50 protein-coding genes and 1 pseudogene (1 of these 51 running past the window's edge) are annotated in these 57,671 nt (G+C 41.7%); 28 read left to right on the top strand and 23 right to left on the bottom strand.

Annotated features, from left to right (window positions below):
* From I3249_RS09125 to cysE, 3 genes are all read left to right on the top strand, one after another.
* Positions 1-62, top strand: partial view of an Hpt domain-containing protein gene (locus I3249_RS09125; protein WP_057759831.1) — the 3' end only. The gene continues 319 nt to the left of window position 1, outside the view; the window shows 62 of its 381 coding nt (coding positions 320-381); its start codon lies off the left edge, out of view; it ends in the stop codon at positions 60-62.
* On the top strand, positions 62-943 hold the full coding sequence (locus I3249_RS09120) for a TrmH family RNA methyltransferase (RefSeq protein ID WP_238069660.1): 882 nt from the start codon (positions 62-64) through the stop codon (positions 941-943). Before I3249_RS09125 ends, I3249_RS09120 begins: the two co-directional genes overlap by 1 nt.
* A gap of 189 nt (positions 944-1,132) precedes the next feature.
* Entirely contained in the window at positions 1,133-2,044 is a 912-nt protein-coding gene (gene cysE, locus I3249_RS09115) for a serine O-acetyltransferase (RefSeq protein WP_238069658.1), read from the top strand.
* A 506-nt stretch (positions 2,045-2,550) separates the two neighbouring features.
* On the opposite strand, the gene I3249_RS09110 is transcribed toward cysE, so the two are convergent.
* The 7 genes from I3249_RS09110 to pheA all read right to left on the bottom strand — a co-directional run bounded on the left by I3249_RS09110 (position 2,551) and on the right by pheA (position 10,430).
* Positions 2,551-2,994, bottom strand: coding sequence for a hypothetical protein (locus I3249_RS09110; protein WP_238069656.1), 444 nt, complete (start codon positions 2,992-2,994; stop codon positions 2,551-2,553).
* A 397-nt stretch (positions 2,995-3,391) separates the two neighbouring features.
* On the bottom strand, positions 3,392-3,994 hold the full coding sequence (locus I3249_RS09105) for a 2-amino-4-hydroxy-6-hydroxymethyldihydropteridine diphosphokinase (protein WP_238069654.1): 603 nt from the start codon (positions 3,992-3,994) through the stop codon (positions 3,392-3,394).
* Entirely contained in the window at positions 3,915-4,352 is a 438-nt protein-coding gene (gene folB / locus I3249_RS09100) for a dihydroneopterin aldolase (protein WP_238069652.1), read from the bottom strand. The genes I3249_RS09105 and folB overlap by 80 nt, the downstream gene beginning before the upstream one ends.
* Before the next feature lie 42 nt (positions 4,353-4,394).
* Positions 4,395-5,357, bottom strand: coding sequence for an EamA family transporter RarD (rarD, locus tag I3249_RS09095; protein WP_238069650.1), 963 nt, complete (start codon positions 5,355-5,357; stop codon positions 4,395-4,397).
* Positions 5,358-5,552: 195 nt separating this feature from the next.
* A complete protein-coding gene (locus I3249_RS09090) occupies positions 5,553-7,886 on the bottom strand; it encodes a bifunctional prephenate dehydrogenase/3-phosphoshikimate 1-carboxyvinyltransferase (RefSeq protein WP_238069648.1) in 2,334 nt (777 codons plus the stop codon).
* A 110-nt stretch (positions 7,887-7,996) separates the two neighbouring features.
* Positions 7,997-9,139, bottom strand: coding sequence for a histidinol-phosphate transaminase (gene hisC / locus I3249_RS09085; RefSeq protein ID WP_238069646.1), 1,143 nt, complete (start codon positions 9,137-9,139; stop codon positions 7,997-7,999).
* A gap of 118 nt (positions 9,140-9,257) precedes the next feature.
* Positions 9,258-10,430, bottom strand: a complete 1,173-nt coding sequence (gene pheA / locus I3249_RS09080) for a prephenate dehydratase (RefSeq protein ID WP_238069644.1) — start codon at positions 10,428-10,430, stop codon at positions 9,258-9,260.
* Positions 10,431-11,173: 743 nt separating this feature from the next.
* On the opposite strand from pheA, the gene I3249_RS09075 reads away from it, so the two are divergent.
* The gene (locus tag I3249_RS09075; protein WP_238069642.1) at positions 11,174-12,118 is read left to right on the top strand and encodes a transaldolase; all 945 of its coding nucleotides are present in this window, start codon (positions 11,174-11,176) and stop codon (positions 12,116-12,118) included.
* 110 nt (positions 12,119-12,228) lie between these two features.
* Positions 12,229-12,696, top strand: a complete 468-nt coding sequence (locus tag I3249_RS09070) for a hypothetical protein (protein WP_238069640.1) — start codon at positions 12,229-12,231, stop codon at positions 12,694-12,696.
* A 149-nt stretch (positions 12,697-12,845) separates the two neighbouring features.
* Here the strand turns inward: I3249_RS09070 and I3249_RS09065 are convergent, their stop codons facing one another.
* On the bottom strand, positions 12,846-13,412 hold the full coding sequence (locus tag I3249_RS09065) for an adenine phosphoribosyltransferase (protein WP_057759806.1): 567 nt from the start codon (positions 13,410-13,412) through the stop codon (positions 12,846-12,848).
* A gap of 365 nt (positions 13,413-13,777) precedes the next feature.
* Between I3249_RS09065 and I3249_RS09060 the strand changes: the two genes are divergently transcribed.
* Together I3249_RS09060 and I3249_RS09055 are read left to right on the top strand one after the other, a co-directional pair.
* Entirely contained in the window at positions 13,778-13,942 is a 165-nt protein-coding gene (locus tag I3249_RS09060) for a rubredoxin (protein ID WP_057759803.1), read from the top strand.
* A gap of 27 nt (positions 13,943-13,969) precedes the next feature.
* The gene (locus I3249_RS09055; RefSeq protein WP_057759800.1) at positions 13,970-15,019 is read left to right on the top strand and encodes an alpha/beta hydrolase; all 1,050 of its coding nucleotides are present in this window, start codon (positions 13,970-13,972) and stop codon (positions 15,017-15,019) included.
* A gap of 269 nt (positions 15,020-15,288) precedes the next feature.
* On the opposite strand, the gene I3249_RS09050 is transcribed toward I3249_RS09055, so the two are convergent.
* On the bottom strand, positions 15,289-16,311 hold the full coding sequence (locus I3249_RS09050; RefSeq protein WP_238069638.1) for a WG repeat-containing protein: 1,023 nt from the start codon (positions 16,309-16,311) through the stop codon (positions 15,289-15,291).
* Positions 16,312-16,792: 481 nt separating this feature from the next.
* Between I3249_RS09050 and I3249_RS09045 the strand changes: the two genes are divergently transcribed.
* Positions 16,793-17,725 carry a DMT family transporter gene (locus tag I3249_RS09045; RefSeq protein ID WP_238069636.1) on the top strand — a complete coding sequence of 311 codons (933 nt, stop codon included), beginning with the start codon at positions 16,793-16,795 and terminating at the stop codon, positions 17,723-17,725.
* 150 nt (positions 17,726-17,875) lie between these two features.
* Here I3249_RS09045 and I3249_RS09040 read toward each other — a convergent pair whose 3' ends face one another.
* On the bottom strand, positions 17,876-19,300 hold the full coding sequence (locus I3249_RS09040; protein ID WP_102092484.1) for a solute carrier family 23 protein: 1,425 nt from the start codon (positions 19,298-19,300) through the stop codon (positions 17,876-17,878).
* Between the two features lie 522 nt (positions 19,301-19,822).
* On the opposite strand from I3249_RS09040, the gene I3249_RS09035 reads away from it, so the two are divergent.
* Positions 19,823-21,256, top strand: coding sequence for an L-serine ammonia-lyase (locus tag I3249_RS09035; RefSeq protein WP_238069634.1), 1,434 nt, complete (start codon positions 19,823-19,825; stop codon positions 21,254-21,256).
* A 114-nt stretch (positions 21,257-21,370) separates the two neighbouring features.
* Here the strand turns inward: I3249_RS09035 and I3249_RS09030 are convergent, their stop codons facing one another.
* The 3 genes from I3249_RS09030 to xthA form a co-directional block, all read right to left on the bottom strand.
* On the bottom strand, positions 21,371-21,769 hold the full coding sequence (locus I3249_RS09030) for a DUF4377 domain-containing protein (RefSeq protein ID WP_101204449.1): 399 nt from the start codon (positions 21,767-21,769) through the stop codon (positions 21,371-21,373).
* A gap of 348 nt (positions 21,770-22,117) precedes the next feature.
* Entirely contained in the window at positions 22,118-23,341 is a 1,224-nt protein-coding gene (gene argJ, locus I3249_RS09025; protein ID WP_238069632.1) for a bifunctional glutamate N-acetyltransferase/amino-acid acetyltransferase ArgJ, read from the bottom strand.
* 191 nt (positions 23,342-23,532) lie between these two features.
* Complete coding sequence (xthA, locus tag I3249_RS09020; RefSeq protein WP_238069630.1) at positions 23,533-24,357, bottom strand: exodeoxyribonuclease III; 825 nt, start codon at positions 24,355-24,357, stop codon at positions 23,533-23,535.
* Positions 24,358-24,598: 241 nt separating this feature from the next.
* Here xthA and I3249_RS09015 point away from each other — a divergent pair, with 241 nt between their 5' ends.
* The 5 genes from I3249_RS09015 to I3249_RS08995 all read left to right on the top strand — a co-directional run bounded on the left by I3249_RS09015 (position 24,599) and on the right by I3249_RS08995 (position 31,418).
* Positions 24,599-25,150, top strand: coding sequence for a thioesterase (locus I3249_RS09015; RefSeq protein ID WP_346268582.1), 552 nt, complete (start codon positions 24,599-24,601; stop codon positions 25,148-25,150).
* Between the two features lie 6 nt (positions 25,151-25,156).
* Complete coding sequence (locus tag I3249_RS09010) at positions 25,157-25,993, top strand: ATP-binding cassette domain-containing protein (protein ID WP_238069626.1); 837 nt, start codon at positions 25,157-25,159, stop codon at positions 25,991-25,993.
* A 147-nt stretch (positions 25,994-26,140) separates the two neighbouring features.
* Positions 26,141-26,917: an iron export ABC transporter permease subunit FetB gene (gene fetB / locus I3249_RS09005; RefSeq protein WP_238069624.1), complete on the top strand. Its 777-nt coding sequence runs from the start codon at positions 26,141-26,143 to the stop codon at positions 26,915-26,917.
* Positions 26,918-27,378: 461 nt separating this feature from the next.
* A complete protein-coding gene (locus I3249_RS09000) occupies positions 27,379-29,076 on the top strand; it encodes an AMP-binding protein (protein WP_102092868.1) in 1,698 nt (565 codons plus the stop codon).
* Positions 29,077-29,717: 641 nt separating this feature from the next.
* Positions 29,718-31,418: an AMP-binding protein gene (locus I3249_RS08995; protein WP_238069622.1), complete on the top strand. Its 1,701-nt coding sequence runs from the start codon at positions 29,718-29,720 to the stop codon at positions 31,416-31,418.
* Positions 31,419-31,507: 89 nt separating this feature from the next.
* Here the strand turns inward: I3249_RS08995 and I3249_RS08990 are convergent, their stop codons facing one another.
* The 5 genes from I3249_RS08990 to sohB form a co-directional block, all read right to left on the bottom strand.
* On the bottom strand, positions 31,508-32,377 hold the full coding sequence (locus I3249_RS08990; RefSeq protein WP_269137235.1) for an SDR family oxidoreductase: 870 nt from the start codon (positions 32,375-32,377) through the stop codon (positions 31,508-31,510).
* A 121-nt stretch (positions 32,378-32,498) separates the two neighbouring features.
* Positions 32,499-33,263 (bottom strand): histidine phosphatase family protein, encoded by a 765-nt coding sequence (locus I3249_RS08985; protein WP_238069621.1) that lies wholly within the window; start codon positions 33,261-33,263, stop codon positions 32,499-32,501.
* A 48-nt stretch (positions 33,264-33,311) separates the two neighbouring features.
* On the bottom strand, positions 33,312-34,556 hold the full coding sequence (locus I3249_RS08980; protein WP_238069620.1) for a phosphotransferase family protein: 1,245 nt from the start codon (positions 34,554-34,556) through the stop codon (positions 33,312-33,314).
* Between the two features lie 241 nt (positions 34,557-34,797).
* A complete protein-coding gene (locus I3249_RS08975) occupies positions 34,798-36,048 on the bottom strand; it encodes an acyl-CoA dehydrogenase family protein (RefSeq protein WP_238069686.1) in 1,251 nt (416 codons plus the stop codon).
* Positions 36,049-36,306: 258 nt separating this feature from the next.
* Positions 36,307-37,287 carry a protease SohB gene (gene sohB, locus I3249_RS08970; protein ID WP_160021877.1) on the bottom strand — a complete coding sequence of 327 codons (981 nt, stop codon included), beginning with the start codon at positions 37,285-37,287 and terminating at the stop codon, positions 36,307-36,309.
* 374 nt (positions 37,288-37,661) lie between these two features.
* Here sohB and aspS point away from each other — a divergent pair, with 374 nt between their 5' ends.
* From aspS to rffA, 12 genes are all read left to right on the top strand, one after another.
* Positions 37,662-39,488: an aspartate--tRNA ligase gene (gene aspS, locus I3249_RS08965; RefSeq protein WP_238069685.1), complete on the top strand. Its 1,827-nt coding sequence runs from the start codon at positions 37,662-37,664 to the stop codon at positions 39,486-39,488.
* Between the two features lie 67 nt (positions 39,489-39,555).
* The gene (locus tag I3249_RS08960; protein ID WP_238069619.1) at positions 39,556-40,617 is read left to right on the top strand and encodes a lysophospholipid acyltransferase family protein; all 1,062 of its coding nucleotides are present in this window, start codon (positions 39,556-39,558) and stop codon (positions 40,615-40,617) included.
* A gap of 149 nt (positions 40,618-40,766) precedes the next feature.
* Positions 40,767-41,567, top strand: coding sequence for a glycosyltransferase (locus I3249_RS08955; protein ID WP_238069618.1), 801 nt, complete (start codon positions 40,767-40,769; stop codon positions 41,565-41,567).
* 88 nt (positions 41,568-41,655) lie between these two features.
* The gene (locus I3249_RS08950; RefSeq protein WP_173239634.1) at positions 41,656-42,825 is read left to right on the top strand and encodes a nucleotide sugar dehydrogenase; all 1,170 of its coding nucleotides are present in this window, start codon (positions 41,656-41,658) and stop codon (positions 42,823-42,825) included.
* Between the two features lie 99 nt (positions 42,826-42,924).
* The gene (locus I3249_RS08945) at positions 42,925-43,773 is read left to right on the top strand and encodes a hypothetical protein (protein WP_238069617.1); all 849 of its coding nucleotides are present in this window, start codon (positions 42,925-42,927) and stop codon (positions 43,771-43,773) included.
* 33 nt (positions 43,774-43,806) lie between these two features.
* The gene (locus I3249_RS08940; RefSeq protein WP_238069616.1) at positions 43,807-44,565 is read left to right on the top strand and encodes a hypothetical protein; all 759 of its coding nucleotides are present in this window, start codon (positions 43,807-43,809) and stop codon (positions 44,563-44,565) included.
* 155 nt (positions 44,566-44,720) lie between these two features.
* On the top strand, positions 44,721-45,317 hold the full coding sequence (locus I3249_RS08935; protein ID WP_238069615.1) for a putative nucleotide-diphospho-sugar transferase: 597 nt from the start codon (positions 44,721-44,723) through the stop codon (positions 45,315-45,317).
* A gap of 95 nt (positions 45,318-45,412) precedes the next feature.
* Positions 45,413-46,471 carry a dTDP-glucose 4,6-dehydratase gene (gene rfbB / locus I3249_RS08930; RefSeq protein ID WP_173239630.1) on the top strand — a complete coding sequence of 353 codons (1,059 nt, stop codon included), beginning with the start codon at positions 45,413-45,415 and terminating at the stop codon, positions 46,469-46,471.
* A complete protein-coding gene (gene rfbA / locus I3249_RS08925) occupies positions 46,471-47,343 on the top strand; it encodes a glucose-1-phosphate thymidylyltransferase RfbA (RefSeq protein ID WP_238069613.1) in 873 nt (290 codons plus the stop codon). Before rfbB ends, rfbA begins: the two co-directional genes overlap by 1 nt.
* Entirely contained in the window at positions 47,343-48,380 is a 1,038-nt protein-coding gene (locus tag I3249_RS08920; RefSeq protein WP_238069611.1) for a TDP-N-acetylfucosamine:lipid II N-acetylfucosaminyltransferase, read from the top strand. Before rfbA ends, I3249_RS08920 begins: the two co-directional genes overlap by 1 nt.
* A gap of 1 nt (position 48,381) precedes the next feature.
* Positions 48,382-48,957 carry an acyltransferase gene (locus I3249_RS08915; protein ID WP_238069609.1) on the top strand — a complete coding sequence of 192 codons (576 nt, stop codon included), beginning with the start codon at positions 48,382-48,384 and terminating at the stop codon, positions 48,955-48,957.
* The gene (gene rffA, locus I3249_RS08910; protein WP_238069607.1) at positions 48,944-50,074 is read left to right on the top strand and encodes a dTDP-4-amino-4,6-dideoxygalactose transaminase; all 1,131 of its coding nucleotides are present in this window, start codon (positions 48,944-48,946) and stop codon (positions 50,072-50,074) included. The genes I3249_RS08915 and rffA overlap by 14 nt, the downstream gene beginning before the upstream one ends.
* 87 nt (positions 50,075-50,161) lie before the next feature.
* Here the strand turns inward: rffA and I3249_RS08905 are convergent, their stop codons facing one another.
* The 4 genes from I3249_RS08905 to glnE form a co-directional block, all read right to left on the bottom strand.
* Positions 50,162-51,022 carry a glycosyltransferase gene (locus I3249_RS08905; protein WP_173239625.1) on the bottom strand — a complete coding sequence of 287 codons (861 nt, stop codon included), beginning with the start codon at positions 51,020-51,022 and terminating at the stop codon, positions 50,162-50,164.
* Between the two features lie 53 nt (positions 51,023-51,075).
* Positions 51,076-51,912 carry a glycosyl transferase gene (locus tag I3249_RS08900; RefSeq protein ID WP_238069606.1) on the bottom strand — a complete coding sequence of 279 codons (837 nt, stop codon included), beginning with the start codon at positions 51,910-51,912 and terminating at the stop codon, positions 51,076-51,078.
* 106 nt (positions 51,913-52,018) lie between these two features.
* A complete protein-coding gene (locus I3249_RS08895; protein ID WP_238069605.1) occupies positions 52,019-52,948 on the bottom strand; it encodes a branched-chain amino acid transaminase in 930 nt (309 codons plus the stop codon).
* A 363-nt stretch (positions 52,949-53,311) separates the two neighbouring features.
* Positions 53,312-56,176, bottom strand: coding sequence for a bifunctional [glutamate--ammonia ligase]-adenylyl-L-tyrosine phosphorylase/[glutamate--ammonia-ligase] adenylyltransferase (gene glnE / locus I3249_RS08890; protein ID WP_238069604.1), 2,865 nt, complete (start codon positions 56,174-56,176; stop codon positions 53,312-53,314).
* A gap of 408 nt (positions 56,177-56,584) precedes the next feature.
* Between glnE and tusD the strand changes: the two genes are divergently transcribed.
* The gene (tusD, locus tag I3249_RS08885) at positions 56,585-57,046 is read left to right on the top strand and encodes a sulfurtransferase complex subunit TusD (protein WP_238069603.1); all 462 of its coding nucleotides are present in this window, start codon (positions 56,585-56,587) and stop codon (positions 57,044-57,046) included.
* A gap of 67 nt (positions 57,047-57,113) precedes the next feature.
* Positions 57,114-57,437: a hypothetical protein gene (locus tag I3249_RS08880; RefSeq protein ID WP_238069602.1), complete on the top strand. Its 324-nt coding sequence runs from the start codon at positions 57,114-57,116 to the stop codon at positions 57,435-57,437.
* 30 nt (positions 57,438-57,467) lie between these two features.
* Here I3249_RS08880 and I3249_RS08875 read toward each other — a convergent pair.
* Positions 57,468-57,671: pseudogene (locus I3249_RS08875) on the bottom strand (IS982 family transposase); the annotation flags it as partial.

The following is a 57,671-nucleotide window of genomic DNA, read 5'->3' as shown; positions in this document are numbered from 1 at the left end:
AAGAGATTGCCATTGCATTACACCGTGCTGAACAAGAAATCAATCAGAGACTGGGACAATAATGAGTAACGACGCTTCATTAGCAATATCATCACGCACAGTGAACGACTACCTTGATTGCTTGCAAGTGGTCATGGTTAATACAACTTTGCCTGCCAATATTGGTTCGGCTGCCCGTGCGATGCATACCATGGGCTTGTCTCGTTTAACAGTGGTCGACCCCAAATTACCGATTGATGAGACCAGTGTGTCTCATGCAGCGGGTGGCAGTGAGTTATTATCGTCAGCTTTGATTACACCCACTTTAGAGTCTGCTATCTCTGGCTGTCAGTTGGTGTTTGCCGCTAGCAGTCGTAGCCGTCACTTACCTCGCCCTGTCGTGACACCTACGCAAGCCGCTAAGATTATGTTCGACTTTATCGATGCACAGGCAGCTCTAAGTGTAGACGATAGTAATGCTGATACCTCATCTGCTGCGACTTCTAACAAACCAAATATTGCTATACTGTTTGGACGTGAAGACCGTGGATTGACCAATGAAGAATTGGCTTATGCCGATTATCATATTCAAATTGACGCCAATCCTGCTTACCCTGTGCTAAATGTCGCATCAGCGGTGCAAGTCATCGCCAGCTTTATCTTTGCTTATGCTCAAACGCACACTCAGACAGCTGATAGTTTAGATTCGGATACAAGAACAGACGCCCACTCGACAATCAATGTGAATTTGCGTCAGCAATGGGATGAGCCTGCTATTAATCAGCAGCAGCTGCAACAGCTCACTCAGCGCACCACTGACCTTATGGTGCAGCGTGGTCTGGCAAATAGCGAACATCTAAAGTCATTGCCATCACGCTTGTCTAGACTTGGGTCACGCCTACAGCTTGATCAAAAGGAATATCAGCTATTAAGCGCTTTGATTGCAAAACTATCAAAAGACTAAAACAAGCCATAGTTTATGAGCTTGCCTTTATTTGACAGCTTTTTACTATATTTTGCCGTATAAAGCTGTTATAACTTGCAGAAGCTTAGCGAAAATATATATTCCTGATTATCCGAACTTTATGACCATAGATTAGAGACATCGCTGTTTTCGCGACGACACTCTACCGACGAATAGATAGGACGCTTTATGTCATTGCCATCCAAATTGTTCAAATCGCTTATTACTATTAAGAATGATTTGAAAGAAGATATTGATGCAGTATTCACCCGAGATCCTGCGGCGCGTAATAGTCTGGAAGTTATCCTAACTTATCCGGGCATACATGCGCTTGTTTTGCATCGCGGTGCACACTGTCTTTGGAACAATGAACAGAAACTAGCCGCTCGCGTGATCTCTTACGGCTCGCGCATCATGACAGGTATCGAGATTCACCCTGCTGCCAAGATTGGTAGACGCTTTTTTATCGATCATGGTGTCGGTGTCGTTATCGGTGAGACGGCTGAGATTGGTAACGATGTGACGCTATACCATGGTGTTACTTTGGGCGGTGTGTCTTGGAATAATGGCAAGCGTCACCCAACGCTAGAAGATGGTGTAACGGTCGGTGCTGGTGCAAAAGTTTTGGGGCCGTTTACTGTTGGTAAAAACGCTAAAATCGGCTCGAACGCAGTGGTAGTCAAGCCAGTACCAGCAGGAGCTACGATGGTCGGCAGTGCCGCGCGTATGATCTCAGATCATCACGATGAAAAAGGCAATCCAATCGCGACAAAAGTACAAGACGCCAAGCAACAAGAAAAAGTCGCGCAAGCTGGTGAGAGCAACGATCGAACTAACGACACTACCCCTACTGCCAAACGCACCAATACCTTCCGTGCCTATGGTATCGACCCTTATTCACAAGACCCTGTCGCAGAAGCCTTTGCCAAAATGCTCGAACATATTCAACAATCAGAAAATCGCCTCGACCAATTACAGTCAGCGATGTGTGATATTGATCCTAATTTTTGCAAAAAAGAATACGATAAGTTATGTCTAGAAGATTTAGATGTGATTGGTCATGCTGATGTAGATGATATCAATAATGAGAAAAATCGTTAAGGCAGTCATTAGAGGTAGGCATTACTATTACCTTATAAACTGATAACAAATGCTTATACGAATTGTAGAAAAGACACAATAAATTCAAGGCGGTCTTAGATAAAATCTACCATATCTGCATACATGGTAGGTTGACCTGCTTGACTTCCTAGCAAATTCTAATCTTTCGAATCGTTGACTTTCATCTTAGAGTAAGCTGCACAAGCTAAGAATTTCTCTGATGAATTGATAACTTAGAAGACCTTTGTCCGTCCTGTATATCCAATATTACTCAATGTATACAACAACGATATAATCAAAATTAGATTGTACTATATCTCTGTGCCTGCGCTATACCAGATATTTAACAATTTTTACTAAATAAATATACCCTGACCTCACCGCTTCTTATGAGCTTTAATTTGTCATATTGTTAAAATTAGAACAAATTATTTAGCAACCTTTCCGCACTGCCTACTTTACTAAAGCTATAAATTATTTCATTTTTAACCGTCTACGACATGTATTTAGTCCTTTTTAGTATTAGTAGTAGGCTTAAAATCGCCCAAATAATCGTAAATAAAAATCTTTCTAGTAATTAATAAATTTATATCGACATACTGAATGGGGTGGCACTTCTCTTTATTGTATTCAAGATATTGATAAAACTCGTCCCTCTGTTGACCATTCCACTTATATCCATAAGGCATATTTCCTGAAAACATTCTATGACTCTTAACTTTATGACCATCTATGGTCAATCTTAATATCTTCATTTTACTTGTGTCGGTATAACTACTTCGTAGATACAAACACCCTTCCTTGATATTATTTGGTTTTTCCGCTTCTCTTTCAGCAATATAACGTACACCCCAGACCTCAAAAATAAAGTATCCGAATAATAAAGTTATGATGATAAGTTTTTGATGTCCGAGATAGATGCCGCGGATTTTTTTGCTATAACTTTTCATCCTTCTCTTCTTATAACTTTTAGGTTTCATCAATAACCAAAATTGGTTTGAAATTAGCTATAACTAAACGTAGTAGACCAATGCTCTTTATTGTCTTAAATGAATGTTTTTGTATATTCAGAGAACGACTTATCACAGGCAGATAAAGTAGAGTTTATTATTACTAATAAACTCGTGAATATCTTTTTCTTCGAAAAGTTCATTGGTTTTTGCATAGGTAGTAGTGTCTTGAAGATTACATCATCACTTATACTAACAATTGCCTATATAATCGCATAGTTTTTATTAGATTTTTGTCTAGGAAAATGATGGGATGAGGCAGAGTGAATGCTTAATAGCGATAGTTTTAGATGAAAAGATATAATTGTGATTAAGATACGGCCATTTACTAGCCAAATTAGAGCCTGGTTAAAATCAATTCCCTGACTCCCGCTTTCTCATGCGCTTTAAATGGATAACGATCTGCCATTACAATCCAATTAGGCATAAGCTTAGATGTCGATTTTTTGCTTAGGCTATTTTCTTTGTCAGTCATTTTAATCATCAGAATATCAATATCCATCGTCACCTGCCGTACTTGATTTGGCTTAGTCTGTCGACATCTATGACAATCGCCTTCAAGGTTTTTAAAAATTTGCTGTAGCTGTTGCAGGCTTATCGGTGTGGTCAATGTTAGATGGACGCACTGATTGGTATAGTCAGGCTTCGATTGTTCCAAGGTTGCAGTAAAATCAGGATTTTGAAAAGCCGTAGACAATCGCACCTCACCTAGCGCTGCCAAGCGCTGCCGAGCACGCGGGAGATATTTTTCGGCTTGATAGTTACTACCTAGCGCTAATACTAGCTCTACCACGGGATGCGCTTGCACAGTCTCAGGTGCGCATTGTGTTAGCATTGCCAAATTCAAATCCACTGACGTTTTATGCATCATCAGCTTGGCTGACGTTAACTTCTTTGGCAGCTTCTTTAGTAGCTGGCTCGTTGGTTGATGCTGGCGCATAGCGCGTTATTTGCACCCCTACCGTATCCGCTTGAGCAATAGCGGTAGGCTTAGCAATGCTCAACGTTATTTTTTGACAGTCATATTTTGCAAATATCTTATCAGAGATCTGACCAGCCAAATGCTCGAGCAGCTTTGCTTGAATCTCTTTGCACCACTCACTCACATCATCGCAGACTTCTTTATAACTCAGGGCATCGCTGACATCATCTGACACAGCAGCACGGCTAATATCCGTTTCAAGCGCGATATCAATGAGTAATGGCTGAGTGATAGCACGCTCCCAATCATAAACACCAATTACTGCCTCAACTTTTAGACCTTTTATAAATACAACATCAGACTGAGTATGAAACATCCTGTCATCCTTGTTTGCTAATTTTTTTCGTGTTTTTAATATTTACTTAACCGATTGTAGCGCTTCTTCACGTAGGCGCGCCGCTTTTAACATTTTACTTGGACGATGGCGCCACAGGTCAATGCTAAATAATAGCAGACCTAACCAAATCAAACCAAATACTGCTAAACGATGTAAATCGAATGGTTCTTTATAATAGAACACCGCCAAAAAGAAAATGAATGTCGGCGTCAGATAGTTCATAAAGCTTAGAATACTGTATGCAACAAGCTTGGTAGATTTATTGAATAATAGAAGCGGTATTAGCGTAATCGGGCCTGCGATCATAAGTAGCCAAATATTTGAGCTAAACCAAAAGCTCAGTTGATGACTTGCCACATCAGATTGCCAAAACCACCAAAGACATAACGGTACTAGCATTGCGGTCTCGACAAACATGGCATCGACAGCAGTCAATGGCGTTTGTCGTTGAATCGTCCCGTAAGTACTAAAGCTAAATGCTAAAATCAACGATATCCACGGCAGACTGCCAAGCATCACCACTTGAATGACGACAGACAACAGTGCAAAGCCAATCGCCACCCATTGCAGGGTACGTAAGCGCTCTTTGAATAAAATCATGGATAGTGCAACGCCAACCAATGGCCCAATAAAGTAACCCAAACTGGCCTCAAGAATACGGTCTTGATTGACCGCCCATACATAGGTCAGCCAGTTGGTTGCGATAATCACACTGGACAATAGAGATAGTGCAATCCATCTTGGGTTTTGCTTGAGCGTTTCTATCCACCCCCAGCGTTTGGTAGCCACTAACACAATCAGTAGGCAAAAAAACGTCCAAACGATACGGTGACCTATGATCTCCGTCGCATCATAATCAGATAGCTGTTTGAAGTATAGCGGAAATCCACCCCAAATAAAGAACGCGATAAGCGCAGTAATAATGCCGCGTCTGGTTGTGGTGATTGGGGCAACGGGTTTTTTGATGACATTTTGGGTAGTCATAATATAGGACAACTTTTTAGAGCAAAGCGCACTCTCACCTAATTCTAATTATTATTGTTAATCAAATCGTGAAAGCGCAGGGTTACTACAGTGAGATTATAAGGTAAAAAGCAATGTACTCATGCCAATAGTGACATGAGTACATTGCTAACGATGTTAGATTAAATCTTTAAGAGTTAACGGTAGCTTAGCGACTTACTCAGCACCAGTATCCACTTGGATAGACATACCAATTTGGTTGGCAAGTTCAGCAAATCCTGGGAAGCTGGTATTAACCGTTTCAACCCCTTCAATGGTAATTTGCTGGGATGCACGCAGACTGGCAACAGAGAAGCTCATTGCAATACGGTGATCATGATGCGAGACAATATGACCACCACCAAAGACAGGTTGGTCATTGTTGACTTCACCGCTTTCAGTAGCGGCGCCTTTGCCTTCGATAATCAGACCATCATCAGTTACAGTACAATCAATACCAAGTGTATGTAGCCCTTCTGCCATCACAGCGATACGGTCCGATTCTTTGACACGCAGCTCTTTGGCACCAGTCAATACCGTCCGACCTTGTGCACAGCTAGCCGCAATAAACAGCACAGGGAACTCATCAATCGCCAGTGGTACGAGATGCTCTGGTATCTCAATACCGACTAGGTTTGAGCTGCGAATCGTAATATCAGCAACTGGCTCGCCGCCCACGTGTGTCTCATTGCTTAGGCTAATATCTGCATTCATTAATTTTAGAATATTAATGACGCCAGTACGCGTAGGGTTGATACCTACTTGGGTCAAGGTCAACTCGCTGTTTTGACTGATGGCTGCTGCCACCATAAAAAACGCTGCAGATGAGATATCAGCAGGAACAGCGATATCGCCGCCTGTTAGTGTGCCGCCGCCAGTGACACTAATACGATTGCCTTCTACGGTTACCGGATAACCAAAGGCCGATAGCATACGCTCAGTGTGGTCACGGCTGATCTCAGGCTGTGTGACTGTTGTCGTACCCTCGGCCCATAGACCTGCTAGTAGCAAGCAAGACTTTACCTGAGCTGAAGCAACTGGCATGTCATACTCAGTGCCTTGTAATGGCTTGCCAACCGTGTCACGACCAGTGATACTCAGCGGCGCAGTACCACTATGACCAGTGCTCTGAATCACAGCTCCCATAGACCGTAGCGGTGCCGCCACGCGCTCCATCGGGCGTTTATTCAAGCTAGTATCACCTGTCAACACGCTATCAAACGATTGCGCCGCCAAGATACCAGACAGCAGACGCATACTGGTACCAGAGTTACCCATGTATAAAGGGGTTTTGCTAGGTTTTAAACCATTCATACCGACGCCATGAATGGTCAAGTTGCCATTATCAGGTCCTTCGATAGTCACACCCATATCACGGAATGCTTGTAGCGTCGCTAGCGCATCTTCCCCTTCCAAAAACCCAGTCACATTTGTCACGCCTGTGGCAAGACTGCCCAGCATAATGCTGCGATGCGAGATAGATTTATCACCAGGGATCGCGATGGTGCCAGAAACAGTATTGCTAGGGGTAATATTATAAGAAGCTGACATAGGAGAAGTATCCGTATAAGGGGTGCTGGCTAACATATGGCCGAAATGTCGCCGTGCGGCTTGCGCGCGGCCCAAAAGTCCCATCAGGGCGGTTGAATCTTGATCAATGATAAGTTGGCGCATCGTCTGTAAATAGACACCATACTCATCAAGGGCGCTGACAATCGCGCTTTGATTGGCAAAAAATATATCATGCCACATTTTAGGGTCACTGGCAGCGATACGCGTAAAATCGCGAAACCCACCAGCGGCATAACGAAACATATCTAAATTATCATCATGGCTTGCCAATTGCTCAACCAAATTAAAGGCAAGTAAATGTGGCAAATGGCTAGTGTGCGCTAATATGCGGTCATGATGCTCAGCATCCATTGACATGACATTTGCGCCCACTGATTCCCACAATAGTCGCAACTTTGCAATAGCAGTTGCACTGGTTGTCGGTAGCTCGCAAATAATGACGCTATGATTAACAAATAGACTGGCACGGCGCGCATGATACCCTGAATTTTCAGCCCCAGCAATTGGATGCGCTGGCACTAGACCTATCGGCAGCGAGCCGAACACTGCTTTAGCGGCATCAATGATATTGACCTTAGTACTACAGACATCCGTCATGATACAGTCACTGGCAAGCTGTCCGTTATCCATCGCTTGTTTGATATCAATGAACACTGCTTGAACTGCCTGTACTGGCACTGCAATAATGATTAAATCACTGTCAGCGATAACGTCTTGTAAGTTTGCACTACCTGCATCTAGCAGACCATGCTCAATAGCTTCTGTAATACTTGGCGCATGTCTATCGACTGCTACCAGACGCGCGCTTAAGCCATTGTCTTTGATGGCTTGCGCAAAACTGGCACCAATCAGCCCAAGTCCAATCACACAAACTTGTTTAAATATAGGTAGCGTAGTATTTAGAGACGATTGAAGTTTATTATTTTTCTGACTACTCACGGCTTTTCTCGTTGGACACACTAAGACATAGATAGGGCCAGTCTTAGTGTTATAAATTTTAATGGCTAACAAAGAACAACTTTTTAATGAAAAAACATTAATAGATGCGCTTAGTCTTCAGTCAAAATAGAACGCAAAGTATCAATCAAACGTAGGTTGTCTTCAGCCACACCTACTGTGATACGCAGCCAGCTAGGTAGTCCATAAGCATCTAGCGGACGGACAATAACGCCTTGTTCAAGTAGCGCTTGGTGGATGGAAGCAGCGGTTATATCTTCCATCTCAACCTGTACTTCGACCATAATAAAATTGGCATGCGACTTCACAAAGCCCAACCCTAGCGCGTCAAACTGCTTTTCTAACCAACGCATTTGCTCATCGTTTATGAGACGAGTTTTTTCGATAAAGTCTTGATCAGCAATTGCAGCAGCAGCAGCAGCTAAACCGACACGGCTGACGTTAAATGGCTGACGAATACGGTTCAATAAACTTGCAACCGCTACTGAGCTTAGGGCATAGCCTACGCGCAAACCTGCCAGCCCATAAGCTTTAGAAAAAGTGCGGACAATAATGACATTATCGAACTCATCTAATAGTGCGCGGTTGTTACTCTCAGGACTATACTCGATATAAGCTTCATCTAGCACTACCAAGACTGAGCTTGGTACACTAGCAACGAACTGATACAGCTCTTTTTGCTCTAGCTGCGTACCCGTTGGATTGTTCGGATTGGCAATAAAGACGATTTTGGTATTCGGATTATCTTGTACCGCTTGGCTCATGGCTTTTAGATTGTGGCCAAAGCGCTGAGCAGGCACTTCAATTCCTGTGGCACCTTGCATCTTTGCTAGCATAGGATATACCACAAAAGCATACTGGCTATAGACGATGGCATCATCAGCACCCACAAAGCTGCGTGCTAAAATATCGAGCAAATCATCAGAGCCATTACCCAAGGTAATTTGATTGGCATTGACATCGTTAAAGTCAGCCAGCGCTTGCTTTAGATAGTAACCATTGCCATCAGGATAACGTGACAACTGCCCTAGCTGCTCAGTTACTGCTAGCGTCACTCGTGGTGAGCATCCCATTGGATTCTCATTGCTAGCCAGCTTGACCACGTCTGAAACACCATACTCACGTGTCAGCTCCTCAATTGGCTTACCAGTTTGATAAGGTGCCAATGCCAAAATACTGTCGTAAGCTGGCGTTAACGGCGATAGATCTGACGCGGTCAATTGAGTAGTCTGCATGGTTTATCCTTAGATGGTGTCTATAAATGCTTTTTTTAATGCTATCTGCGAAAGCTAAGACTCATCTATTATGTATGAATACCAGTGAGTAAACCTATAGTTGTCTATAGGTAGTCGTCTATAAGACAGCTTTTGGATATGAGCCTAATATGCGCAAATCTTTGACCAATGGACGAATATCATTGATGGCAGCGCTAACGTTTGGATCATTAACATGACCATTCATATCGATAAAGAATACGTATGCCCACTTGTTAGGACGCTCAGGGCGCGTTTCAATACTGGTCATCGATACGCCATGATATGACAAAGGTTTCAAGATTTCGATCAGTGCGCCTGCTTTATCGTGAGCGGAGACGACGATAGAAGTTTTGTCTTGACCAGATGGTGCAATCGCCTCATGACCGATAATAAGGAAGCGTGTGGTGTTGCTTGGATTGTCTTCGATATTTGAGTAGAGCTTATGCAAGCCATACTCTGCAACAGCAACATCACCTGCAATCGCAGCTGAATGCCATTCGTTTTTGAGGCGGCGAGCGGCTTCACCATTGCTTGATACAGCAACGCGTTCGACATTAGGGAAGTTTACATCTAGCCAATGACGGCACTGAGCAAGCGACTGCTGGTGCGAATAAATACGGCTCAAGCCATCAATCTTGGTATGTTCAGCGACTAAGAAGTTTTGATGAATTGGCAATTCAACTTCGCCAATAATTTTCAAAGTAGAAGATAAGAAACCATCTAGAGTATGGTTGACTACGCCTTCTGAAGAGTTTTCGACAGGAACCACGCCATACATCGCTGTACCCGCTTCGACTTCGCGGAACACATCAGTAATGGTTGTCATCGGTACGGTATCCGCGGCTTTACCAAAGTGCTTGAGCGCAGCGGCATGCGTAAAGGTACCGACAGGGCCCAAGAAGGCAATACGCTGCGGCGCTTCTAAATCCAAGCATACTGACATGATTTCACGGAATAAGCGTGCCATTTTCTCATCAGCGATTGGACCCGCATTACGCTCCATGACAGCTTTTAGCACCTGTGCTTCACGCTCAGGGCGGTAAAAGATAGGATTGCTATTGTCATCAGCAGCGGTATGGTTTTTCTTTACCATGGCTACTTGCTGAGCCAACTTTGCACGGTTGTTGATTAACGTTTGGATCTCACAGTCTACTGCGTCAATATTTTGGCGAATATTGTATAAAAACTCTTTTTCAGTTGCGGTATCGCTAGCGCCTGTAGTGGTTTGATTTAGATTATCCATTGTTTGCTCTGGTGACTGCTCGCTCATTACCGCCCATCCTTTTTAGATTTTATCGCTGTTAGATATTACTATTATTTAAATTCTGATATTACATTGCTATTACGTAGGGTAGCACTATTGCCAAATCTGACTGTTTTCTGTTTTTAGTTAAAGACTAAGACTGATGGTAGAAACTATATTCAAAATCAACCTCAAAACAGTCTATCAAAAACACCTTATATTGCTAGTGCCATTTGGCGTTAATGCTATATTAGGGCGTGTTGAACATTCAAATGTGGTGCTGGCAGTGACTATTTTTTAGACAATATGCAGTGAAATTTTTGACGCCTAGTCATTCTAGGTTAAACAATTTCGCCATATATTGGCAGAAAATAGTACTGCCCTGAAAGGCTGATGCTAAAATCACCCCAAACGTCGTTACAAGCCTAGTTAAGGTCTCGACATTATCGTCGGCTTGCGCCTAGTTTGGTGCAATTTTAGCGATCAGCAGCCCTAATATTTGAATGTTCAACACGCCCTTACTGCCAAATACAGCAGCTTGATACATAGCCGGCTCTACTATAGCAAAAACTAAGGTCAGTGCCCATGCGTAAATGCGTATAAATATACCAACTGTGATTAATATTAGCACAGTTGAGCCAGATAACAGCGATGCATAGCATAACTATGAGGCAACACCTGCTCAAAACTGTGTTACAGTTCCAGTTCAGCTCCCTACCCTTTTATATATAAGAGGAGCATCATGTGATTAATAAGAAAAAGGATACCTGATGAGCGCATTACAACAGCTACGCACTATGACCACGATTGTTGCTGATACTGGTGACCTTGCCGCTATTGCCCGTTTAAAACCTATCGATGCAACCACCAACCCAAGCCTTATTACCAAGGCTCTGATTCATCCTGACAACCAAGGCATGTTGTCGGAGACCATGAGTCGTCACAATGGTGACGTGGATGCCGTGATCGATGCGCTGACCATTCAGGTTGGCTGCGATATTTTAGAGCTGATCGAAGGCCGAGTCTCTACTGAAGTGGACGCTCGCTTATCTTACGACACTCAAGCGACGATAGATAAGGCACTGGCCTTTATGGATGCTTACCAAAAAGCGGGCGTCGATTCAGAGCGAGTATTGATCAAAATGGCGGCAACTTGGCAAGGTATTGAGGCGGCGCGCTATCTTGAGACTCAAAATATCCACTGCAACCTGACCCTGCTGTTTGGACAACACCAAGCGATTGCCTGTGCAGATGCTGGTGTGACCCTGATATCGCCTTTCGTTGGCCGTATTCTAGATTGGCAAAAACGCCAACAAAGCCGTCAAAACGTACCGGCTTCTGATGACATGGGCGTACAGTCAGTCAAGCTCATTTATCAGTATTACAAACAGCACGGTTACGAGACACAAGTAATGGGCGCTAGTTTCCGCTCTACCGAGCAAATTTTGGCATTGGCAGGCTGTGACTTATTGACGATAGCTCCCAACCTCATTGATGAGTTGGCAACCATGGATACCGAGGTAACTCGCCAACTGTCTCCGAGTATGTCGATGGATATGAAGGCGATGACTCAGGTAAGCTTAACGCACGAAGAGTTTAGTGCTGCGTATCAGCAAGACAAGGTTACACAGGACTTGTTACCTAAGGGTATTGACGGTTTTATCGGGGCGCGTGACGAGCTGGCTAAGACATTGGCAGCCATTCGCGGCCAATAATAGCCACACGACAGAGCACGACGGATACTGGGCTGGCACAAAAGATATTTGCCTACTAATAGTAAGTTGGCTATCATTACCTACTTCAAATGACAAGAAGCAAGGCTTATATGAAACGGCTATCAATATTATTGACAGGCAGTGCTTTAGCGATCAGCGCCCAGGCAGTTAACTGGGTAGAGGTGTCCGAGAGCAGCTCTGGATCAATTTTTAGTATAGATTTGGATTCTATTGAAAGCTCTGACATCAGTATCATAGATGAAAAAGACGTCGAAAATATCATGGTATCTATCCTTAGAACCTATCCTAAAGACAAAGATGCCGATAAAGATGATTCAAAGGAAGAAAAAAACAGTATTGACCATAGTGAGCAACAACTACTCATTTCATGCAAAGATGCCAGTTACTATAGACGAGCCTTTGTTAACTACGATGCTGAAGGCAAAGTAACCAAGTCATGGCAGTCAGAAAAACCAATATTGACCACAAAAGATTTTAAAGTCACCACCCCAAAGACAGTCGGTCGTACGGTGATAGAGCAGTCTTGTAAGGACTACGAACAAGACGAAGAGCAATAAATACAGCCTACTTAACACAATACTAAAAAACATCAATACAGTATCGAAAAAGCGCCCTGACATAGTATCAGGGCGCTTTTTATTTGGAGAATCGTTTAACTATATCAACAATACAACCTGTCTAGTAGTCAAAGAAATAGCAATTTGCTTTAGGCTTTTAGTACCGTATAAACAGGTACTGGGAACTCGCCATGCAAGTCGACCAAGTCCAATAACACTAGCGCACCGACCACAGTATGGTCAGCTGATTGACATAGCTCGTAAGCAGTAGTCAACGTACCACCAGTCGCTAAGATATCATCAACCAATAGTACGCGCTCAGGCGGTAGATTGTTTTGCATCTCAAGCGTGTCTTTACCATATTCCAGTGCGTAGGCTTTGTTGGCAACTGGTGGTGGCAGCTTACCTGGTTTACGTAGCAAGATCATGCCTTTGCCCAGACGGCCTGCTAGCATACTGGCAAATACAAAGCCGCGCGCTTCCACTGCACCCAGACAATCTACCTCGTCCATAAGCCCTTCTGGCAAAGCGGCAAGTAGCGCATCGATGACAGCGTCAATATGACTGCGCAGTAACGGGGTAATGTCATAAAAATCAATGCCAGCTTTTGGAAAGTCTGGTACTGTGCGAATAATCTGCCAAAACGGATGGTCAGTATTGAGCACATGAGACGTCTCATTGTTGGTGGCGGATGTGGCGGCGGCATTGGTACTCATGATGACCCTTAGCTTATGTATTTAGATGGTTTAGTTAGTTTAGATAAGACAACAACTGGATGATATATCAGCGATAAATGCTAAGCATTACTGTGAATTTAGCGGCGATTATTATAGCATAATTGGTTTTTGTATGGCGGGCTGGCGTCCAGTCTCGTTATTAAGCGCTAATAAGGTAACGTATGTGATTGACTTGATAAAAGAAAAGTCATCTCAATATACAAGTGTAAACTTAACTATGAAAATTGCGGTTATATGCTAAACTACGTGCGTTTTTGCAGTCTAATATAATAGCTGTAATATTAAAAATGAGCGTTTATAGCACGCTGTAACTGTAATACTGGTAATGATCGATAGGACTATTTATGAAACGTTATGAATGTATTGTCTGCGGCTGGATATATGATGAGGCGCTTGGCTGCCCAGAAGAAGGTATCGCACCTGGTACTAAGTGGGAAGACATCCCTGATGACTGGACTTGCCCTGAGTGCGGTGTCGGCAAGCTTGATTTTGAGATGCTTGAGCTGTAGTAGATGACCCTCTAATTAGGACACTTCATGACAAAATCAAATGACATCAATAGTGCCAAATTGCCTGAAACGCTAGATAACAATCTAGAAGATCATCTGAATAACTACCCTACTCCTGAGTGGCGCAAATTTGGGGAGCATCAATGGCGCGACTCTGACTTGAGTAAGCACCTTCGTCAAGCAATGATTGACATCGGTGATGGTATTGAGTTGTGTGTCGAAGCTGGCGGTAATCCCAATAATCCGCCGCTGCTGATGATCATGGGGTTAGGCTCACAAATGATATTTTGGCCAGACAATTTTATTAAGCGCTTTATCGATGCTGGTTTTTTTGTGATTCGTTTTGATAATCGTGATATCGGCTTGTCTTCTAAAGTGCAGATAGAAGGCTTGCCGCGTATTAGCCAGCTTAAAATGATGGTTCGTCTACAGACAGGGTTGTCTAACAAAAGCACGCAGGTTGCTTACAACTTGACGGACATGGCTGAAGACACCGCGCGTTTGATTAAAGCACTAAAGCTTGGTAAAACACACCTGCTTGGGGCTTCGATGGGCGGTATGATTGCACAAATCGTGGCAGCACGTTATCCAAGCTTAGTACAGCGAATGGCACTTATGTTTACCACGACCAATCGTGCGTTTTTGAAGCCACCCAAGCCCAAACAGCTATACACCCTTATCAATCGTCCAGAGAGTCACTCTGAGCGTGATATCGTGCGTCATAGTGTTTGGTTTATGAAGACCGTTGGTACACCAGGTCATGTGAATGTGCGTATGGTGCGTGAAATCGCTAAGATTCGCTATCAGCGTAATTTTCACCCGCTTGGTACAGTACAGCAGCTCAATGCTATCTTGGCATCAGGCTCTATCAGTCGGTTTAGTAAGCAAGTCAAAGCACCAACGATTGTATTACATGGTAGCGCTGACGGACTCCTGCCTGCCTCGCAGGGCCGAGTCGTTGCCAAGACCATCCCTAATGCTACGTTCCATCTCATCGAGGGCATGGCACACGATATTCCAGAGTATTATCAGCCTTATATGGTTGACTTAATCAGCAATCATTTATCAAGCAACTAGCTTTAAAAACATCAGTGTCGAAAAAAGAGTGTAAAACCTAGCGAAAAATCACAGGTTTTACACTCTTTTTTATTGCCTGTTTAATCCTAGGGCGTGTCCTCAATTCAATCGATAGCTATCTAAATGGGTTAAAAATGGCTAAATCTTGCCAAATTGTGTCAAATAGCTGGTTAATATCTCGATATTAACCAGCTATTTTCCTTGTTTGACTGCGATTTATCTCATTTTTATCACCACTCTTAAAACGAGGACACGCCCTAGTAATTGCATCAATCACAAGCAACAGCAGTGCCTGTTTTATCAACACACATTTTATTCCCATTCTTTAGGTTACCAATCCACGCCTTGCCATCTGTAAATACAAAGGATGGTTTGCCCTGATAGCTATCGTTAGCGTTCACACCACTATTAGCAAAGCGAAAAGGGATCGCTAGCTCACCGCCTAAATTGACAAAGCCCCACTCTTCACCGATACGCACGCCAGCATACTCCTCAGAGAACGGACGCACTTCATCAAATGAGTAGGTAATCATAGTGACATTATTGTCATCGACGAAACCCCATTTACCATCTTGCTGACGCGATTGAAACGTCGTAAAACGCGTTGGTACAGACTGTGATGCTGCGCTAGGTTTTTCGTTAGAAGAAGTAGATTTATTCACTGCTTGAGTGTCATTCTGGGCATTTGGATCATTCGCTGCATTACCGTTTTTATCCACCCAACTGGTTGCACGGCCTTTGCGTACACGCGCTACCCCATTACGATAATTATCGATATCATCAATCGCTGCAGAAAACGAGACAACGGTACTATTGGATGTGTTAATCACACCATAGTTACCCTCTTTTTTTACCACGATACGCCCATCCGATACAGGGCGCGCCCAACCTTGACTCTCTGTCAATATATCGTACATGGCAGGCACCACTTCACGGCCCTGCATATTGAGATAACCGACGCGACTGTTGCGCAGTACAGGCAACAGACCGCCTGACAGTTTATCGGCATCGACTTTTTGATAACGTGACAAATCAACGACTCGTTTGCCTTTTTTATCGATTAAAGCCACTGGCGCACCAAAATCCTTGATCGCCAAAAAGTAACTACTACTGGCTGTGCAGGAAACGTTTTTATAATAACTTTTTGGGATTTTACAACTGGCGGCGTGTGCGCTAGGCATCAAAAACAATGCGCTAGATAGCATCGTCACGACGACACTGTATTGCGATATTTTTGGTAGCAAGCCAGACAATGTATGTGGCTGTTTTTTTGATAGCAATCGTTGAAGCATAAATAAACCTAGACAAATAATATAGATTGTTTGGTATAACAAATCAGACGTTGAGTACATTATATCGTCAATCTACTATACATGTGTTGCCGCGTTAATGTCGCTTAAAGTGCTACACACATATCCTCCGTGCAGAAATATCACTTGTATACATTATGCTCTTTTATACTCTTATGAATCGACGCTCTGATACAAATATTTTGATACAAATACCATTACCCAATTGTCATAAGTCTATTGTGAAAAACGTAGCTATATCAGATGCTTTGGTTATTTATTTGCGTCTAACGTGCCCAATAATTTTCCTTACAGCGATAGTATCTGTATTCACCGTAATAAATTATGGTTTTGCCATTTCATTTTGTACTTAAAACCACGACAATATGGCTTTGTGTCAACATAAGTTCTGACATGATGCAATGATAATAAGAGTGCTGTTATTCAAAATGCTGTTATTCAAATACTGTTATAAGGACAAATTATGGCTATTGCTTCAACGCGATCTGCACCTATTGGCTTAGTCATTGGTTGTATCATTTTTGGATTGGGCAGTTTGATTGTCGCTCATGTCGATATTGGTGGTTGGGCCATGTCGTTTTGGCGATTGGCTGTTTCTGGTCTTGTATTTGCGGTATTGGCTAAGATAATGGGTCAACGAATGCCCAAATCAAGACGCGCCATTTTTTATGCGCTACTATCAGGGGCGTTTTTAGGCTTAGATTTGGCACTGTGGCATGAGAGTATTTATGCGGTTGGGCCTGGTATTTCGACGCTGCTTAATAGTCTGCAAATATTTTTCTTGGCCGCGATTGGGTTTATGTATTTCAATGAGCGTCAGTCTATCGTACAGCTTATTAGTTTGTTTTTAGCCATGATAGGCGTGGCAATGATAGGTAGCCCTGAATTCGCACACAATACCGCTGCGACTTGGGGCTTTGTCACTGGGATTGTATCTGGTGCCATGCTAGCGGCTTCGATGACCTTTATCCGCAAAACGCACGATACGGAACCGACGCCTATATTTATGTTAATGCAGCTAATCAGTATCGGCGGCGTCTTAGCCATGATTGTACCGATGTTTGTATTTGACACAGGTAATATTCTGCCCAATACATGGTCTGAGATTGGCTGGGTACTTATCTATGGTACAGTGATGCAATGCTTGGCATGGGGCTTGATTGCCTACTCTATTCCTAAACTATCTCTGGCACTGACTGGACTGCTATTATTGACTGAACCTATTGCAGCCCTTGTCATTGACTATAGCTGGCTGGACAAGCCGATTAACACTTTACAGTGGAGTGGCGCATTATTAACGATGTTTGCTATTTACTTAGGCTCATTGAAGCCAAAGCCACGCGCCCTTCGACGCTATCGGTTTTTTTCAAGATTTTATAAGCGAGATTATAAATAGTTCCGATACTGCTGTTCGCTACTACTGTTGCTCAATATTGCCATACAAAAAGCGCCCATGCTATCGATAGCATGGGCGCTTTTTGTTAGATGAGATATGCTTTGACCATCTTTATTTGATAGGCGCAAACTTCACTCTCATCAGTATTACTTATTTCGCTTCAGAGCTTTGGTTAAACAAGGCATTCAACACAATAGCGGCTAAAGTAGCAGTACCGATACCGCCTAAATCAAAGCCACCCAAATGCAAGCTAAAATTACCAGTACCCATAATGACCGTTACTGCTGCAATAATCAGATTGCTGTTTTTACTAAAATCAATATGGCTATCGATCCAGATTTTTATCCCAGCAACCGTGATAAGGCCGAAGACAACAATAGAAGCACCGCCCAATAGAGCCGCTGGGATGGTCTGAATGATCGCACCAAACTTTGGTGACAGTCCCAATATGATAGCAACCAAACCTGCTACGACAAATATCGTCGTGCTATACACTTTGGTAACCGCCATGACACCGATGTTTTCAGCGTAAGTAGTAACACCTGTACCACCAAATCCTGCTGAAAAGGTCGTGGCCAAACCGTCCGCCAAAAATGCTCGGCCCATATAAGGAGTTACACGAGCCTTGGTCATGCCCTCTACTGCCTTAAAGTGCCCTAGATTTTCAGCCACCAAAATAAAGGCCACAGGTGCAATTAGGATAATAGCGCTCATCTCAAAGCGCGGCGTATGAATGCTTGGTAGTCCAAACCATGAAGCGGCGGCTACCGTACTAAAATCAATCGCAGTACCAAAGCCTAAAATATTGGTCATGACGAAATAAGCAACGTACGACAGAACCAGACCGACGAGTAGCAACAGACGACGCAACATACCGCGAGTAAATACTGCAACACCACTAATGAGCAATACGGTCAAGGTAGCCATCCAAGCATCAAACTGATTGGCAGACACGCCTTGAATGGTCACTGGCGCCAAGTTAAGACCGATAATCATGACAATCGCACCTGTCACGATAGGCGGCATCAAACGCTCAATCCAGCCTGTTCCCGTCTTCATCACGAGCAAGCCAATCAACGCATAAATGATACCGCAGGCCATAATACCGCCTAGCGCAACATTTAGATTGTCATTGAATCCTGCGCCTGCATAAGCGGTCACTGCGATGACTGGACCAATAAAAGCAAAGCTTGATCCCAAATAGCTTGGCATGCGCCCACCGGTAATCATAAAGAACATTACCGTACAGATACCAGACATCAAGATAGCTAAGTTAGGATCAAACCCCATCAATAAAGGCGCAAGCACAGTTGCACCAAACATGGCAAACGTATGCTGTATACCGAGCAATACGCTTTTTGACGGAGGTAGATAGTCGTTGATACCGACTGGATCACGATCCAAGTCGCCCTTATAAGGACGCCATGTCGGGAACCAACGGCCATTTTCAAAGTCTGGATTGTGCGGATAATTGATAGCGGCTGAATCAATGCCTGCAGACTCCAAGGCATTTTGAGTCGATAGATCTTGAGCGCTATTGTCTGACGCTGATGAAGGGTCTTTTTGAGATGGCATGCGCGCTTGTCCTATGTGAGCTAAGCTAAAGTAATAGGCTAGAATAACTGATAAAATAAGTATATTAATAAATGGACATATTTCTAAGGGCTTGTATAAATAGAAGAACGTTAAGTCTTCCTATCTATAATATGTCATCCCAATTCATTCATTTATGTTGTAATATGACAAACCAAAAGTATTATTTGGTATGATAGCCATATCTTGCTAGATGTATGAATACGGATATGTCTGACTGAAAAATTTAGTCTTTTTTAATCCGTCTTATTTTACGATGATAACCAACTTACAGGATGTTACATAGTTGTTGACTGCGAGCATGATAACGGAGTTTCAAAATAAATAAAAGTTATTATTCAACTGCCCTCAGTGCTCATTTACCTTATAACCTTCATAAATAGTGTCTCGCGCCCACCTATCATTGGTGACTAGGAGCGATGGCTGTCTATTATATTTTTCACAAAAGCGCCCAATGCCATAGATAAAATAGGCTAAAGCGCTTAAAATTTTTGGTGACTTATTATGATCAGTGTTTTTGATTTATTTAAAATCGGCATCGGCCCATCCAGTTCGCATACAGTCGGACCGATGGTCGCTGCAAACTTATTTTTGACCTCGCTAACTGAGCAGATGGAACTGACTGCTGTTAAGACCATTGAGATTGAGCTGTATGGTTCTTTAGCGGCGACCGGAAAAGGCCATGCAACAGATACGGCTATATTGTTAGGCCTGCTTGGACATACACCTAGTACGATAGACACACGCATGACCAGTAGCTACCTATCTCCTATCTTCTCTGACAAAATTCTCAATGTATCAGGCACGCATACGATTGCTTTTGATACAGAGCAAGATATCTACTGGTATGACGATACTGTGCTGCCTTATCACCCTAATGCATTGACGCTACGCGCTATCTCAACTGAAGGCGTTCGCTATCAGCAGACTTATTATTCAGTCGGTGGCGGTTTTGTTATTAATGAAGAAGATGCAACTAACCCAGACGAAGATCATGCCAGCCCGACCATCGATAGAGTTCCCTATCCGTTCAATAACGCAGCAGAGCTACTAGAGCAATGTCGTGAGCATGATTTGAGTATCAGCGAATTGGTACTGGCAAACGAATGTCACTTCCATGCCAAAGAAGAAGTCTTTGCTTACTTAGATAGCATTTGGGAAGTGATGCAAGACTGCGTCAAACAAGGCTGTGAAAATGGCGGCATCCTACCGGGTGGATTAGATGTTAAACGCCGTGCCCAAGATTTGCATACGCAGCTGTGCGCTGAAAAAGACCAACCTATCACTAAAACTGATAAGTTAGCCGCTATGGACTGGGTCGATTTGTACGCGCTCGCCGTCAATGAAGAAAATGCCAATGGCGGTAAAGTAGTCACGGCTCCAACCAATGGCGCAGCAGGTATCATTCCTGCCGTACTGCATTACTATCGTGATTTTTTGCCCAACTACAGCCAAAATGGTGTTCGTAAATTTTTGCTAAACGCCACTGCTATCGGTAGCCTTATCAAGCAAAATGCTTCAATCTCTGGTGCTGAAGTCGGTTGCCAAGGTGAAGTTGGTTCTGCGTGTGCAATGGCAGGCTCTGCACTGGCAGAAATCATGAATGGCACGCCAGCCAAATGTTTAAATGCGGCAGAGATTGGCATTGAGCATAATCTAGGCCTTACTTGTGATCCTATTGGCGGCTTGGTACAAGTGCCTTGTATCGAGCGTAATGCGATGGGTGCAGTCAAGGCAATTAATGCGGCGCGCCTAGCCTGTAGAGGTAATGGTCAGCACTTCGTCTCTTTAGACAAAGCGATAGAGACGATGAAGCAAACAGGTGCCGATATGTCTGATAAATATAAAGAGACGGCACGAGGCGGTCTGGCGGTTTATGCTGATAATAGAATCCCTACAGCAACGCGCGGTGTTAGCGTCAACTACAGTCAATGCTAATCCGACTTCTCGAGAAATAATTTACTAACAATAAACACGTAAAAAGGCCTCTAACGAATTAGAGGCCTTTTTGTCATGTATAACTGCTTTATCGTCTATATATTGCTATCAATATTATTCAGCAGTTTTTGATACCACTTCGTTTAGAATCCAAACTGGCTGTACGACATTTGAGCCTTCTGCGGTTACTGCTTCTTGGCGTACATCTAGGACATAACGATAGTTCGGCTCATAGGTAAAGCCTTGAATATTACCGTTTAGCGTGGTGTAGTTTTTCTGATAAGTTTGACGATACTGCAAGCACTGTGATTCGACCATGCTGCCATCAGTAGCAGTTAAGTCACATACTGCTTTACGCGGTGCAATTTCTACTTCAAAACTTGGGATGTTTACTACTTTTACATTCATAGGTTGTCCTTCAACAACCATCGTGCGCTCATCATCCATACTCATCGTAGAGCAACCAGAAAGGGCAAAAGTTGTCATCAATGCTGCAAGTGCTAATTTCTTCATTATTCAATCCTCAGATAATTGTTATTGATTCTTTATCAATAGTTTAGTTACTGGCTTAACTACTAACTTATGGTTGCTTAGATAAAATTATTATTTTGAACACCTTATCTTGCTTTGCTACAAGCTAATAAGGTTGTTTGCTTCTTACTGAAACCAGTATAGATCGCTAGTCGTCTTACCCTCTATAACTACTTTGTAAAGTAACGTCAGCTTTTGCAACTGATGTTAATGAAGCGTATTGAATAGCAGAGTTATTTGCTACTGAGAAAATAATTTACACTAAAAAGCCAGAACAATATTTGTTCTGGCTTTGATACAACTATGCAAATTCTGTTTTGTTAAGAATGACTAGCTACGATAATCAGCGTTTATTTTGACGTAATCGTATGATAAATCGCAGGTATATACGGTATCGCTAGCATCACCACGTGCAAGATCGATATGGATAGTAATCTCAGGTCGGCTCATGACTGTTTTGCCCGCCTCTTCTGTATAGTCAGGTGCAACACCGCCATTTTGGCAAATCATTACCTCGTCTAGATACACATCGACTTGCTCTGTGTCTAGATCTTCGATACCAGCATAGCCCACTGCTGCTAATATGCGTCCCCAGTTAGCATCACTAGCAAAGAATGCCGTTTTTACTAAGGGTGAATGTGCGACTGCATAAGCCACATCGCAGCATTCTTGCGTGGTTTGACCGCCAGTCACCTTGACCGTCATAAATTTAGTAGCGCCTTCGCCATCACGCACAATCAATTGTGCCAGACGGACGAACACATCAGCCAATGCATCGAATACAGGCTGATAATGTGGGTGCTCTGGACTATCAATCACCTCTGAGCTAGCAGCACCTGTTGCAATCAACACACAACAATCATTGGTTGAGGTATCGCCATCGACAGTAATGCGGTTGAAAGACTGCTCATTGATAGCGCTTAGCATCTCTTGTAATAAGTCAGCAGCGATATTAGCATCTGTCGCCACATAGCCCAGCATAGTCGCCATATTTGGGCGTATCATTCCTGAGCCTTTAGACATACCAGTAACATGATAGCTAGTACCTGCTACATCAATTTTTTGGCTGGCTAATTTAGGAATGGTATCTGTCGTGCGAATGCCATTAGCAGCGGCTAGCCAGCTATCAGGCGCTAGATTAGCCAATGCATTATCCAGACCTGCGATAACCGCATCACTATTTAACGGCTCACCAATGACACCGGTAGAGAATGGCAATATCGTATTGGTATCTACACCGGCTTTGTCAGCTAATGCTGTACAGATATCAATAGCGCGGCGCTTACCATCAGCGCCCGTACCTGCATTTGCGTTACCTGTATTGGTGACTAAATAGCGCGGACTAACCTTAGCAAAGTGCTCACGCAATACTCGCACTGGCGCGGCGCAAAAGGTGTTTTTAGTGGTTACAACCGCAGTAGTAGCTTTGTCAGATATTTCGATGACTACTAAATCATCGCGGTCTTTGTAGCGAACGCCTGCCGCTGTGGCACTGAGCTTGATACCGTCGATAGGATAGATAACGTCAGGTACTGATACATTTCCAACAGCCATAATAAAATCCTTATTTTTCAATTTTTATCGTTATTTATGAAATACTAAGTGATAAACACTACAGTCAGTTCAAGACAGTTCAGATGCAAGGAAAACTAGCCACAGCACTACAATAAGCAGTCTGAACAAGCTAATCATCGTATCTAATTGACATGAGATTGACTACATATAAGTATCACAGTATATAAGTATTACGGTTTCTTTAGGTCAAATGCCGACCAAATCGGTGCATGGTCAGATGGTTTTTCCATAGCACGTAGCTCATAGCTGATACCAGCATCGATACATTTATCGATTAAGTCTGAGGTACATAGGATATGATCAATACGTAACCCGCGCTTAGGTTCATCATTGAAGCCGCGACTACGATAATCAAACCAACTATATAACTCGGTGCTCTCGGGATAATGCAAACGGTAAGTATCTGTCAGCTCACGTGACATCAATGCCGAATACCATTCACGCTCTTCTGGCAGAAATGAGGTTTTTCTGTTTTTCAACCAACGCTTGGCATTAACTTCACCAATACCAATATCGATATCTTCTGGTGCAATATTCATATCACCCATGACGATAATCGAACGACCTTCCGCTTTTAACGTATCAATATAAGCCATTAAATTGGCATAATAAGCGCGCTTCATTGGAAATTTAGTCGGGTGATCTTGGCTCTCTCCTTGCGGAAAGTAACCATTGAGCACATCTACTTCACGACCTTCAAACTCATAACGTGCATGGATAAAACGCTTTTGGGCTTCTTCATCTTCGCCAGGGAAGCCTTTTTGTACGAATATAGGTGCAGCTTTGGATAATAGTGCAACGCCATAATGCCCTTTTTGCCCAAAATACTCGACGTGGTAGCCTAGGCTTTCGATATCGCTAAGCGGAAATTGATCATCATGAACCTTGGTTTCTTGTAGGCCCATGACATCAGGATCGATTACCTCACGCACCGCCTCGAGCTGATGCTGTCGTGCACGGATACCATTGATGTTAAAACTGACAAAACGGGTCATAAACTGTCCTATACTGATTGGTTGGAATATAGCGCTCTATAAATGGGTGAAATATAAACGACTATGATAACAAATGTAAGCGGCTCTAGCGGTTGCATGGCCTGATATCTTGAGCTAGAGTAACTCTATTATAAGCACTATCTATTATTGGTCTATCTGAAACACTTTTATTCAACAATACTTATTAAGAATATCGAGCATCACTATGACAACAATTAAGCAAAAAAATACGACATCAGCCATGAATGATGACACCAAACCATTATTTGCTAAAGATTATAACGTCTATATTAACCATACTGATGCTGGCGGTATAGTCTATCACGCCAATCACTTGGTGTTTTTTGAAAACTGCCGACGCGACTGGTTTACTGAACTGGAATTAAATGGGTATTTTTTACAGACTGATAGTGGTGAAGTACAGCATTTTGTCGTGAGTCAGGCAGACTTGCAATACAAAAGAGCCATTCTATTAGATGAGGTGATCAGCGTACGTATTGATAAAGTGGAGCTAAAACCTGCCAGCATCATATTTTACCAAAGTATCTATCGCAATTTACCAAATCATGGCTCTACCGAAACAGATAATAGCCAGCTACTAAGCAGCACCAAAATCGTTATTGCCTGCGTACAAAATCTCGTCAAACCAGAGCCGATGAGTAATGATGAAATAGGCAGCGATAAACCAGATACTTCAGCGACAACCCCACCAATGCGTCCTATTCGTGTACCAAAAAAACTGCGCGTTACGATCGAACAAGCTATCGACGAGCAAGTGAATGGTCAGCAGTAGAACGCTATGAGCATAGATACGGATAGAGTGTTGCTTGAATTTGATAATCTATGGGTACATAGCCAACGAACGATACGTACTCATAGCATTAAAGATAGCAAAGAAGCACTGAAAAAACCTTCTATGCCGTCTAGCATTTATCAAAAATGGACAAGCAAGCTAACCGCAAACACTCCACTGGATAAAGAGCCATCAACTCATGATCGAACGCTAATAAGCGATGCGAGCGGTACGCTATTGTCAGGGCAAGTCACTGTTTTGACTGGAGCGTCTGGTAGCGGTAAATCAGTACTATTGCGAATATTAGCAGGATTATTGCCAATGAGCGGTGGTACTGTTCGTTTGGATGATGGCACGTCAAGTAATGTTTATCACGATATTCATGAGACTGCACCTGTACTGTGGCGCCAGCAAGTTGCCCTACTCGCTCAGCACCCACAGTTGTTAGACGGCAGTGTCCTTGAAAACTTACAAATGCCTTATAAATTGCACGCTCACCAGTCGCAGACTTTTGATAGAGACTGGCATATTGCTCAGCTTGAACATTTGGACAGAAGTGCAGACTTTTTGCAACAAGACGCCAAGCACTTATCTGGTGGCGAGCGTCAACTGGTCAATACATTGCGTCTATTGCAGCTTAGTCCACAAGTTCTATTGCTAGATGAACCAACTGCTGCTTTGGACATGGACACTTCAGCACAGCTAGTCAACTTACTTATCAACTGGTTGCACACAGATGCACAGCGCACACTCCTATGGGTGACTCACGACACAAAAGATATTATGCCTTTGGCAAATAGACATTGGCATATGCAAGCAGGTGTGCTCATTGCAGACTCTTGAAGAACTTTTATACAAGAATATCTAATCAAATGAGTAAGTCGTCGTATAGTTGCTCAGACAATTTAGCACGTTAATAACTTCAACCCTAACCTTGTATTATTACCATAATTACTTCCTAAATAAGCTCATACGAGTGGTACGAATGATATGCAAATTTTTCTCACTTATAGTGATATCGCTCTTGCTAGCAGCCTAATTATCATTGTACTACTCATTTCTTGGCGCTTACGTTTAAAGCTCAGCAAGACCCTTTTGATAGCGGCACTTCGTACGATTATACAGCTTAGCTTTATTGGGCTGATACTGGCGTGGATTTTTGCACGTGAACAATGGTATGAAGTGCTACTTATCTTAACGATCATGACTTTAATTGCAGGAAGTGCCGCCAAAAATCGCGTTAAACGCAGTTATAAAGGGTTATTAACAGATACATTATTGGCAGTCGGTATCTCAGCAATACTAGTAACGGCGATTGCGATTATAGCGATTTTGAATGTGCAGCCTTGGTATACACCGCAATTCATTATTCCTATATTGGGTCTGATATTAGGGAACTCTCTGACTGCCATTTCTTTGACAAGTAATCAATTGATTGAATCCTTTCATGAGAAATCTGGACGTATCGAAATGATGCTCAGTCTATCTGCTAAACCATTCGAAGCCGTCCATGAGCAGATAAAAGCAGCTATCACTAATGGCATGACCCCAACTTTAAACTCTATGCTAGTCGTCGGTATTGTTAGCTTACCAGGCATGATGACGGGTCAAATCCTAGCGGGCGCCGATCCCACTCAAGCCGTACGCTATCAAATAGTCACTATGTTCCTGATATGTGTCAGCAGCACACTTGGCTGCACTATTAGTGCATTACTCATCTATCGACGTTTCTTTAATAAAAAAGATCAGTTTATTTTGCCGCAATAATTTTGGCATCTGCATTCGTTTGTATTTTATTAGCTTACCAACATTAATTATCTAATACTTCGTTTATGAAATAACAAAGTTAATATATTCTCATAAGTTAATATATGTACTGCTCAGTATCGCTTACTGTTATTGTTTTAGACTAAATTCATGCTAATGTATTGCTTAAATGTATCGTTTTTTTGATACTTTATTTGTAAGTTGTAGATAAATAGTTTTAGAACGAGCATTATTTTCATTACTGAACTTTTTATTTGTTTGTTCTATTTAATGCTTTATCTAAATACTCATTAAATAGAATGCTGTTATAGCAGCAAAAAGACTAGCTATTAATCAATAGACAGGGATGCTATTGAATATGGTATATACCACCTAAATAAGTGGTGGTTTGTACTATTGATAGATTGACAAATACCTTCTTAAAATACTTTAGCCTATATCAAATCGCAAGGATGCTAACTATGATATCGAACAAACCTTGGCTTTCTCAATATCCAGCCGGTGTGCCAAAAACCATTAATCCCGATAGATATAGCAGCATCATGGAGCTGTACGAAGAATGCTTCGATCGCTTCCGTGGACATCCAATGAGCATTTGTATGGGAGTGACTCATACTTATGGTGATATTGATAATGCTTCAATGGCAGTCGCTGCTTGGCTACAGAATCAAGGCTTGCCAAAAGGTAGTGTCGTCGCTCTCATGATGCCAAACGTTCCACAGTATCTGCCCACCATGATTGGAATACTACGTGCAGGCTACGTTTGTACCCCTGTTAACCCACTATATACTGGCCGAGAATTACGCCATCAGCTGAACGATTCTGGTGCTCAAGCAATTTTTGTGGTTGATAACTTTGCCCAAGCGCTTGAGCAAGTCATTGAAGAAACAGCTATCAAACGTGTAATCCTATCGAAGATGGGCGATATGATGGGTTTGAAAGGTATTTTGGTCAATACGATTATTCGTCAGGTCAAACGCTTAGTACCCAAGTACAATCTCAATGACCCTAAGTACCATGTCACTAAATTCCCTGAAGTATTGAAAAAAGGTAAAAACCTACCTTTTCAGCAACCAAAAATGTCTTTGGATCAAAAAGCATTTCTACAATATACAGGCGGTACCACAGGTCTTTCGAAAGGCGCTATTTTGTCACAGCGTAATATCGTAGCAGCAGCGATGCAATCCGAGGCATGGACTCGCCCTATCACATCAGAAATTAACGAAGTGTATATCAATATGGTGATGGCGCTGCCGCTGTATCATATATTCGCATTCATGCTTAGCCTACTTGGTATGCGTTCAGGCTATACCTTTATACTAGTCCCTAATCCACGCGATATTCCTGGATTTGTTAAAACCTTATCAAAACAACCGTTCCATATTTTCCCTGCGGTTAATACCCTCTTTAAAGGATTGCTCGATAATCCTAACTTTAAAGATTTGGACTTTAGCTCTTTACGTATCTCACAAGCTGGTGGTATGGCGGCTACTGAGCAAACTGCGAATCGATGGTTAGAAGTGACGGGCTGCGCGATGATCGAAGGTTGGGGTATGACAGAAGGCGTTGCAGTTGGTACCGCCAACGTTATTACCAATCGTGAGTTTAACGGTACTATCGGTGTACCAGCCCCTGGTGTCGATGTCATTATTATCGATGAAGACGGCAAGCATGTAGGTTTAAACGAAGGGGGCGAGCTATGTATTAAAGGCCCTAACGTAACCTCTGGATATCTAAATAGAGACAGTAGTGCTGATTTTACTAGTGATGGTTATTTCCGCACTGGTGATATCGTCAGCATGGATGACAAGGGTTATATTAAACTGCTAGATCGCAAAAAAGACATGATCTTGGTTTCAGGCTTCAATGTATTTCCAAACGAAATTGAGTCCGTGATGCTTGATTGTGATGGTATTCTTGACTGCGCGGTAATTGGCATTCCTGATAGTCATCAAGGTGAAGCGGTCAAAATATACGTAGTACCTGAAGACAATAATGTTACCAAAGAAGTGATTACAGATTTTGCGTTAGACAATCTAACGGGTTATAAGTGTCCACGTCACATTGAGTTTGTGAGCGACTTACCAAAGAGTAATGTCGGTAAAGTACTGCGTCAAAAATTGCGTGAAAAACACAATGCAGACTACCCTCAAGTATAAATAGAGACAATTTTTAAAAAATTCTAAAAGCATGAATTTATTTTTACTAAAGGCATCTTACAGTAATTGTAAGATGCCCTTTTTGTATATTTATTTTCTGTCATTCAACTATAAAATTTCTCTATTATAATTACTACAAATCTACTTTCATATTCAGTTATATGACATTTTTTGAATAAATTTCATGTTAATTACTTGATAAGAAAGTAAATTATTTGTCTAGGTATTTTCTGATTATTCAACATATATTATTTCATTTATCAAATTTAACTGTAAACTATCAAGTTCTTGTATAAGAATAACAGGCACGGTTGTAGTTATGTTAATGTATTGCCAAAATGTGTCACTATACTTTCTGTTATTTTGATCTTATATAATTATGATTCATATCGATTGATTAGCAGCATTACTAGTAGCTATTTTCATTACCAAAACATTAATTGGTTTTTTAATCTGATGAGCTATTTATGCTCTGTGATTAAATCAAACTTTATAAGGGCCCCGTATTTTAGCAGTATGTGAACATATAGGATAGCACTCGACAATTTCTTGCTAACGGAACAGCGATTTAAATTGTTGACATGGATGTGACTACTTTTTTATAGAGCCTTAATTTATTTTAATATTTAAGGACGCTAATCATGACTGTAGATAAACCTTGGCTTGCTCAATACCCAGAAAATGTACCCAAGACGATTAATCCTGATCAGTATGAAAGCCTCATAGAGTTATATGAAGAGTGTTTTAACCGCTTTCGTATGCATCCGATGACTATCTGTATGGGTGTGACGCATACTTATGGTGATGTTGATAACGCTTCACTAGCAGTAGCAGCATGGTTACAGGCTCAAGGTTTACCTAAAGGCAGCGTAGTGGCTCTGATGATGCCGAACGTGCCACAATACCTACCGACTATGATTGGTATTCTGCGTGCAGGTTACGTTTGTACACCTATCAATCCGCTATATACAGGCCGTGAGCTACGTCATCAATTGAACGACTCGGGCGCTCAGGTTATTTTTGTTGTGGATAATTTTGCCCAGGCTTTAGAGCAAGTCATTGAAGAGACCAATATCAAACGTATCGTGCTATCGAAAATGGGCGATATGATGGGTTTAAAAGGTATTTTGGTCAATACAGTCATCCGTCAGGTCAAACGCTTGGTTCCAAAATACAATCTAAATGATCCTAAGTACAATGTCACTAAATTCCCTGAAGTATTGAAAAAGGGAAAAAACCTACCTATTCAAGCACCAAAAACCACCCTACAACAAAAAGCGATTTTGCAATATACAGGTGGTACGACTGGATTATCTAAAGGTGCTGTCCTAACACAACGTAATGTCGTTGCTGCTGCTATGCAATCAGAGGCATGGTATCGTCCTGTGACCTCAGGTATTAATGAGGTATATATCAATATGGTTATGGCTTTACCGCTGTATCATATATTCGCATTCATGCTGAGTTTGCTAGGTATGCGTTCAGGTTATACCTTTATCCTAGTACCTAATCCGCGCGATATGCCAGGTTTTGTCAAAACCTTATCAAAACAACCGTTCCACATCTTCCCTGCTGTGAACACTCTATTTAAAGGTTTACTTGACCAGCCAAACTTTAAAGACTTGGACTTTAGCTCGTTACGTATCACTCAAGCTGGTGGTATGGCGGCAACTGAGCAAACCGCAGCACGTTGGTTAGAAGTGACTGGCTGCCCTATGGTTGAAGGTTGGGGTATGACTGAAGGCGTGGCTGGTGGTACTGCCAACGTTATCACTGACCGCAAGTTCAACGGTACTATTGGTATACCTGTACCGAGTGTCGATATTATCGTGGTTGACGAAAACGGTGAGCGTGTTGGCATGCATCAAGCAGGCGAGATGTGTATCAAAGGTCCAAACGTCATGTCAGGATACTTTAATAAAGACAATAGCAATGACTTTACTCGCGATGGCTACTTCCGCACTGGTGATATCGTTAGCATGGATGAGAAAGGCTACTTTACTCTACTAGATCGTAAGAAAGACATGATCTTAGTTTCAGGCTTCAATGTATTTCCGAATGAGATCGAATCTGTCATGCTTGATTGTGATGGTATTGTCGATTGCGCCGTAATTGGCATTCCTGATGAAAATCAAGGTGAAGCGGTTAAAATTTACATCGTACCTGCCGATAATAACGTCACTAAAGAAGTCATTAAAGAATTTGCGCTGGACAATTTGACTGGTTATAAGTGTCCACGTCATATTGAGTTTGTTAGTGAACTACCAAAGAGTAATGTTGGTAAAATACTACGTCAAAAACTTCGTGAACAGCATATGTCAAATAATCCTCAAACGTTGTAATACTTGCCCTGCTATTTCAGAGCAAATAGAAGAAGCCCACTACAATAATAGTGGGCTTCTTCTTTTCTACCTTAGGAAAACCAATTTGATTAGCTTAGTTTATTCATTACTTGTAATGGCAAGTGCTTCATCGCATGACTGACCATAGACCAAGGCAGGCTCGGTACACAGGCTTCATCTACGCCCGCTTCGATAGCTGCGACAATGGCTTTAGTACCAGTATCTGTATCGACTTCAAATGGTAATGGCTTAGACCCTTCATTGATTTCGGTGCGAATATAGCCCGGGTAAATTGTAGAAACTTTGATAGGAAGATTGGTCAAAAGCATATCAGCACGAATGCCTTCTGCTAAATGAGCCAAGCCAGCTTTACTTGCACCATAGGTTGTCAGATGCCTAGGCAATCCACGCATGGCTGACATGCTCGATATCACGACCAAATGGCCATTGTTCTGAGCACGGAAGATATTCATGGCGGCTTCACACTGTGCCAGTGCGGCGACAAAATTGACATCAGCAGTGCGACGATTGGTTTCAAAATGCCCTTTACCAATGCGGCGGCTATCACCAATACCTGCATTGACCACCACTCGCTCAATGCTACCGAAGTCATCTGCAAAAGCATCAAATACTTGAAAAACCGTATCGTAATCACTCACATCTAGTGCTTGGTATTCGACTCGAATATCAGGATACTTCTGCATCATCGCAGACTTTAAATGCTCTAAACGATCAGTGCGACGCGCACATATGGCCAAGTTGTAGCCAAGGCTAGCAAACAGTCTGGCCATGCCCTCGCCCAGACCTGAACTGGCACCTGTGATAAGCACCGTTTTACCTGTGCCTACTTGCTGCTTACTCAGGTCTTTTAGATAGCTTGTAGGTCGAACCGCGCCTACTATCTGGTTTTTGCTATGGCGCGCACTTTTAGCAACCAATTTTATTAATTTATTTTGCATGTACCGTCCTTTGTATATCGATATTACACAGAATCAAATCGGTATTTCTTAGTATAAACGTCGATAAGGCTTATACTTTAAGCAGATATGACACTACATTATTCGCAAGTCATATGTAAATTTATCGCCATGTCACGAATGGTTTACCATCAGAGAATAAATGACTGTATTCATTTAAAGACAACAAGCGAGAACTTTGATTCTTTAAAGTAATAGAGGTCACACCCGTATTGACCAAGCTTTTATTCAGCTGATAAGCAGTCTGACTACCTTGTCGCAATAACTGTGCAGTGATTGCAGCGATAACGCCGCCTGAAGTGAATACGAGCACGGTACTGTCCTGATCTAAGCTCATATTTGCTACTTTTGTACGCACTTGTTCAAGCGCTTGCTGTGCACGATCATTAAACTGTGGCCAACTTTCAATATAATCTTGGTCATTGTCACCAGCATGCCAGCGCTGCATCGCTTGATCAAATAGCTCAGCCAGTCGTGTCGCTGGCGATTCTGCTTTGGCGATTTCAGCTGAGATGTCAGATCGATTACCAGATGCCTCTGCTGACTTAACAAACACGTCTTTATGATTAAACTCATCAAACTGCGGCAGAATATAACTATCAGGCTGATCAAAGTTGATTGCGGGCGCAACAGCTATGCCATTGCTATTATTAACATGTACAGACGATTGGTAACGCTCCCAAAAATGACGTGCTGAGTCTTGCTGCCGAACCAACCTACCGGTAAATATGGCATCAATACGGCGCTGTGTGGCTGCATAGTGCTGACCTAACATTTGGGCTTGGACAGTACCTAGCTCTGAGAGTTGATCATAGTTTTCTTGTCCAAAAGACGCTTGGCCATGACGTGCTAAAAGTATGGTTGTCATAAATTATTACCTTTTATCATATTTGCTAAAGTACGGTTTGCTGAATGCTTACGCTTCAGGAGAGTCAGGTGCTTTTGCAAAATAACCTTTTGGTAAAATACTTTTGACCACTTTTTGAACAGGGCTTGGTAACTGCTCGATAGCAGCAGCATCTACGCCTATGTCTTCTAAATGCGGCTGAACATGCGCATTGAATAAGGCTTCGCCTTCATATTGCGCAATTAGTTTCAAACATTTAGCATGCATGACATGTATAACGAGCCAAGCATTTTTGAATGCTGGATTGGTGGTTTGCTTATGATAATAACGATAGTAGATTTGCTGAATAATGCCTGAGAGGCGGAACAATCCGAACACTTCATAAAAGGTCCAGTTATCTATCTCTAAACCTGACTGTTTTAGATAATATTCAACCACTTCATCACGTGTCATCATGCCTTCTAAATGTGTTGGCTGACGACGGAATTGCTGCATGATGATATTGTCATCTTCTTCAATCCAGTAAGCTAACGCACTACCCAAGTCCATTAATGGATCGCCAAGGGTTGCCATCTCCCAATCGAGCACGCCAATAACTTTGGTCGGCTCTTCTGCATCAAGTATGACATTGTCAAAGCGCCAATCATTATGAATGATACAAGTTTTGCTATCAGCAGGCGTGTGCTTAGCAAGCCATTGTCTAACCAGTGCAAAGCTCGGTACGTTAGGTGTCTTTGCTTTGACATAACGTTTATCCCAACCACTGATCTGGCGTTCGCAATAACCTTCACCGCGGCCCAAATTGACCAAATCAGGATGCTCGGTATAGTCTATCTGATGCAGCTCTACCAAAGCGTCTAATACATTGGTGCAAAGCAGACGCGTTTGCTCAGGATTTAGATCGATACCTTCTGGTAATTCTGCACGAGGAATAATACCTTCCATCCGCTCCATCACATAAAAGTCAGCGCCGATAACAGCTTCATCCGTACATAGCGCAATCATCTCAGGTACATAAGGATAAGCATCTTTTAATGCTTTTTGAACGGTGTACTCACGCACCATATCATGGGCAGATTTTGCCTTGGTACCTTTTGGTGGACGACGTAATATGAGGTCTTGGTTTTTATCTTCACCCTCATACTGTAGTCGATACGTCCAGTTTGATGCGCCGCCTGAGAACTGAGTGACCGTAGGCTCGCCTACCACGTCGACGCCTTGACCGCGAAGCCATGCGCTTACTGCTTTGGCATCAAGCTCTTCACCTTCGCGTACGGCACCGCCTTTGTCTAGTACTTTATTATCAGTTGCCATGAGACATTCCTTATCATGTGGTCATTTATTTTTATAACAGATATGCGAGCCAGTTCTCAATTCAATTTATCTCATTCTTCTCGCTATTTTTGAAATGAGGACTCGCTTTAGTGATGAAAAATTCACTACTAAGTTGTTAATAGTGAATTCTTAATTAGCATTTTGATTGGCTTATTCTTGATAGTTGCGTGAGCAAATCAAAACTAACTCACACAACCGTTTGTTAGAATCAAACTTAAGACTAAGCTTTGTCAGATTTAGCAGAACGACTAAAGCCCTGACGTTTTAGTTCTAGTTTGGCAATCATGGTTTTATGTACTTCATCTGGACCATCTGCCAAACGTAGTACACGTGCTTGCGCGTAGAAATTCGGTAGCAAGGTATCTTGACACACGCCCATACCACCATGAATCTGAATCGCCATATCGACTACTTCTTGCAATACAGTTGGCGCCACTACTTTGATAGCAGAGATTTCAGTCAATGCTGCTTTGGTGCCTTGAGCATCCATTTTTTGGGCGGCGTACAATGTGAGCAAGCGTGCTTGGTCGATTTTGATACGAGCCTCGCTGATACGCTCAAAGTTACCACCCAATTGTAGTAATGGCTTACCAAAGGCAGTACGTGACATGCCACGCTTGACTGCTAATTCAAGAGATTTTTCGGCAGCACCGATACAGCGCATGCAATGATGGATACGGCCTGGCCCTAGACGACCCTGTGCAATCTCAAAGCCTTTACCAGGTCCACCAATAAAGTGGCTGACTGGCACACGCACATTCTCGAAGCTAATTTCACCATGGCCGTGCGGTGCATCATAATCACCAAACACTTTAAGCATACGTTTAATATTTACACCCGGAGTGTTGACTGGTACAAGCACCATCGAATGCTGATGATGACGGTCTGCACTTTCATCCGCGGTATATGCCATCACAATCAAGACATCAACCGCTGGATCGCCAAGACCAGATGACCACCACTTACTACCATTGATGACAATCTCATCACCATCTACTACTGCTGTTGCTTGCATATTGGTTGCATCACTTGACGCCACATCAGGCTCAGTCATACAAAACACAGAGCGTGTCTTACCTTCTAGGATTGGGGTAAGCCACTTGTCTTGCTGCTCTTGAGTACCATAACGCCATAACAGCTCCATGTTACCGCTGTCAGGTGCATTACAGTTAAATACATGAGGTGCTAGCAAACTACGACCAGTCAATTCTGCAATAGGCGCATAATCAGTGACTGACAGTCCTGCACCTAATGTGTCATCTGGCAAGAATAAATTCCACAAGCCCTCTTCACGTGCTTGCTTGCGCAGATTTTCGTAGGCTTCTGGCCACTCCCAGTTTTTCCAATTACCATCAGGGTTTTTCTTATGACACTCTTCCCAGAATTGGGCTTCGATAGGCTCAATATTCGTTTCGATGAACGATTTGACTTTGGCATGCATGGCTTGACCATGTTCTGTTGCGGTAAACATTAAATTGTCGTTAGACATAAATGACTTCCTTTTCTTTATTGATTGTCTAAATCAAATGTTGATAAAAAGCTCTACTAGAGCTTTAGTGTACGCACGTATACTGTTTTCCGTGTGCTACATTTATAACACAGCAATTGTCAATAAACAGCAAAAAGGCGCGACCAGCTAGGCCACGCCTTTTACAAAATATAAACAATGTATCCAAAAACTTCTGAGCGCTGAAATACCATTATTTAACTATCATAATGATAACTAACATTATTTCAGAATATTTAAGCGACTATTCAAATCAAAACGTGCAAGTGCATCAGGTAATTTATCTACAGCCATGCTCAGTGTCGCTTCTGCTGCTTGAGCCAATCCTAGCTTTTCTGCTAACGTCGGCTTCTGACGTGAATAAAGTGCGTACACTTCGTTGTCTTCCATACGCTCTAAAATATAGCTGTCTGAAGTTTGTAGACTGTCAATTAAGTTAAGCTTTAACGCATCTTCGCCATACCAATGCTCACCCGTAGCTACTTTGGCAACATCGAGTTCTGGACGATATGTATTAACAAAATGCTTGAATAGCTCATGCGTCTGCTCTAGTTCTTCTTGGTATTTGGCACGGTCTTCGGCATCATTTTCACCAAATACAGTCACCGTACGCTTGTAATCACCTGCGGTAAACATCTCATAATCTACATCATGGTTTTTTAGCCATTTATGGAAATTTGGCAATTGTGAGACCACGCCAATTGAGCCAATGATAGCGAATGGTGCTGCTATTACCTTGTCTGCAACACAAGCCATCATATAACCACCGCTCGCTGCGACTTTATCAACACAAACAGTCAGTTTTAAACCAGCATCCTTTAGGCGAACCAATTGCGCTGCGGCCAAACCATAACCGTGTACCAGACCGCCGCCTGATTCAAGACGGACGATAACTTCGTCACCTTTATTTGCGGTACTAATTAAAGTACTGATTTCTTCACGCAAATGTTTGACCGCAGTTGCTTTGATATCACCATCAAAATCGAGCACAAAAACTTGTGCTTTATCATCAGTATGTTTTTTCTTATTTTTAGTTTTTGCTTTCAATGCTTGCTTAGCTTTTTTGGCCATGACTTTTTTGAACTGTTTGAGGGCAGCTTTGCCTTGGGTGGCTTCCATCAAATCTTCACGGCGCTGCTTTTGAGCATCATTTAAGTGGCGTATTTTAAGCTCGACAGGGTTTTTAGGGGGATGAAATAGCATGGTTACAAATCCTCAAGTCAGTAAATATATTGATATGGCTGTTTTTATTAGCGTGCGGTTGATATGTGCACACTAAGCGGTGTTTTCAAGCATGATGACAATATTTAACCCAATATAAATAACGCAGAATAAATACCTCAGATACTTACAGACTCCCGTTCTTTGATTGAACTCAGCCGGTTGTATAACAAAGGCAGATTAGGCATAATATGCGTTTATATCAAATTTTCTGCAGCCAACGTGATGACCATATGTCTTAATCGCGTTGTTTGTGTGTTTTTTTTGCAAATAGCTTGAAACGCACAACAATGGCTGCATTATTGTACTTCGAATTGGGCTGATAACTGGATAACCATATTATGACGCAAAGCACTATGACGCATAGCGAATACCGAGACGAGTATTGCGGAGCCGTAACCGAGAGCTTGCTTGAGCAAACCATTAGTATCGTAGGCTGGGTACATCGTCGTCGCGATCACGGTGGCGTGATTTTCTTAGACATGCGTGACCGCGCTGGTATCTTACAGGTCGTGGTCGACCCTGATACCCCAGAAGCTTTCGCAGCAGCTGATGCTGTACGTCCTGAATACGTGCTAAAGATAACTGGCCGCGTACGTCGTCGTTATGAAGGTACTGAAAATAATAATATGACCAGTGGCCAAATTGAGCTATTGGGCAAAGAAATTGAAGTACTGGCTAAATCTGAAACACCGCCATTCCCATTGAATGACGAAAAAACGACTGTATCTGAAGACCTGCGTCTAAAGTATCGTTATCTTGATATGCGTCGTCCGCAAATGCAAGAGCGTATGGTATTCCGTGCCAAGGCAACGTCAGCGATTCGTCGTTATTTAGACGATCATGGTTTCTTGGATGTTGAGACACCTATCTTGACTCGTGCAACGCCTGAAGGTGCGCGTGATTATCTTGTACCATCACGTACTCGTCCAGGTAACTTCTTTGCCCTGCCGCAGTCACCACAGCTATTTAAGCAACTATTGATGGTGTCAGGTTTTGACCGTTATTATCAAATTGCTAAATGCTTCCGTGATGAAGATTTACGTGCCGATCGTCAGCCTGAATTTACTCAAGTGGATATCGAGACGTCTTTCTTGAACGAAGAAGAAATCATGAACATCAACGAAGGCCTTATCAAGCATTTGTTTAAGACAATGATGGACGTTGAGTTTGAACAGTTCCCACGCATGACTTACGCAGAAGCAATGCGTGACTATGCATCAGACAAGCCTGACTTACGTATTCCTCTAAAGTTGGTTGACGTTGCAGATTTGATGAAAGATGTCGACTTTAAGGTATTTGCCGGTCCTGCTAGCGATCCTAAAGGTCGTGTGGCTGCCCTACGTATCCCTGGTGGCGCATCATTAAGCCGTAAGCAAATCGATGCTTATACCAAGTTTGTTGGTATTTACGGCGCACGCGGTTTGGCTTATATCAAAGTCAATGACGCTAGCAGCATCAACAACGGTGTGGATAAAGAGTCAGGCCTACAGTCTCCAATCATCAAAAATATGACTGATGACGTGCTTGTGAGCTTGATCGAGCGTACTGCTGCAGAAGATGGCGACATTATCTTCTTTGGTGCGGATAAAGCCAGTGTCGTGAATGATGCGATTGGTGCATTACGTCAAAAAATCGGTCTAGATCTTGAAATGACGACTTGTGAATGGGCCCCACTTTGGGTAACTGACTTCCCAATGTTTGAAGAGACTGACGATGGTCGCTGGACGTCGATGCATCATCCGTTCACTAAGCCTAAAGGCTCAGTTGAAGAGTTGAAAAATAACCCAGAGTCTGCCCTTTCTATCGCTTATGACATGGTATTGAACGGTACTGAGATTGGTGGTGGTAGCTTACGTATCAATACTTACGATATGCAGCAAGCTGTACTTGAAGCCTTGGGTATCGGTGAGCAAGAAGCTGAAGACAAATTTGGTTTCTTACTTGATGCCCTAAAATTCGGTGCACCACCGCATGGCGGCCTAGCATTTGGTTTGGATCGTTTGATTATGTTGATGGTAGGCGCAAGCTCTATCCGTGACGTTATCGCCTTCCCAAAAACCAAAACGGCTGATTGCCCACTGACCCAAGCACCTGCTGGCGTTGATAGCAAACAACTACGTGAGCTTGGTATCCGTGTGCGTGAAAAAGCACAGGCTGATACCAGCAAGCCTGCTGAATAAATCGTTTGATGATGCGCGGTTGCTGTCTACAGTGCTTGTTACGTGATTCATTACCATGTGAGTGGTCATGAATCCGTATCATATTTTCAAAGTCGTGCCATTGTCTGTACTGCAGATGCTGGCACGTTTTGCCGCTTGGGTTATCATTAAGATACCCAGTCTAAGTATCATGCGTACCATTCAGATCAATATGGCGCTGATTACTTATACACTGTCTGAGCAGCAAAAGCGTGCATTGACCAAAGACATTATTTATCATCAATGTCTGACCAGTATTGAATCTATAAAAAGCTGGGCGATGCCACCTGAGTGGAGTATCGCTCAGATTCGTGATGTCCATAATAAAGACATTCTTTTAGAAGGTCTTGCCAATCCAAATGGCATGCTTGCTATCGTACCGCATCTCGGCACTTGGGAGATGATGAATGCTTGGCTCAACCAGTTTGGTGCGCCAACTATTATGTATAAGCCAGTTGACGGCAAATTCGCTAATGAGTTTATCCTTCAAGGTCGAGCCCGACTCAACGCGACTTTAGTCCCTACTGATGGTAGCGGCGTTAAAGCCGTGTTTAAGACGCTCAAGCAAGGTGGTTTTAGTATTGTATTGCCAGATCACGTTCCAGAGCCATCAGGCGGTGTTGTTGTTCCGTTCTTTGGTATCAAAACATTGACCAGTACCCTTGCCTCAAAATTGGCGAGCAAGACCAAATGTGCGCTGGTTGGCTTATCTTGTATTCGCCGTACCGATGGACGCGGTTTTGATATTTACTGCTACAAACTCAACGATCCATCCTTGTATGACCGTAATGCTGAAGTGGCAACTCATGCTCTCAATCAGGCCATGGAGCGTATGATTACAGACAACTACAGTCATTATATGTGGGGCTATCGACGTTTTAAGCGTATTCCAAACTTAGGCAATCCTTACCGAAAAGATAAAGAGACTTTAGCAGCCTTTATTCAATCTCACCATTCTAACGTTTCTAGTCGCTCTGATAGTAATATCAACGATAGCGTTCGAAATAACAACGTTAAAATCGACAACGTTAAAATCGACAACGTTAAAAGCAACAACGTTAAAATCGATAGTACTGTTAAAAGCGATAACACTAAGCTCGACAATCATTAGTCATCACCAACCTAACGTTGCCTATTTATACATACCATCAGTTTAGACGTACCATCAGTCACAGCTATGCTAATATTGGCTGAACTCTATATTTTTTTATTTTTATTAGTCCTTCATTTATCTGACTATTATCTCAATACGAGTGCATTATGACATCTGACGTAACTAAGACCTCATCTATAGGCCCTAAGCAAACCAGTACAAATGCTGCTGAACAGCGTTATATCATCTGTATGAAATGGGGCGACAAATATGGTCCTGAATATGTCAATCGTCTCTACAACATGGTTAGTCGACATCTAACCTTGGATTTTAAAATGGTTTGCTTGACCGATGACAGCACAGGTATTGACCCTACGATTGCCTGCTATCCGATACCTGACATGGATTTACCAGCAGGTCCTGAACGTGGTTGGAAAAAACTGACTACCTTTAAGCCTGAGCTGTATGATTTAAAAGGTGTGGCGCTATTTTTAGATATCGATATCGTCATTGTCGATAATATCGATGCGTTTTTCACTTACCAAGCAGAACATGAAGACAGCGTCGTCATCATTCGCGACTGGAAAAAACCTTGGCGCATGATTGGCAACAGCTCTGTCTATCGCTTTAATATTGGCATGAATACCTATCCTGATTTGCTGTCCAATTTTGAGCGAAACTTTGAAACCATTCGCACCCAAGTACGTCACGAGCAGGCCTATCTCTCTAACTATTTGCGTGAGCATCATCACCTAGAGTATTGGGATAAAACATGGTGTGTCAGCTTTAAGTATCAATGTATTGCGCCGATTCCTTTTAACTTTGTACGCACACCTACTCTGCCGGATGATGCAAAAATCGTTATCTTCCATGGTGAGATTAACCCGCCCGATGCAATTGCTGGTAGTGGCGGTAAATGGTATCGACATGTGAAGCCAAGCCCATGGTTGAAGGAGCATTGGCAATGAGTTAAAATAAGAAACTATGCCAATAGATGCTGCAGGTTAAGTCATAACTTCTTGAAAACAATCAACCACCTATAACATTGGACTCTTCATGAATATCACCGTAGTAGGTACAGGTTATGTCGGATTATCTAACGCTATGTTGCTTGCACAACATAACGAGGTCATAGCTGTTGATATTGTTCCTGAAAGAGCTGACCTGCTTAACCTCAAGCAATCACCTCTTGAAGATAAAGATATTGAAGACTTCTTAGCCAATAAAAGCATTAACTTTAATGCAACTTTAGAGGCAAAAGTAGCATATAAACATGCTGATATCATAATTATTGCTACTCCAACCGATTATGACCCTGAGACAAATTTTTTTAACACCAAAAGTGTTGAATCAGTTATCGATGAGGTGCTCGCAGTCAATAAAAATGCATTAATCGTTATTAAATCTACGGTTCCTGTTGGATTCACCGAAAATCTAAAAGATCGTCTATCTACAAAAAACATTATATTTTCACCTGAATTTTTGAGAGAGGGTCAAGCTCTACATGATAACCTCTACCCTTCTCGAATTATTATCGGTGGTCAGCTAGAAAAAGCTAAGCAATTTGCTACGCTATTGCTTGAAGGTGCTATTAAAAAAGATGTTCCTATTCTTTATACTGAATCAACTGAGGCGGAAGCTATTAAGCTGTTTTCAAATACCTATCTCGCAATGCGTGTGGCTTACTTTAACGAACTCGATACTTATGCTCAAACTTACGGACTTGATACCAGACAAATTATTGAAGGTGTAGGGCTAGACCCACGTATTGGTAGTCATTACAACAACCCCTCATTTGGTTATGGTGGCTACTGCCTACCAAAAGATACCAAGCAGTTATTGGCCAATTACGATGAAGTTCCAAGCAATCTAATTAAAGCTATTGTTGACTCTAATAAGACTCGTAAAGACTTTATAGCCAATACTATAATTTCTAAAAACCCTAAGATCGTCGGTGTACATAGATTGACAATGAAAAGTGGCTCAGATAATTTTAGAGCTTCATCTATTCAAGGTGTGATGAAGCGAATCAAGGCCAAGGGAATTGAGGTAGTTGTATATGAGCCCGCTTTACAAGAAGATCTATTTTACAACTCAAGAGTCATTCGGGATCTAGAAGAATTTAAGTCTATCAGTGATATCATTGTCGCTAACCGTAGGGCAGATGAGCTAAATGACGTGGCTGATAAAGTATTTACCAGAGATTTATTTGGTAACGATCAATAGTTTTATTAAAAAGTAGACTGGAACTATAATTATACTTAATGCTTTTATATATACTAAACAATATATTTTATTGCCAAACTGTGAATAAAAGTCTATCTTATGAAACCTCCAAAGTATGTTGAAATTAAAGCCTTTAATAATTCATATTCTATTGTCAGATTTACACAGAAAAAAGATTTAGTTAGCTATAAGAATTTGTCTGTCAATATAATAGCCTCTGGTCCTTCAATAAGTAATATGAATTATGACAAGGATTTTCTAGATAGCCCTACTATTTTTGTTAATGGCAGTATTAGGCTACTCGAAAATTTTAACTTTGCTAAAATAATTGGCTATGTGATTAGTGATGATAGATTCATTAAACATAATGCTAAAATCATAGAGAATATATATTCTGGTCAACCCTTGTTCATCACTAAGCCAGTTCTACATGCGCTTGCAGAGAGCTTACCTGAACTCATAGAAAAATATCACGACTCTATTAACATCATCTACCCTGTAGATAGACCGTTACTTGTTAATAATAAATCTATCTTTTTAAAGTCTCTACCTATACTGAATAAAGTAGCTAAGAAAAAACTTTCTTTGGATAAGTTTAAAGACCATCTAGACTTTGTAATCGACTCTACAAGCTACCCTAAACCTATTGGCGTTTCTTTAAATATAGAAAATGGCTTCGTTGAAGCTGGTACGGTAGCTTTTGTCGCCGCCCAATTGGCTTATACTTTGGGAGCCAAACACATTAACTTATACGGCATCGACTTAATTAATAGCAGCCAGCCTAGATTTTATGAAAGTAAAGATGATGCTGCCCCTTGTAAACTTGATAAGGCCATCACCGATCGTATAGTACCCTCATTTGACTTGATGGGTAAAGTGTATAATCAGCATGGGGTTAAAGTTACTAATAAATCTCCTGTATCTAAGGGTTTATTTAGAAACATATAGAACTTTCAAATAAACAAAAGGAGTGATGGCTCAATGAAAGAGTTATCTGGATGGAAAAGAAAAGCAGTTCTACTATTTGCTAGTGAAAAAAAGTTGGGTGCCAGTGAAGCTCTATCGAGTTACTCCAATAAATCCTATGCAGATATGAAAACCAAAACCCTAACAGAAAACGAAGTTGAATGGGTAGAAAATGCTCACAAACCGCGTTTAAAAAACCTATCTGATCATCTTAATAAGGTCAAAGCAGAGTTTATTAATCAGCCAGAAATCTGTTTTTATCATGCCACATTAATTATTCTTTTACGCCGTGGATACAAACTGCAAGAAACTTTTAAAGAGTTTGAAAGGCTATGGCAGGCTGAGTCTGATTTTTTATTGAATAGTCTATCTTTACGCTGGATAGTATCTGCGTGCGATACTTTTGTCGATCATTCAACGGATCCTCTACGCTCTGCGATTTTGCTCAATGTGGCTACACTAGTAAATACACTTAAAGTATATGAAACGCAAACATACTTGTGCGGATTGAAAGACATAAAGACCACCCATCAGGAAAACATAAATGCTCTATATGCCGAGCATTTAACCTTATATAATGGGTTAACATACTTCCGCATTGGTGCTGATGATACATTGAAGAATATGCGTAATCGTTATGAGAAATTTAAAGATAAGGATTTATTAGCTACCACTATATTATTATATGTTTTTAATCAGCTACAAACAGAAAACACAGCATTTAGTTTAGTAAAAAGTCTGCATAAAGACGAAAAATCCAAATGGTGGCGTTAGTTAATTTCAAACAATACCTCTTATTAATTTACAACCAATATAATTTTGAAAACACTATGAACCCTCTTATACAGAATAATGTTGATACAAATATTGATGAAAACAAAAGCTTTGTCGTGTGCTGCTATTTCACAGCAAGTTACAAAGAACACGCGATGCGACTAAAAGAATCTTTAGTTCTATTTGGTCTTAACTATCATTTGAGCCAAGTTGAAGATGCTGGATATTGGGAAGCAAACACACGTATAAAGCCTTACTTTATATTAGAATACTTAAAGCTTTATCCCAACATGAACATTGTGTATTTAGATGCAGATGCATTAGTTAAGGCACCTTTAGACTATTTTGATACAATTGAAACAGATATATCAGTTTATGTAGCTAAAGGTAAAAAAGGTATGTCACATGATTACCTCACAGGCACTCTCTTCTTTAAAAATACTGAAGCAACTTTAAAGTTTATAAATCAATGGATTGAAGAACAATCGGCTGGTAAAAGAACACAAGTAGATCAAGATAGTTTTGATGCAGCAATGATAAAATGTCAATCTAATCTAAGTGTGACCCCTCTACCGTCTGGTTATATTAAAATCTTTGATAGAGAGAATGATGGTCAAGTATTTATCGAGCAATATCAAGCCAGCCGCGGGCAAACTAAATTAAGACGTCAGAAAATTCGTCGTCGTAATAGAATAGCGGGTGTCATTCTTATCGCTACCATTGGTATTGCCCTATATTCTGTGATTTATTAGATTCTTGATAAGAAGCTTCTTTGCTTAGTCTTGCAAATTCTTGCACAGCAACTGATTACGTAACTTCATATCAACTAAATTTTAAAAGATATTATATGCATATTCTCATTACAGGCGGAGCAGGCTTTATCGGGTCCGCTCTTATACGCTACTTAATCAAGAATACTGACCATCAGATTTTAAATATTGATAAATTAACCTATGCAGGAAACTTAGAATCACTGGTCGAAGTTGAAAGCAATCCCAACTATACTTTTCAAAAAATAGATATATGTGATGCGGCAGCTATCGAGCAGTCCTTTAGTGAATTCCAGCCTGATCTAATCATGCATCTTGCTGCTGAGTCACATGTTGATCGCTCAATTGATGGCCCTTCTGAATTTATAAACACTAATATCGTTGGTACATATACGCTTCTAGAAGCTAGTCGGAAGTACTGGCAAAGCTTAGACCAGCATAAGAAATCTCAATTTAGATTTCATCACATATCTACTGATGAAGTGTATGGGGATTTAGAAGGTACTACTGATTTATTTACTGAGTTGACTCCTTACGCTCCAAGCTCTCCCTACTCTGCCTCAAAAGCCAGTTCAGATCACTTGGTTCGTGTTTGGTATCGAACCTATGGTCTGCCTATTGTTATCACTAACTGCTCTAACAACTATGGCCCTTACCACTTTCCAGAAAAACTGATACCTCTAGTTATCTTGAACGCATTAGATGGAAAAGCACTCCCTATCTATGGTAAAGGTAACCAAATACGTGACTGGCTTTATGTTGAAGATCATGCAAAAGCACTTTATAAAGTTGTGACTGAAGGAGCTATTGGCGAAACTTATAATATTGGTGGCCACAATGAAATGCAGAATATTGAAGTCGTAAAAACGATTTGCCACATCTTAGATGAGTTAAAGCCTCAATCGAACAATCAATCTTATGAAGAATTAATTACTTTTGTTGAAGATCGTCCTGGGCATGATTTACGTTATGCTATTGATGCCTCCAAGATTAAGAATGATTTGGGTTGGACTCCAGTAGAAAGCTTTGAAAGTGGTATTCGTAAAACAGTTGAGTGGTATTTAAACAATTTAGATTGGTGTCGCCGTGTTCAAGATGGCAGCTATCAACGCGAAAGACTGGGAGTAAAAACTTAATGGCTACTAAAGGAATTATCTTAGCAGGTGGTTCAGGCACTCGACTCTATCCAATCACTCAAGGTGTCTCAAAACAGCTTTTGCCAATCTATGATAAACCGATGATCTATTATCCACTATCTGTCTTAATGCTAGCAGGCATTCGAGAGATACTGGTTATCAGTACACCCGAGGATATCGATGGGTTTAAGCGCTTGTTAGGAGACGGTAGCCAGTTAGGCATTGAAATTACATACAAAGTGCAGCCGAGCCCAGATGGGTTAGCACAAGCATTTATTATTGGTGAAGATTTTATCGGCGACAGTAACGTGTGTTTAGTACTGGGAGATAATATTTTTTATGGACCCGGTCTAACTCCCTTATTACGAAATGCGGTGAATCAGAAGTCTGGGGCTACTGTATTTGGCTACCAGGTGAAAGATCCTGAACGTTTTGGAGTGGTCGAGTTTGATGACAATAAAAGAGCAATTTCAATAGAAGAAAAGCCTACCAACCCTAAGTCGAACTTCGCAGTGACTGGCCTATACTTTTATGACAATGATGTTATAGAGTTTGCTAAACAGGTAAAACCCTCAGATAGAGGTGAGCTTGAAATCACCACTATTAATCAAATGTATATGCGGCGTGGAGATCTAAAGGTTGAACTGCTAAGACGTGGCTTTGCTTGGTTAGACACAGGCACTCATGAAAGTTTAATTGAGGCTGGGATGTTCGTGCAAACCATTGAAAAGCGTCAAGGGTTCAAGATTGCTTGCTTAGAAGAAATTGCTTATCACAATGGCTGGCTAAAAAAAGAAGACTTAGAAAGAATTGGCAAGGCACTTAGCAAAAACAGCTATGGTCAATATTTATTAGACCTGGTGACACAATAATGAGTCATAAGATATTACATATAGGCTCAGCTGAAAAGTTTATGCCAAGTTTCATAGAGCTGGTAAAAGAGAACTTCGATTTTAATTGCCATGAGTTCTATTTGTCTAAAGGTATGGCTGAAAAAGACTTACCTCAATCAGATAACATACACTTACTTCCTAACAAAAAAAGACTGTCTAAGTTAAAGCATTATTCTCAGATTTTAATAAAGATGCATCAAGCCGACAAAGTAATACTGCATAGTCTGGTTGATATTAGCATCGTGAAACTACTGTTTTTATCTCCATGGCTACTAAAAAAGTGTTACTGGGTGATATGGGGAAATGACTTATACACTTACAAGTTTGGCAAGCGCAATCGAAGATGGCGTGTCAGAGAAATATATAGGCGGTCTGTCATTAAAAATATGGGCTATCTCGTTACCTATATGCAAGGTGATATTGACTTAGCTAGAAAGTGGTATGGCGCTAAAGGCGAGTACAAAGAGTGCTTAATGTATACCAGCAACATATACAAATCAGTTGAAATTAAAAAGTCAGCCAATAGCCAGGTTAGCATTCAACTGGGAAACTCCGCTAATAGTACAAACAATCATATAGAGATAATTGAAAAACTAGCCCGATTTGAAGACAATGATTTTCGAGTATACACACCACTCTCCTATAGCGACCAAAATCATGCCAAAAAAGTTATTAAAATAGGAAATGAGTTGCTCGGCGATAAGTTTTATCCAATGACAGACTTCATGCCATTTGATGATTACCTAAAGTTTCAAGGTTCTGTCGATATTGGGATTTTTAATAACAGTAGACAGCAGGCATTAGGTAATATCATTACTTTACTAGGCCTGGGAAAAACAGTATATATGCGTGATGATACCAGCCAATGGAGATTATTTAAGGACAAAGGCTTAAAAATCTACAATATTCAAGATTTCAATAATATAAACTACCGTCACCATGAAAACAATGTTTTATTAGTTAAACAGTATTTTTCCAAAGAGACTTTAATTCAACAACTTACGGAACTTTTCTAAGATGGCTTATTTAAACTCTGAGCAATTAAGAGAGATGGGATTTAAGTCTCTTGGTAAAAATGTAAAAATTAGCGATAAAGCTAGTATTTATAATGCCGATCAAATTGAAATCGGTGATAACTCAAGAATTGATGACTTTTGTATCATATCTGGACATATCCAAATTGGTTCATACTGCCATATCACCCCTATGTGCTTACTAGCAGGTGGCATAAAAGGAATTCAACTTGAGGACTTTTGTACGCTTGCATATGGTGTTAAAGTTTTTTCACAGTCTGACGACTATAGCGGAGAGACAATGGTAAACTCTCTCATTCCAAAAAAATATAAGAATGAGAAAATGGAGAAGGTAACTCTTAAACGTCAAGTAATTGTGGGTGCTGGTAGTATTATTATGCCTGGTGTCACTATTGCTGAAGGCTGCTCAATTGGTGCTATGACGCTGGTCACTAAAAGCACTGAAGCATGGGGTATATACGTAGGAAACCCTGCTAGAAGAGTTAAAGATAGAAAGCAGGACTTACTACTATTAGAAAAGACATTTTTAGAAGAAGAAAGTATTAATGATTCCATTTAATAAACCCCCATATACTGGTAATGAAGACCAGTACGTTTTACAAGCCATGCGCAGTGAGAAAATGTCTGGTGATGGGGACTTTACTAAGCGCTGTCACTCTTGGTTTGAAAAAGAACTTTCTTGTAAAAAAGCGCTACTTACCCCTTCTTGCACAGCTGCATTAGAAATGGCTGCCCTCTTGATAGACATCCAGCCAGGTGATGAAGTGATTATGCCTAGCTACACCTTTGTTAGCACGGCAAATGCTTTTGTCTTACGTGGAGCGAAAGTGGTTTTTGTTGATGTCCGTCCTGATACGATGAATATCGATGAATCTAAAATAGAATCAGCCATCACTTCTAGAACCAAGGCTATTGTTCCTGTTCACTATGCAGGTGTTGCTTGTGAGATGGACACTATTATGGAACTAGCAAACCGCCATAATATCTATGTTATAGAAGATGCTGCCCAAGGCATGATGAGTACTTATAAAGGTCAGGCTTTAGGAACTATTGGACATATAGGCACTTATAGTTTTCATGAGACTAAGAACTATACAAGCGGTGGCGAAGGTGGCTTATTAATTATTAATGATGATCAGTTTAAAGAAAGAGCCGAGATAATTAGAGAAAAAGGCACCAACCGAAGTCAGTTTTTTAGAGGTATGGTAGATAAGTACTCGTGGGTTGATATTGGCAGTAGTTATCTGCCCAGTGATATTCAAGCCGCCTATCTTTGGGGACAGCTTGAAAAAGCTAATGAGATAAACAATAATCGTCTAGACTCCTGGTCTTATTACTTCGAAAACCTTAAGATGCTTGAGTCTAAAGGTAAAATTGAACTAGCTACTATACCAAGCGGCTGTCAACATAATGCTCATATGTTTTATATTAAAGTATGTGACATGCAGACGCGCTCTGACTTAATAAGTCATTTAAAGGACTGCGGCATACTTGCTGTCTTTCACTACATACCTTTGCATACGTCAGTAGCTGGAGAAAAAAGTGGTAGGCTGCATGGAGAAGATACTTATACAACCAGTCACAGTGAAAGACTACTTAGATTACCAATTTATTATGGTATGACTCGTAATGAGCAGAAAAACGTTATACAAGCGATTCTTGATTTCTACTCTTAAATAACTATCTTTTTTTGCACTAATCTGAAATTAAAAACCCGCTCTATTTATTAAAAAAGCGGGTTTTTATATAGAATTATTTATACTCTATCTCTTAAAAATCTTTGATAACAACCCACTCTTCAATGGACGCGTTATCTTATTACCCTTATAACGCTTATGTGACTTCTTAGGTATTACACCAAACGGCTCTACACGATAGTTTTCTAAACTATAACCTGCATCTATAGCTTCTTGATAATAGGCATCAAATAAGTCGCTAAGTTCTTGTCTTGGATGAGGCATGATTTTTCCGTCAAACCAATGCTTCGCTCCCTCTTTTTCTAACCGTGGTATCGAATATTTGTGACTGAACTGCGTACCCATATCAGAATAATGAAGGATTTTTATATCTTTAATCTCTAAATCCTCACCATCGATACAGTTATAACTATCTATATAAGGAGTGATTAGCTCTGGATGCTCTTTAAACTGTTTCATCAGCTTGTTATGCCCTTCTGGATCAGCTTTTAACTGACTGACAGGCGTTAAAACCTTCTGAGATTTTTGGCAATCCCATACGCAAGTACAAAGACGGGCAATGGCATCCTTTGTTTTAGCCGCGACTACACCCTCACCTTGGATAGGGTGATTCCACAGTTCTTTTAAGTCGCTAAGCACAACCATATCGGCATCCATATAGATTGCACGGCCTTTAAAATCACAATACTCAGGGATTGCCCAGCGGAACCCCGAAAAAGGCGTTGCCCATTTTCGAGTATCCCATCCCTCGCCCTTTTCTGGGTTCGAATACCAAAAGCTGTCAGGATCACGAGAAAGCTGCATCCATACGATTTCAACCGCCATACTCGTGTGCTTTTTTATACTGTGATCTAGCACCATCATCTGCTCTAGATCACTATTGTTAGGATCGCAGCCAACAAACACTTTTACAATTTCATTACTCATAGGTTCTCCAGCCATATGTGGATGTTGTACAGTTTATCAGTACCAATAATTTTTTATTCTTTCCAGTTCTCTTTAACCCAACCTACTGGCAATATAAAGTGACGTAAATGACGTATTGGATGCTTAAGGTTTTTAGAGTCTTTTAGCTGTCTTAAATGGTCAGCAGCATTATCAGCAGATTTAGAGGTATATTGTCCATTGATAGCATTTGTCGGATACAAACCACCTGGGAAAATAACTATTCTGGCACCTTTAGGGATTTTAGGTGGGATAAAATAGTTTAGAGGGAAAGGTTGGCGACATTTACGTCTAAAATGAGCGACCCACTTTTTTGGAAATATCTTTACACCCCCCGGCACATTACGAGTCACAAAGCGTTGTTCAAAACGATATTTATCAGCAATACCTTGCGGATCTGCCTTAAATTTCTCTTGTAAAGAAACCATTGAACCCACTTGAAATCTAAAGCATGAGGTCTGTCCAAGTTTCTCTAAAGGATTACTTGGATTGTATGACAAGATAACGTCATCTGGCACACCATACTCAAAGAATGGATCAAGACTATCGACTATCACCACATCCAAATCTAAGAACAAAACAACACCTGTGACATCACCTAGCTTCTCACCCCACAAACGAGACTTGGGCCACTTGCCTAACGTATTAGTGGGCATAGTCACATCTAATAGCGGTAATTCCTGACATTCAACTTCAGGTCTGACATCGGTAGGGTCATCTGTAAAGCAGATAAAACGAAACGGTGGCGTAATATTTCGAGAAACCATGCCGTATAGCTTATTGGCATAATGAGCACCGTATTTTGTACCCCATTTAATACAAATAATTTGTTTGAGGTTTTTATTATCGGCTGTACTAGAATCTATTGGCATTGACTGCTCACTTTGATCGTATGAATAAATATGATGGCTATATTAGCACAAAAAAAAGACTGAACAATTATGTTCCGCCTTTTTGGTCTTTAAAGTAACTTTATTATCAGTCGATAAAACTTAACCAGTCCATATATTTCTCATTACGACCATGAACCACATCAAAGTATAAGGTCTGTAGTTTTTCAGTCAATGGACCGCGGCCACCATTACCGATGATGCGATCGTCATATTCACGAATAGGCGTCACTTCAGCAGCAGTACCTGTCATAAATATCTCGTCAGCTAAGTAAAACTCATCACGAGTGATACGGCGTTCGATGACATTGATACCTAGGTCAGCTGCGAACTGCAAGATAGTACGACGGGTGATACCGTCTAATGCACCACCTGATAGGTCTGGCGTATGTAGCTCACCATTTTTTACCAAAAATAAGTTCTCGCCCGCACCCTGACATACAAACCCTTGTGGATCCATTAAGATAGCTTCGTCATAGCCATTACGCGTCACTTCTTGGTTGGCCATGATAGATACAGGATAGTTACTAGAGGCTTTAGCCTTACACATAGTCACGTTTGGCATGTGATGCGTATAAGATGACGTTTTTACACGGATACCGTTTTTGATGCCTTCTTCACCAAGATAAGCACCCCAATGCCAAGCAGCAACCATTGCATTGATGCTATTATCACGTGAAGACAAGCCAAGTTTTTCTGCACCCACCCAGATGAGCGGACGAATATAAGCTTCTGCCAAGTTGTTTTGCTTGACCACATCCTTATGTGCTTGCTCTAAAGTGGCAGCATCAAAAGGTACGTCCATTTGGAAGATTTTGGCTGAGCCAAGTAGACGCTCGGTGTGTTCTTTTAAGCGGAAAATAGCAGTACGATTATCCGCTGTTTGATAAGCGCGTACGCCTTCAAACACAGCCATACCGTAATGCAAGCTATGTGTAAGCACATGAACTTTAGCATCTGGCTGTTCGATCATCGTGCCATTCATCCAAAGCTTACCATCTTGTGTTGCCATATTCATTTTATTGTCCTTATGCTAGCACTGACGTCTAACTTTTTTTAGGTAGGTTTTATTTAACAGTATTGATCAACATCGTATGATAACACCGTAGCGTCAATTTTTATTGCCTAAACAACAGCTTCATTATGACGAACGACTGACAGTGTTATGATGATGTGTGACCGATTATATCACTGGCCGTCTTGGCAAATGAAATCTTTTGGTTTGGCACTATATGGTTTTTAATTATATCGTTCCTAGCTACCAATTCTATCCATAGTTTTTGTTGATAGCTTTTATTCATAGTTTCTACTCACAGAAAAGCATTACAGTTTAAGCGTCTCTTGGACTATCGGCAAGGCCTTAATCATACAAGTTTCGATATTACTCGTCGTCTGTCTCTACGCCCATGAGATGCTGCCACTGTGACTGTACTAACGCTCGCGTCTCCTGCCACAATGACTCATCAACGAGCAAAGACTGCTCTGATAGTGCCAACTGATGCGTGGCAGCACGTATTCTTAGATAGGCATCGGTCAAATCCTGACAGACTTGGTCATTCCAAATACCAAGCAAAGCAACTTCTGCGAAGATTCTCACATTATCGCTCCATTTGGTCAAACTCGGATATTCATGCGAGTAGGCCAATACGGCAAACTGTGCTAAGAACTCAATGTCTACAATACCGCCTGCATCTTGCTTAAGATGAAATTTGCCCGCTTCCTGCTGCCATTGGCTCGTGCCTAGATGCTTTTGCATTTTGATACGCATGCTAGTAACTTCACTACGTACTTGATCCAGTGTCCGTGGCAACGACAAGACATCGCGGCGAATATCACAGAAGCGTGCAGTGACTCGTCTGTCTCCACAAATCGCACGAGCACGTACCAACGCTTGATGCTCCCATGACCATGCTTTATCCATTTGATAGGTTTCAAACGCATGACAAGACACTACCATCATGCCAGCATTTCCTGAAGGTCGTAGACGCATATCAATCTCATAGGCACGGCCATCACGTGTTTGAGTATTGAGATAATTCATCAGTTTTTGTACAAGACGCGCGGCAAACTTCATACCACTGACTGATTTTTCACCAGTGGTCATGCCTTGCTCTTTTATCTTGTGTAAGAATACCAAGTCCAAATCTGAAGAATACGATAGCTCTAAGCCACCAAGCTTGCCATAACCGATAATTGCAAAGCCGCAGTCCGCTTCAGTGACTGGGTCGCCATCTTGGCCAATAGGATACCCATAACGATTAACAATCTCTGCAAAAGCGCGCTCTAATGCTGCTTCTAGTACGACTTCAGCGATATAAGTCAATGAATCCGATACTTTCATAATCGGGCGTTCAGCCAATACATCACTAGCAGCAACCGCCAACACCTGATTCTTTTTGAACAGACGTAGGACGCTTAACAGCTCTTCCTCATCGTTAGGCTCGACGCGTAGCAACTGTTGGCGCAAGATATCACGCAGCTCACGTTTATCTGGCAGATGGCGATAACGCTGCTGCAAAAATGTGTCTAATAATACAGGATACTGAGCCAACTCTTTTGCGATCCACGGGCTGGCAGATAGCATTGGAATCAGCTCAATCGTTGCATTGGGGTTTTCAGCAATCATGACCAAGTAGATAGAACGGCGGCAAATCGCTTCAAGCAGTGAGATCAATCTTGGTAAAGCAGTATTGGCAAGTTGCTGCTGTTCTTGATGCGCTAACAACGCATGGACAATGACAGGATATGCGTCGTCTAAACGCTCTCTGGCCTCATCACTTAAGTTAGCCACCATTTTTGATTGCCAAAAGTTCTGTAGTAACTCGCGATTTTCTTCTGTCAGCACTTCTTTTAAACGGGCAATTTGCTCATCTAAATGCTCTGGTTCTAGGTCGGTGTCTTCGTTGTCAGGTACTTGGCGCTCAGTGACCATACGCTCAAACGGCACATTGACACTTTCGCGATGACGATTAAGCTGATCTAATAAGGCATGCCAGTTTTCAAAATTCAGCGTCACTGCTAGATTATGCTGCCATTGCTCATCGTGTGGTAAGCGCTGGGTCTGCTGATCATTAATCGCTTGAATAGCATGCTCAAGCCGGCGTAAGAACCGATACGCTGCCTGTAGCTGCTCATAAGTTGAGTGCTCCAGATAGCCAAGCTCACACAATACTTGCATCGCTTGCAAGCAAGGTTTGATTTGCAGCTGAGGATGCCGACCACCATAGATCAGCTGAAAGGCCTGTACGATAAACTCAATATCTCTAATGCCGCCCGCGCCAAGCTTGATATTATCCAAGTCTTCACGCTGTGCAACTTGGTTTTGAATAAGAGACTTCATCTCTCTCAATGCTGAAAACGCACTGTAGTCCACGTAATAACGAAAGACAAATGGCTTAATCAGGAATTGTATCTCTTCATAGAATGGCTGGTCTATTTGTCCGACCACGCGTGCTTTTAACCAAGCAAAACGCTCCCATGCACGCCCATGCATCGTAAAGTACTTTTGTAATGCTGAGAGATGGATGGCCAAATCACTTCCATCACCCCATGGACGTAAGCGCATATCTACTCGAAAGACAAAACCGTCAGCGGTCTTGTTATCAAGCAGTTTAATAATGCCTTGGCCCAATCTGGTCATAAAGCGTTTGTTATCTATGCTACGTGTGCCTTTTGCTTTATTGCCATTGGTCTCGCCGCGCGCTTGATGTATAAAGATTAGATCAATATCACTTGATAAATTCAGCTCTTGCGCACCAAGCTTACCCATGGCCATGATTGCCATATCATCAATCTGTACATTGCCTTGTTCATTGATAAAGGTCGGCTCGCCATATTTAGCAACCAAGTGCTGACAAGTATGATCTTTAGCAAAAGAGATACAGCCATCTGCAAACTCAGACAACTCATCGGTCAGCTGCTCCAGACTGATCGTTTGCAAGGCATCTTGCCAAATCCAGCGCATCATTAGTAGCGTGCGCAAGTGACGCAAACCACTCATGACCTTGGTTTCATCAGCAAGTTGATAGTTCTCATCTAGCGTATAATCTTGTATCAGATCATCGATTTGCTGACGGGTCAGCGTACTATTCAATGGATAGCTACGCAAAAACGTCTGACATGAGACGGTCCGACTCTCCCAAATCTGATAAGCAAATTCGCTCGCTGTCTGCAGGACTTGCAGTTGTTCTACGGTAGGCTGATAATCTGTACCATTGTTCACACGTGAGGGCATAGCAGGTAACATAGTGACAAAAACTCCTTACATAGAATGGTAAGACTACGTGAACCTAGCTCATAAGTTTATTGTTTTTTCTTACGAGGCAGTCACAGCATCAAATAATAATACTCAATGTGCCTACACTTGAGATAAAACCACGTTAAATAACAGTGACTCTACTTGGTTTGCGGCGCTTTATGTTAGCATAAACATCTTTGATAGAGACGACGCGCCGCTCTTTTATGACATAACGCTGTTTGATGTGACAGTATGATCCGCTGCATGTCTCATTATCAGTATAAATTCTGTTTTCTGTCACGCAAATTTGCACACAAGCACTATAATAATAACGACCAAATGACTTTATACAAAGTATTTATAGCAACTCGGCCATAATTTTTAAACTCTTATTTATAATATGTGATACCGCGCCTTATGACGACCACTACCCCGTTACTACTGATTACTGCTGACCCTAGTCACCCATTGGCACACTTGGCGTTACGCTATGCACGCACTTACCTGAATAGCGCAGCGAATAGTCATGATGTTGATAATACTGACACTAATAGCATAGGCAGCAGCGATAATGCTACCTCTGAACAACCCCTGCTCAACGTCTTCTTTTATGGCGACTCGGCGCACATAGCCAATCGATTGCGTTGGCAGTCAGCCGATCAATTAGACTTGACCAAAGAATGGCAGTCTTTGGCTGAGCAGTATAATTTACCTCTGCCTGTCTGTGTCAGTACAGCCCTTAGCCGCGGTGTGAGTGATGTAGACAACAGCTCACGCCATCAGCTTGACGGTGCCAATCTTGCGACAGGATTTACGTTAGTGGGACTCAGTGAGCTTGCGATGATGATGCAGGATAACTGTCGTTTGATACAGTTTTGATAGCGTGTCGTTTGATGGTTTGTCTATTGAGATCACTGGTAGCGGTAACTATTTTTAGGAATACATAATGAGATTATTAATTCAGCTGCACACGCCCACTGAAGCAGCAAGCTACGAAGGTTGTGCGCTTGCGCTAACTTTAGCGACATTTGGTCATGAGGTGCAATTGTTCTTAGATGCGCCTGTCTTTGGCTTATTGATGCAATCTGACTCGCGGCTACATGGCATGATTCAGTCACTTGAGCTTTACGATATGGCCGCAGCTTGGCTACCTGATGACGTCTTTAGTGGCTGGGTCACTGGTATGTTGCCGACTGATCTGGCATCACAGCTCACACTCGTGCCGGAGGTCATCAATTCGCAAGACTTTGAGCAGATACTTACCTTTTAAATCGCTATATTACTTATATTAACCCCACTCTCAACTTGAAATAAGCAAATCAAACTGAAGAGGCGGATTACCAAGTTTTTTGTTGAGTACAAAGCACAGATTGTGTGAAAGAATCTTACGAATCAATCGATGAGACAAATGCCATAAATCTCTTGCTCGTACCCTTTGTATATTAAATCGTTCTGATAGCTGACCAATGACTGTTTCAACGATACGGCGGGCTTTCATTAGCCG

It is taken from the genome of Psychrobacter sp. Ps1 (genome assembly GCF_022129425.1).
Classification (GTDB): Bacteria; Pseudomonadota; Gammaproteobacteria; order Pseudomonadales; family Moraxellaceae; genus Psychrobacter.
This window is presented reverse-complemented; position numbering and strand designations above follow the sequence as displayed.

What these genes read in the sequence shown, in the direction of transcription:
- I3249_RS09120 (WP_238069660.1), top strand. Translation starts at nt 62, where the DNA reads ATGAGTAACGACGCTTCATTAGCAATATCATCACGCACAGTGAACGAC.
- cysE (WP_238069658.1), top strand. Translation starts at nt 1,133, where the DNA reads ATGTCATTGCCATCCAAATTGTTCAAATCGCTTATTACTATTAAGAAT.
- I3249_RS09110 (WP_238069656.1), bottom strand. Translation starts at nt 2,994, where the DNA reads ATGAAAAGTTATAGCAAAAAAATCCGCGGCATCTATCTCGGACATCAA.
- I3249_RS09105 (WP_238069654.1), bottom strand. Translation starts at nt 3,994, where the DNA reads ATGCGCCAGCATCAACCAACGAGCCAGCTACTAAAGAAGCTGCCAAAG.
- folB (WP_238069652.1), bottom strand. Translation starts at nt 4,352, where the DNA reads ATGTTTCATACTCAGTCTGATGTTGTATTTATAAAAGGTCTAAAAGTT.
- rarD (WP_238069650.1), bottom strand. Translation starts at nt 5,357, where the DNA reads ATGACTACCCAAAATGTCATCAAAAAACCCGTTGCCCCAATCACCACA.
- hisC (WP_238069646.1), bottom strand. Translation starts at nt 9,139, where the DNA reads ATGCAGACTACTCAATTGACCGCGTCAGATCTATCGCCGTTAACGCCA.
- pheA (WP_238069644.1), bottom strand. Translation starts at nt 10,430, where the DNA reads ATGAGCGAGCAGTCACCAGAGCAAACAATGGATAATCTAAATCAAACC.
- I3249_RS09075 (WP_238069642.1), top strand. Translation starts at nt 11,174, where the DNA reads ATGAGCGCATTACAACAGCTACGCACTATGACCACGATTGTTGCTGAT.
- I3249_RS09070 (WP_238069640.1), top strand. Translation starts at nt 12,229, where the DNA reads ATGAAACGGCTATCAATATTATTGACAGGCAGTGCTTTAGCGATCAGC.
- I3249_RS09065 (WP_057759806.1), bottom strand. Translation starts at nt 13,412, where the DNA reads ATGAGTACCAATGCCGCCGCCACATCCGCCACCAACAATGAGACGTCT.
- I3249_RS09060 (WP_057759803.1), top strand. Translation starts at nt 13,778, where the DNA reads ATGAAACGTTATGAATGTATTGTCTGCGGCTGGATATATGATGAGGCG.
- I3249_RS09055 (WP_057759800.1), top strand. Translation starts at nt 13,970, where the DNA reads ATGACAAAATCAAATGACATCAATAGTGCCAAATTGCCTGAAACGCTA.
- I3249_RS09050 (WP_238069638.1), bottom strand. Translation starts at nt 16,311, where the DNA reads ATGCTTCAACGATTGCTATCAAAAAAACAGCCACATACATTGTCTGGC.
- I3249_RS09045 (WP_238069636.1), top strand. Translation starts at nt 16,793, where the DNA reads ATGGCTATTGCTTCAACGCGATCTGCACCTATTGGCTTAGTCATTGGT.
- I3249_RS09040 (WP_102092484.1), bottom strand. Translation starts at nt 19,300, where the DNA reads ATGCCATCTCAAAAAGACCCTTCATCAGCGTCAGACAATAGCGCTCAA.
- I3249_RS09035 (WP_238069634.1), top strand. Translation starts at nt 19,823, where the DNA reads ATGATCAGTGTTTTTGATTTATTTAAAATCGGCATCGGCCCATCCAGT.
- I3249_RS09030 (WP_101204449.1), bottom strand. Translation starts at nt 21,769, where the DNA reads ATGAAGAAATTAGCACTTGCAGCATTGATGACAACTTTTGCCCTTTCT.
- argJ (WP_238069632.1), bottom strand. Translation starts at nt 23,341, where the DNA reads ATGGCTGTTGGAAATGTATCAGTACCTGACGTTATCTATCCTATCGAC.
- xthA (WP_238069630.1), bottom strand. Translation starts at nt 24,357, where the DNA reads ATGACCCGTTTTGTCAGTTTTAACATCAATGGTATCCGTGCACGACAG.
- I3249_RS09015 (WP_346268582.1), top strand. Translation starts at nt 24,599, where the DNA reads ATGAATGATGACACCAAACCATTATTTGCTAAAGATTATAACGTCTAT.
- I3249_RS09010 (WP_238069626.1), top strand. Translation starts at nt 25,157, where the DNA reads ATGAGCATAGATACGGATAGAGTGTTGCTTGAATTTGATAATCTATGG.
- fetB (WP_238069624.1), top strand. Translation starts at nt 26,141, where the DNA reads ATGCAAATTTTTCTCACTTATAGTGATATCGCTCTTGCTAGCAGCCTA.
- I3249_RS09000 (WP_102092868.1), top strand. Translation starts at nt 27,379, where the DNA reads ATGATATCGAACAAACCTTGGCTTTCTCAATATCCAGCCGGTGTGCCA.
- I3249_RS08995 (WP_238069622.1), top strand. Translation starts at nt 29,718, where the DNA reads ATGACTGTAGATAAACCTTGGCTTGCTCAATACCCAGAAAATGTACCC.
- I3249_RS08990 (WP_269137235.1), bottom strand. Translation starts at nt 32,377, where the DNA reads ATGCAAAATAAATTAATAAAATTGGTTGCTAAAAGTGCGCGCCATAGC.
- I3249_RS08985 (WP_238069621.1), bottom strand. Translation starts at nt 33,263, where the DNA reads ATGACAACCATACTTTTAGCACGTCATGGCCAAGCGTCTTTTGGACAA.
- I3249_RS08980 (WP_238069620.1), bottom strand. Translation starts at nt 34,556, where the DNA reads ATGGCAACTGATAATAAAGTACTAGACAAAGGCGGTGCCGTACGCGAA.
- I3249_RS08975 (WP_238069686.1), bottom strand. Translation starts at nt 36,048, where the DNA reads ATGTTTACCGCAACAGAACATGGTCAAGCCATGCATGCCAAAGTCAAA.
- sohB (WP_160021877.1), bottom strand. Translation starts at nt 37,287, where the DNA reads ATGCTATTTCATCCCCCTAAAAACCCTGTCGAGCTTAAAATACGCCAC.
- aspS (WP_238069685.1), top strand. Translation starts at nt 37,662, where the DNA reads ATGACGCATAGCGAATACCGAGACGAGTATTGCGGAGCCGTAACCGAG.
- I3249_RS08960 (WP_238069619.1), top strand. Translation starts at nt 39,556, where the DNA reads ATGAATCCGTATCATATTTTCAAAGTCGTGCCATTGTCTGTACTGCAG.
- I3249_RS08955 (WP_238069618.1), top strand. Translation starts at nt 40,767, where the DNA reads ATGACATCTGACGTAACTAAGACCTCATCTATAGGCCCTAAGCAAACC.
- I3249_RS08950 (WP_173239634.1), top strand. Translation starts at nt 41,656, where the DNA reads ATGAATATCACCGTAGTAGGTACAGGTTATGTCGGATTATCTAACGCT.
- I3249_RS08945 (WP_238069617.1), top strand. Translation starts at nt 42,925, where the DNA reads ATGAAACCTCCAAAGTATGTTGAAATTAAAGCCTTTAATAATTCATAT.
- I3249_RS08940 (WP_238069616.1), top strand. Translation starts at nt 43,807, where the DNA reads ATGAAAGAGTTATCTGGATGGAAAAGAAAAGCAGTTCTACTATTTGCT.
- I3249_RS08935 (WP_238069615.1), top strand. Translation starts at nt 44,721, where the DNA reads ATGCGACTAAAAGAATCTTTAGTTCTATTTGGTCTTAACTATCATTTG.
- rfbB (WP_173239630.1), top strand. Translation starts at nt 45,413, where the DNA reads ATGCATATTCTCATTACAGGCGGAGCAGGCTTTATCGGGTCCGCTCTT.
- rfbA (WP_238069613.1), top strand. Translation starts at nt 46,471, where the DNA reads ATGGCTACTAAAGGAATTATCTTAGCAGGTGGTTCAGGCACTCGACTC.
- I3249_RS08920 (WP_238069611.1), top strand. Translation starts at nt 47,343, where the DNA reads ATGAGTCATAAGATATTACATATAGGCTCAGCTGAAAAGTTTATGCCA.
- I3249_RS08915 (WP_238069609.1), top strand. Translation starts at nt 48,382, where the DNA reads ATGGCTTATTTAAACTCTGAGCAATTAAGAGAGATGGGATTTAAGTCT.
- rffA (WP_238069607.1), top strand. Translation starts at nt 48,944, where the DNA reads ATGATTCCATTTAATAAACCCCCATATACTGGTAATGAAGACCAGTAC.
- I3249_RS08905 (WP_173239625.1), bottom strand. Translation starts at nt 51,022, where the DNA reads ATGAGTAATGAAATTGTAAAAGTGTTTGTTGGCTGCGATCCTAACAAT.
- I3249_RS08900 (WP_238069606.1), bottom strand. Translation starts at nt 51,912, where the DNA reads ATGCCAATAGATTCTAGTACAGCCGATAATAAAAACCTCAAACAAATT.
- I3249_RS08895 (WP_238069605.1), bottom strand. Translation starts at nt 52,948, where the DNA reads ATGAATATGGCAACACAAGATGGTAAGCTTTGGATGAATGGCACGATG.
- glnE (WP_238069604.1), bottom strand. Translation starts at nt 56,176, where the DNA reads ATGTTACCTGCTATGCCCTCACGTGTGAACAATGGTACAGATTATCAG.
- tusD (WP_238069603.1), top strand. Translation starts at nt 56,585, where the DNA reads ATGACGACCACTACCCCGTTACTACTGATTACTGCTGACCCTAGTCAC.
- I3249_RS08880 (WP_238069602.1), top strand. Translation starts at nt 57,114, where the DNA reads ATGAGATTATTAATTCAGCTGCACACGCCCACTGAAGCAGCAAGCTAC.